This window comes from Actinomycetota bacterium, from assembly GCA_030650795.1.
GTDB lineage: Bacteria > Actinomycetota > Actinomycetes > S36-B12 > S36-B12 > UBA11398.
This window is the reverse complement of record JAUSDJ010000017.1, coordinates 344,244-400,732: the sequence shown is the minus strand read 5'-3', so window position 1 is coordinate 400,732 and position 56,489 is coordinate 344,244. Positions and strand designations below refer to the sequence as shown.

Annotated in this window: 60 protein-coding genes, 1 tRNA gene and 1 pseudogene (1 of these 62 only partly in view); 44 read left to right on the top strand and 18 right to left on the bottom strand. The window is 59.0% G+C overall.

Translation table 11 applies throughout. The annotated features are described in order from the left end of the window. Positions 1-4 precede the first annotated feature (4 nt). From Q7L55_05760 to Q7L55_05710, 11 genes are all read left to right on the top strand, one after another. Entirely contained in the window at positions 5-1,093 is a 1,089-nt protein-coding gene (locus tag Q7L55_05760) for a hypothetical protein (GenBank protein ID MDO8732064.1), read from the top strand. Then, entirely contained in the window at positions 1,044-1,889 is an 846-nt protein-coding gene (locus Q7L55_05755) for a prepilin peptidase (GenBank protein ID MDO8732063.1), read from the top strand. Before Q7L55_05760 ends, Q7L55_05755 begins: the two co-directional genes overlap by 50 nt. Positions 1,890-1,929: 40 nt before the next feature. After that, entirely contained in the window at positions 1,930-2,364 is a 435-nt protein-coding gene (locus Q7L55_05750; GenBank protein ID MDO8732062.1) for a hypothetical protein, read from the top strand. After that, complete coding sequence (locus Q7L55_05745; protein ID MDO8732061.1) at positions 2,357-2,734, top strand: hypothetical protein; 378 nt, start codon at positions 2,357-2,359, stop codon at positions 2,732-2,734. Before Q7L55_05750 ends, Q7L55_05745 begins: the two co-directional genes overlap by 8 nt. Further along, positions 2,731-4,272, top strand: coding sequence for an AAA family ATPase (locus Q7L55_05740; GenBank protein MDO8732060.1), 1,542 nt, complete (start codon positions 2,731-2,733; stop codon positions 4,270-4,272). The genes Q7L55_05745 and Q7L55_05740 overlap by 4 nt, the downstream gene beginning before the upstream one ends. Positions 4,273-4,297: 25 nt before the next feature. Next, on the top strand, positions 4,298-4,690 hold the full coding sequence (locus Q7L55_05735) for a hypothetical protein (GenBank protein MDO8732059.1): 393 nt from the start codon (positions 4,298-4,300) through the stop codon (positions 4,688-4,690). 34 nt (positions 4,691-4,724) lie between these two features. Further along, complete coding sequence (locus Q7L55_05730; GenBank protein MDO8732058.1) at positions 4,725-4,904, top strand: hypothetical protein; 180 nt, start codon at positions 4,725-4,727, stop codon at positions 4,902-4,904. Between the two features lie 380 nt (positions 4,905-5,284). Beyond that, positions 5,285-6,223 carry a diacylglycerol kinase family protein gene (locus tag Q7L55_05725; protein MDO8732057.1) on the top strand — a complete coding sequence of 313 codons (939 nt, stop codon included), beginning with the start codon at positions 5,285-5,287 and terminating at the stop codon, positions 6,221-6,223. After that, complete coding sequence (locus Q7L55_05720) at positions 6,220-7,050, top strand: DUF1206 domain-containing protein (protein ID MDO8732056.1); 831 nt, start codon at positions 6,220-6,222, stop codon at positions 7,048-7,050. Before Q7L55_05725 ends, Q7L55_05720 begins: the two co-directional genes overlap by 4 nt. After that, on the top strand, positions 7,047-7,754 hold the full coding sequence (locus Q7L55_05715) for a phosphatase PAP2 family protein (protein ID MDO8732055.1): 708 nt from the start codon (positions 7,047-7,049) through the stop codon (positions 7,752-7,754). The genes Q7L55_05720 and Q7L55_05715 overlap by 4 nt, the downstream gene beginning before the upstream one ends. Then, a complete protein-coding gene (locus tag Q7L55_05710; protein MDO8732054.1) occupies positions 7,751-8,584 on the top strand; it encodes a phosphatase PAP2 family protein in 834 nt (277 codons plus the stop codon). The genes Q7L55_05715 and Q7L55_05710 overlap by 4 nt, the downstream gene beginning before the upstream one ends. A gap of 6 nt (positions 8,585-8,590) precedes the next feature. On the opposite strand, the gene Q7L55_05705 is transcribed toward Q7L55_05710, so the two are convergent. Then, positions 8,591-10,180 (bottom strand): phospholipase, encoded by a 1,590-nt coding sequence (locus Q7L55_05705; GenBank protein ID MDO8732053.1) that lies wholly within the window; start codon positions 10,178-10,180, stop codon positions 8,591-8,593. A 229-nt stretch (positions 10,181-10,409) separates the two neighbouring features. Between Q7L55_05705 and Q7L55_05700 the strand changes: the two genes are divergently transcribed. Continuing rightward, entirely contained in the window at positions 10,410-10,601 is a 192-nt protein-coding gene (locus Q7L55_05700) for a CsbD family protein (protein MDO8732052.1), read from the top strand. Between the two features lie 10 nt (positions 10,602-10,611). On the opposite strand, the gene Q7L55_05695 is transcribed toward Q7L55_05700, so the two are convergent. The 6 genes from Q7L55_05695 to valS all read right to left on the bottom strand — a co-directional run bounded on the left by Q7L55_05695 (position 10,612) and on the right by valS (position 14,880). Next, positions 10,612-10,749, bottom strand: coding sequence for a hypothetical protein (locus Q7L55_05695; protein MDO8732051.1), 138 nt, complete (start codon positions 10,747-10,749; stop codon positions 10,612-10,614). Then, positions 10,742-10,942, bottom strand: a complete 201-nt coding sequence (locus Q7L55_05690) for a hypothetical protein (protein ID MDO8732050.1) — start codon at positions 10,940-10,942, stop codon at positions 10,742-10,744. The genes Q7L55_05695 and Q7L55_05690 overlap by 8 nt, the downstream gene beginning before the upstream one ends. Beyond that, positions 10,935-11,444: a hypothetical protein gene (locus Q7L55_05685; GenBank protein MDO8732049.1), complete on the bottom strand. Its 510-nt coding sequence runs from the start codon at positions 11,442-11,444 to the stop codon at positions 10,935-10,937. The genes Q7L55_05690 and Q7L55_05685 overlap by 8 nt, the downstream gene beginning before the upstream one ends. A gap of 170 nt (positions 11,445-11,614) precedes the next feature. After that, complete coding sequence (locus tag Q7L55_05680) at positions 11,615-11,914, bottom strand: hypothetical protein (protein ID MDO8732048.1); 300 nt, start codon at positions 11,912-11,914, stop codon at positions 11,615-11,617. A 126-nt stretch (positions 11,915-12,040) separates the two neighbouring features. After that, a complete protein-coding gene (locus Q7L55_05675; protein ID MDO8732047.1) occupies positions 12,041-12,193 on the bottom strand; it encodes a DUF1328 domain-containing protein in 153 nt (50 codons plus the stop codon). A gap of 125 nt (positions 12,194-12,318) precedes the next feature. Further along, positions 12,319-14,880 (bottom strand): valine--tRNA ligase, encoded by a 2,562-nt coding sequence (gene valS / locus Q7L55_05670; GenBank protein ID MDO8732046.1) that lies wholly within the window; start codon positions 14,878-14,880, stop codon positions 12,319-12,321. Positions 14,881-14,927: 47 nt separating this feature from the next. Here valS and Q7L55_05665 point away from each other — a divergent pair, with 47 nt between their 5' ends. From Q7L55_05665 to proB, 17 genes and pseudogenes are all read left to right on the top strand, one after another. Beyond that, positions 14,928-16,298: a folylpolyglutamate synthase/dihydrofolate synthase family protein gene (locus tag Q7L55_05665; GenBank protein ID MDO8732045.1), complete on the top strand. Its 1,371-nt coding sequence runs from the start codon at positions 14,928-14,930 to the stop codon at positions 16,296-16,298. Next, positions 16,295-16,642, top strand: coding sequence for a DUF4233 domain-containing protein (locus Q7L55_05660; GenBank protein MDO8732044.1), 348 nt, complete (start codon positions 16,295-16,297; stop codon positions 16,640-16,642). Before Q7L55_05665 ends, Q7L55_05660 begins: the two co-directional genes overlap by 4 nt. A 29-nt stretch (positions 16,643-16,671) precedes the next feature. Further along, complete coding sequence (gene ndk / locus Q7L55_05655) at positions 16,672-17,079, top strand: nucleoside-diphosphate kinase (GenBank protein MDO8732043.1); 408 nt, start codon at positions 16,672-16,674, stop codon at positions 17,077-17,079. Positions 17,080-17,081: 2 nt separating this feature from the next. Beyond that, positions 17,082-18,440: an alpha/beta-hydrolase family protein gene (locus tag Q7L55_05650; GenBank protein MDO8732042.1), complete on the top strand. Its 1,359-nt coding sequence runs from the start codon at positions 17,082-17,084 to the stop codon at positions 18,438-18,440. 57 nt (positions 18,441-18,497) lie between these two features. Further along, positions 18,498-19,532, top strand: a complete 1,035-nt coding sequence (locus Q7L55_05645; protein MDO8732041.1) for a rod shape-determining protein — start codon at positions 18,498-18,500, stop codon at positions 19,530-19,532. Positions 19,533-19,565: 33 nt separating this feature from the next. Next, on the top strand, positions 19,566-20,525 hold the full coding sequence (mreC, locus tag Q7L55_05640) for a rod shape-determining protein MreC (GenBank protein ID MDO8732040.1): 960 nt from the start codon (positions 19,566-19,568) through the stop codon (positions 20,523-20,525). Next, on the top strand, positions 20,525-21,034 hold the full coding sequence (mreD, locus tag Q7L55_05635; protein MDO8732039.1) for a rod shape-determining protein MreD: 510 nt from the start codon (positions 20,525-20,527) through the stop codon (positions 21,032-21,034). The genes mreC and mreD overlap by 1 nt, the downstream gene beginning before the upstream one ends. 78 nt (positions 21,035-21,112) lie before the next feature. Then, complete coding sequence (gene mrdA / locus Q7L55_05630; GenBank protein MDO8732038.1) at positions 21,113-23,242, top strand: penicillin-binding protein 2; 2,130 nt, start codon at positions 21,113-21,115, stop codon at positions 23,240-23,242. Further along, positions 23,242-24,423, top strand: a complete 1,182-nt coding sequence (locus Q7L55_05625; protein ID MDO8732037.1) for an FtsW/RodA/SpoVE family cell cycle protein — start codon at positions 23,242-23,244, stop codon at positions 24,421-24,423. The genes mrdA and Q7L55_05625 overlap by 1 nt, the downstream gene beginning before the upstream one ends. Positions 24,424-24,456: 33 nt before the next feature. Further along, positions 24,457-26,409 carry a TIGR03960 family B12-binding radical SAM protein gene (locus tag Q7L55_05620; GenBank protein MDO8732036.1) on the top strand — a complete coding sequence of 651 codons (1,953 nt, stop codon included), beginning with the start codon at positions 24,457-24,459 and terminating at the stop codon, positions 26,407-26,409. A gap of 39 nt (positions 26,410-26,448) precedes the next feature. Beyond that, positions 26,449-27,159: a TIGR03936 family radical SAM-associated protein gene (locus Q7L55_05615; GenBank protein ID MDO8732035.1), complete on the top strand. Its 711-nt coding sequence runs from the start codon at positions 26,449-26,451 to the stop codon at positions 27,157-27,159. 89 nt (positions 27,160-27,248) lie between these two features. Further along, positions 27,249-29,414, top strand: a pseudogene (locus Q7L55_05610) (Rne/Rng family ribonuclease). 314 nt (positions 29,415-29,728) lie between these two features. Further along, positions 29,729-30,475, top strand: coding sequence for an enoyl-CoA hydratase/isomerase family protein (locus tag Q7L55_05605; protein ID MDO8732034.1), 747 nt, complete (start codon positions 29,729-29,731; stop codon positions 30,473-30,475). A 263-nt stretch (positions 30,476-30,738) separates the two neighbouring features. Next, positions 30,739-31,056 (top strand): 50S ribosomal protein L21, encoded by a 318-nt coding sequence (gene rplU, locus Q7L55_05600; GenBank protein ID MDO8732033.1) that lies wholly within the window; start codon positions 30,739-30,741, stop codon positions 31,054-31,056. Between the two features lie 4 nt (positions 31,057-31,060). Further along, complete coding sequence (gene rpmA, locus Q7L55_05595) at positions 31,061-31,312, top strand: 50S ribosomal protein L27 (protein MDO8732032.1); 252 nt, start codon at positions 31,061-31,063, stop codon at positions 31,310-31,312. 94 nt (positions 31,313-31,406) lie between these two features. Beyond that, the gene (gene obgE / locus Q7L55_05590) at positions 31,407-32,792 is read left to right on the top strand and encodes a GTPase ObgE (protein ID MDO8732031.1); all 1,386 of its coding nucleotides are present in this window, start codon (positions 31,407-31,409) and stop codon (positions 32,790-32,792) included. Between the two features lie 8 nt (positions 32,793-32,800). Further along, positions 32,801-33,925, top strand: a complete 1,125-nt coding sequence (gene proB / locus Q7L55_05585) for a glutamate 5-kinase (protein ID MDO8732030.1) — start codon at positions 32,801-32,803, stop codon at positions 33,923-33,925. 4 nt (positions 33,926-33,929) lie between these two features. Here proB and Q7L55_05580 read toward each other — a convergent pair whose 3' ends face one another. Beyond that, positions 33,930-34,682 carry an ABC transporter permease gene (locus Q7L55_05580; GenBank protein ID MDO8732029.1) on the bottom strand — a complete coding sequence of 251 codons (753 nt, stop codon included), beginning with the start codon at positions 34,680-34,682 and terminating at the stop codon, positions 33,930-33,932. Positions 34,683-34,701: 19 nt separating this feature from the next. Next, the gene (locus tag Q7L55_05575) at positions 34,702-35,655 is read right to left on the bottom strand and encodes an ATP-binding cassette domain-containing protein (GenBank protein MDO8732028.1); all 954 of its coding nucleotides are present in this window, start codon (positions 35,653-35,655) and stop codon (positions 34,702-34,704) included. 116 nt (positions 35,656-35,771) lie between these two features. On the opposite strand from Q7L55_05575, the gene Q7L55_05570 reads away from it, so the two are divergent. The 7 genes from Q7L55_05570 to Q7L55_05540 all read left to right on the top strand — a co-directional run bounded on the left by Q7L55_05570 (position 35,772) and on the right by Q7L55_05540 (position 40,151). Continuing rightward, positions 35,772-37,043 carry a glutamate-5-semialdehyde dehydrogenase gene (locus tag Q7L55_05570; protein ID MDO8732027.1) on the top strand — a complete coding sequence of 424 codons (1,272 nt, stop codon included), beginning with the start codon at positions 35,772-35,774 and terminating at the stop codon, positions 37,041-37,043. 47 nt (positions 37,044-37,090) lie between these two features. Then, entirely contained in the window at positions 37,091-37,237 is a 147-nt protein-coding gene (locus tag Q7L55_05565; GenBank protein MDO8732026.1) for a hypothetical protein, read from the top strand. 3 nt (positions 37,238-37,240) lie between these two features. Then, the gene (gene nadD, locus Q7L55_05560) at positions 37,241-37,864 is read left to right on the top strand and encodes a nicotinate-nucleotide adenylyltransferase (protein MDO8732025.1); all 624 of its coding nucleotides are present in this window, start codon (positions 37,241-37,243) and stop codon (positions 37,862-37,864) included. Beyond that, positions 37,861-38,940: a hypothetical protein gene (locus Q7L55_05555; protein MDO8732024.1), complete on the top strand. Its 1,080-nt coding sequence runs from the start codon at positions 37,861-37,863 to the stop codon at positions 38,938-38,940. Before nadD ends, Q7L55_05555 begins: the two co-directional genes overlap by 4 nt. Before the next feature lie 40 nt (positions 38,941-38,980). Continuing rightward, positions 38,981-39,376 (top strand): ribosome silencing factor, encoded by a 396-nt coding sequence (gene rsfS, locus Q7L55_05550; protein MDO8732023.1) that lies wholly within the window; start codon positions 38,981-38,983, stop codon positions 39,374-39,376. Further along, complete coding sequence (locus tag Q7L55_05545) at positions 39,373-40,005, top strand: histidine phosphatase family protein (protein ID MDO8732022.1); 633 nt, start codon at positions 39,373-39,375, stop codon at positions 40,003-40,005. Before rsfS ends, Q7L55_05545 begins: the two co-directional genes overlap by 4 nt. A 73-nt stretch (positions 40,006-40,078) precedes the next feature. Then, positions 40,079-40,151: transfer RNA gene (locus Q7L55_05540), tRNA-Ala, on the top strand. 36 nt (positions 40,152-40,187) lie between these two features. Here Q7L55_05540 and Q7L55_05535 read toward each other — a convergent pair. Continuing rightward, positions 40,188-42,368 (bottom strand): CoA transferase, encoded by a 2,181-nt coding sequence (locus Q7L55_05535; GenBank protein MDO8732021.1) that lies wholly within the window; start codon positions 42,366-42,368, stop codon positions 40,188-40,190. Between the two features lie 570 nt (positions 42,369-42,938). Here Q7L55_05535 and Q7L55_05530 point away from each other — a divergent pair. The 5 genes from Q7L55_05530 (at position 42,939) to Q7L55_05510 (ending at position 46,601) form a co-directional block, all read left to right on the top strand. Further along, the gene (locus Q7L55_05530) at positions 42,939-43,484 is read left to right on the top strand and encodes a glutathione peroxidase (protein ID MDO8732020.1); all 546 of its coding nucleotides are present in this window, start codon (positions 42,939-42,941) and stop codon (positions 43,482-43,484) included. A 150-nt stretch (positions 43,485-43,634) separates the two neighbouring features. After that, positions 43,635-44,558: an alpha/beta hydrolase gene (locus Q7L55_05525; GenBank protein ID MDO8732019.1), complete on the top strand. Its 924-nt coding sequence runs from the start codon at positions 43,635-43,637 to the stop codon at positions 44,556-44,558. Positions 44,559-44,661: 103 nt separating this feature from the next. Beyond that, positions 44,662-45,240: a PaaI family thioesterase gene (locus Q7L55_05520; GenBank protein MDO8732018.1), complete on the top strand. Its 579-nt coding sequence runs from the start codon at positions 44,662-44,664 to the stop codon at positions 45,238-45,240. Between the two features lie 122 nt (positions 45,241-45,362). Next, entirely contained in the window at positions 45,363-45,908 is a 546-nt protein-coding gene (locus Q7L55_05515) for a glutathione peroxidase (protein MDO8732017.1), read from the top strand. Between the two features lie 69 nt (positions 45,909-45,977). After that, entirely contained in the window at positions 45,978-46,601 is a 624-nt protein-coding gene (locus Q7L55_05510) for a hypothetical protein (protein MDO8732016.1), read from the top strand. 36 nt (positions 46,602-46,637) lie between these two features. Here the strand turns inward: Q7L55_05510 and Q7L55_05505 are convergent, their stop codons facing one another. After that, entirely contained in the window at positions 46,638-48,299 is a 1,662-nt protein-coding gene (locus Q7L55_05505; protein MDO8732015.1) for an MDR family MFS transporter, read from the bottom strand. 148 nt (positions 48,300-48,447) lie between these two features. Between Q7L55_05505 and ilvA the strand changes: the two genes are divergently transcribed. Beyond that, positions 48,448-49,725 carry a threonine ammonia-lyase IlvA gene (gene ilvA, locus Q7L55_05500; protein MDO8732014.1) on the top strand — a complete coding sequence of 426 codons (1,278 nt, stop codon included), beginning with the start codon at positions 48,448-48,450 and terminating at the stop codon, positions 49,723-49,725. A gap of 128 nt (positions 49,726-49,853) precedes the next feature. On the opposite strand, the gene Q7L55_05495 is transcribed toward ilvA, so the two are convergent. From Q7L55_05495 to Q7L55_05485, 3 genes are read right to left on the bottom strand one after another with little or no spacing between them, the layout of a single operon-like run. After that, positions 49,854-50,093, bottom strand: a complete 240-nt coding sequence (locus Q7L55_05495) for a class I SAM-dependent methyltransferase (protein MDO8732013.1) — start codon at positions 50,091-50,093, stop codon at positions 49,854-49,856. Next, positions 50,084-50,452: a hypothetical protein gene (locus Q7L55_05490; GenBank protein ID MDO8732012.1), complete on the bottom strand. Its 369-nt coding sequence runs from the start codon at positions 50,450-50,452 to the stop codon at positions 50,084-50,086. Before Q7L55_05490 ends, Q7L55_05495 begins: the two co-directional genes overlap by 10 nt. Before the next feature lie 24 nt (positions 50,453-50,476). After that, the gene (locus Q7L55_05485; GenBank protein MDO8732011.1) at positions 50,477-51,229 is read right to left on the bottom strand and encodes a dienelactone hydrolase family protein; all 753 of its coding nucleotides are present in this window, start codon (positions 51,227-51,229) and stop codon (positions 50,477-50,479) included. 95 nt (positions 51,230-51,324) lie between these two features. On the opposite strand from Q7L55_05485, the gene Q7L55_05480 reads away from it, so the two are divergent. Beyond that, a complete protein-coding gene (locus Q7L55_05480; GenBank protein MDO8732010.1) occupies positions 51,325-52,119 on the top strand; it encodes a methyltransferase domain-containing protein in 795 nt (264 codons plus the stop codon). Positions 52,120-52,129: 10 nt separating this feature from the next. Here Q7L55_05480 and Q7L55_05475 read toward each other — a convergent pair whose 3' ends face one another. From Q7L55_05475 to Q7L55_05465, 3 genes are all read right to left on the bottom strand, one after another. Continuing rightward, positions 52,130-52,744 carry a DNA-3-methyladenine glycosylase I gene (locus tag Q7L55_05475; protein MDO8732009.1) on the bottom strand — a complete coding sequence of 205 codons (615 nt, stop codon included), beginning with the start codon at positions 52,742-52,744 and terminating at the stop codon, positions 52,130-52,132. Then, positions 52,741-53,262 carry a methylated-DNA--[protein]-cysteine S-methyltransferase gene (locus Q7L55_05470; GenBank protein MDO8732008.1) on the bottom strand — a complete coding sequence of 174 codons (522 nt, stop codon included), beginning with the start codon at positions 53,260-53,262 and terminating at the stop codon, positions 52,741-52,743. The genes Q7L55_05475 and Q7L55_05470 overlap by 4 nt, the downstream gene beginning before the upstream one ends. 104 nt (positions 53,263-53,366) lie before the next feature. Then, positions 53,367-54,797, bottom strand: coding sequence for an aminotransferase class V-fold PLP-dependent enzyme (locus Q7L55_05465; protein MDO8732007.1), 1,431 nt, complete (start codon positions 54,795-54,797; stop codon positions 53,367-53,369). Positions 54,798-54,854: 57 nt separating this feature from the next. Here Q7L55_05465 and gabT point away from each other — a divergent pair, with 57 nt between their 5' ends. After that, complete coding sequence (gene gabT, locus Q7L55_05460; GenBank protein ID MDO8732006.1) at positions 54,855-56,195, top strand: 4-aminobutyrate--2-oxoglutarate transaminase; 1,341 nt, start codon at positions 54,855-54,857, stop codon at positions 56,193-56,195. Between the two features lie 3 nt (positions 56,196-56,198). Here gabT and Q7L55_05455 read toward each other — a convergent pair whose 3' ends face one another. Next, positions 56,199-56,489 carry the 3' end of an FUSC family protein gene (locus Q7L55_05455; GenBank protein ID MDO8732005.1) on the bottom strand. 726 nt of this gene lie beyond the right edge of the window, so 291 of the gene's 1,017 nt are visible here — the last part of the coding sequence; its start codon lies beyond the right edge, outside the window; it ends in the stop codon at positions 56,199-56,201.

Sequence of the window (56,489 nt, the reverse complement as noted above, 5' to 3'; positions counted from 1 at the left end):
ATCGATGCGCGTACACCTTGGCCGGCACAAGCCACCCACGAAAATTGGCCTGCCCTTGGCATCCCATCCGGAGGTCGATCGCGTTTGCGCTGATTCGCGCACCGGTTGCCTTGAGGTGACTGCCTCCCTGTCCGGGTCAATGGCCCGACTCTTCTTCGTGGACGGCCAAGTCTACGCGATAGAACTCATGGGGTACGACGTCCCGGTAGGTCGCCGACTTGTCTCTGCAGGTCTGATCGATGCGCGCCAACTGGCGCAGCTCGAGCACGAGTCCGACCCCGATTCGACTCATGCCAGTCTGGGACGAATGGCCCTGGAGCGTGGGTGGATCACTGCTGACTCCTTGGCCAATATCCATCAAGAGTTCCTGCTCGCTGGGCTTGGAGCGGTACTCGAATGCTCGGAAGTGACGTCACGATTCGTGGACGGAGCCATGACAAATGAGGTGTGCACCATGCCCCTCAACTTCGACGAACTTCAACAAGCCGCCCGAATTCGCCGTCGTCGCATGAGCCAGGAGTGGGAACAGATCGCACCCGCTTCATCAGTGTCTGAAATAACCTGGAATGCAACGGGTGTCCTGCTCCCAACTGGGTTTGAGTTACCAGAATTCGCATCGCTGCTTGCCGCTCTGGCCTTGGAATCAAGCCTTGATAAGGCGGCCAATGCGCTGGGCCTGACTCGAGCCGAGGCAACCCACCTTGTGGTTGGTTTGGTGCACGCCGGAGTCGTGGAGATTGGTGAGGGCACCGGGCTCCCTTGCGAATCCATTTTGGTGCCGGAGGCGTTCGATCAAGTGCCCTTCCATGCCGACATCACGCCTTTGCTCCAGACTCAGCAGTTGGTGCTCGACGAGTTTGAGGAGCCAGAGGAGTCAGCCGAGGAATCTGAACCTCAGAACCTGCCTCCCTCCATCGTCGAGGTTGCTGTGCTGCCTGTTCCCCTCCTTGCAGTTGCGCCAGTCTTGGATGGAGGGGGGGACTTCGCAATCGCAACCTTGCGAGCTGAACTCGTGGCAGCCGAGAGCCAGGCCCGTCAGGTGCGTGAGCGTCTTGAGGCCGCGATCGCTCGAAGAGCCGCACTACGTGAGTGATGTGGCAGCAGCAATCGTCGCCGCGCTCGGTGTCCTGGGGCTGTTGATCGGTTCATTCTTGAACGTGGTGATCGCGCGGGTGCCAGAGCATCGATCGGTCATTCACCCGGCATCAGCATGTCCAGACTGTGGAAGTCAGTTGCGCTGGCGGGACAACATTCCGGTGCTCTCCTGGTTGGTCTTGCGTGGTAGATGTCGTACATGCGGCGGCGTGATTTCGTGGCAGTACCCGCTCGTCGAACTCGCTAATGCAACTCTGTGGGTTGCTCTGGCGTACTGGTCATTGTTTGTGGTGGAGCAGGCATCGCTGCTGCCACTTCTGCTGACTCTTGCCAGTGCCGGTCTGGCCTTGGCAGTGATCGATGCGCGTACCCAGCGCCTGCCCGACGCGATTGTGCTGCCGTTGTATCCCATTGCCGTGGTAGGTCTGGCCGCGAGCCAGCTTGTCACAGGTGTAGGGCACTGGCTACCTGCACTTGGCGGCGCGCTGCTGTGGATTTCGGTGATTGGGGGACTCTGGCTGCTTACTGCCGGACGTGGGATGGGCTTTGGGGACGTCAAACTGGCGCCCATCCTTGGCGCGACTCTTGGCTGGTTGGGGATGGAGTATGCGGCGGTCGGCTTGTTCGCCGGCTTCCTCGTTGGCGCAGTTGTTGGAATCGTCTATCTGATTTCGGGACGTGCTCAGCGGGGCTCGCGTTTGGCGTTCGGGCCATTTCTTCTCATCGGCTCCCTTCTCGGCTTGCTCATTGCAGAGCCGGTTTGGGGAGCCTATTCAGACTTGATGGGCTTGTGATGTCAAAGGGAACCGATACTCATCGTAAGGAGGCAGAACCATGCTGGGCTGGATCAAAAAGGACGCAGAGGGGCTCACGTTTGTCATGCGCTCGGGGACCGGTCGGGTCACTGCGGTCGTTCCAGTCGCTGACAATGACGATACGGAGAAGCGCTCATTTCACACCGTCGAACTTGACGTTGATCGCCCGCCGGGTCATTCGCGATCCATTCGGTTGAGCGCGCAAGCCCGTGTGTGTGAGGGCGACGAACTCCACCACAAGGCGGTGGCTTGCCAAGCTCGCGACTGTGCGGTCTCCTGGTCGATCGCCTGGCATCGCCATTCTGGAGTTCCCGACGATGTGCCCGTCACATCACTTGATCTGCAGCACGAAACCCAAGCCTGGTTGGCCGAACTAGACGACTTTGTCGATGGTGAACTCGCAGAGTCCGACTGGCATTCGGATCAGTCACAACCGAGGAGTGCTCATGAGTGATCAACCCATCGAAGGCTCGTGCTCCGTATTCGGCAAGGTCGATCAGACCGAAATGGCTGACCGGCTTACCCACTCGCCAATCGACGACGCAGACATTGGCCTCCTCTCCGATCGTGACGAGCATGGGGATCTGCAAGTTTCGCAGGCGCTCATTGAAGGAATCCGGATCTTTTCTGGTGAGACTGGATCTCCCACCGGGGCTGCGGGATTGGAAGCCGAGGATCAGCAGGAATCACCGGTATCCGCCGAGGAATTGAGTGACTCCGTCTTCAGAGTTGAGCAAGAACACAAGCGTGCTTTTCTCCTGTACGGGCCGGCCGGACTCAGTCCAGCCAACTTGATTGCGGAACGGAGGGGGTCCCAGAAATGAGCGTTGAACCGCAGGAGAGCGGCACGCAGATCATCGTCGTCGGGGAACCGCAGTTGTATTCTCTGCTCGGTGCATCTGGTGCATCGTGGCGATTGGAAGAACGTCAGGAATCAATTGAGGCGATGTGGGCAGCGCTGGCTGCTGGCCGCATCAGTTCGCGTGCTCGAGTGCTGGTGTTCTCGGATTCCCTGGCCGTCGGTCAGGCTCATGAGGCGCGTGAGATTGCCCAAACGGCGCAAGCAATTGTGACGATGGCTGATGCTGGTGCGCGAGTCTTCGTGGCATCTGCACATCAGCGCACCCGGGATGCACTTTGGGCGCAAGTTGAGGCCTATGCGATATCGCAGGAGCTTGATCCCAATCAGATAGTTGTGCATTTCCTTGACCTTCATTTTGGAGGGAGGGCGGTACTGCAAGGCATTGCCCAGTACACCGAAGACTTAGTGAAGTTTCCCGAGCCGCTCCCAGCTGACATCGATGTCATCCTGGGAATGCGGGGCGATGATGCCAATGCAGTAAGAAATGGAACTCTTGCCCTTCGAATGCCGGCCCTGCCGTTCATTGGTGGGATCGGAGAGCCACAATCAGAAGATTCCTTGACGCCAGAGGTTCCTGCTGCCGCTTCGATGGAACTGCTCAATCGTGCCAAGCCGCCCGGTCAGACCACGATCACCGTCACTTCCAGTAAAGGCGGCTCAGGCAAATCCACCGCCTCCATCATGCTCGCCGCTGCGATCGCCCGCGCGTCTAAGCAGGCGGGCGCTCCCTTGTCCGTGTGCATTGTGGATCTGGACACTCGTGACGGTCAGGTTGCATCGCTGATTGGCCGGTTCATGCCGACAGCATTGAACATCAGGGTGCAACCGGTATGGGACGAAGAGTGCATCCGGAGCAGCCTTGTCAAGGCTGAGACCTTGGACGTGTACTGCCTCTTGGCGCCAATCCGTCCTCGTACAGCAGATGCGGTCGGACCTGATTTCTACCGGGCGATCGTCAGAAGTCTCCAGCGAATGTTCGATGTCATTGTCATTGACACCAGCGTTCTGTACCTGGAACCCCTTATTGCAAGTGTGGCATTGGTGGAAGCAGATGAGATCCTGTTCGTCACCAACTTGGCTTCCACAGCAATCCAAGGCATGGCTCGCGCTTTGCGCGAAATCACGTCTCCACTGGAGGAGTCCGGATTAGGCATCTCCCGAGAGAAGTTGGGAATTGTCGTCAATCAATCTGCGGCAAATGTTGGTATGGAGCAGGAACAAGTCCTTGCAGCCGGGCTGGGCATGCCAGTTGTTGGCGTTATTCCGCTTGCGACTCGTGATGTCTTGACAGCTACGAACCTCAATCGTATGCATGAATTGCTCGACCATCCCAATGTCGGTCCGGCATATTATGAACTTGCCCATGCATGCCTTGCCGATCGACCTTTGGCGGATTGGGCAAGCAATGCGGCTCCTGAGGACTCGGTTCAACACCTACAACTCGCTACCGAAGGCTTTGATCCTGAGACTGAGCGTCGTCGTATGAGCTTCCAGCGCTAACACGATAAGAATCTGGAGGGAATAGGTGTCCGAGTACTCAGATGCGGCTTTCGCAATGTTTGGGTTGCAGCAGCCGCTGACACTTGCCGAGATTGCCGAGATTGCCCCTGAACTCCGGTTTCGCATGGCAGGTTCGCAGATTCCGCATTGGTTTGCCGCAGCTGCCGATGGGGATTCGACTCTTCCCGAGATTGCTCCAGAGTTGCAAGCGCTGTTGGCCGGGAAAGATGTGACAGGTGCACTCGACGGCGTCGACCTCGTCAGGCTTTTTGCCCCTGAACTCCAGGTACTCACTGGGCCGAATGGTGGCGCAGGGGCCGAGAAGATCCCTGCAGGGGAATCCGCGCAAGTTTCTGAGCAGCCAACCGGTGCCGTGCAAATCGGGCTTCTTCTGGAATTGTCCGATCTCGACGACTGAATCTACGGAAGCCGGTCACATGCAGTTTCACCGCATGGATGACATGACATCCTCAGACTTCGAAATCCTGCGCGAAGTCCACGAGAATAATCTGCAAAAGCTGCCTGACCTGTTGTTGAGCATGCTTGATCTTCTCGGCGGTGATGAGACCTATCCAGGTGATCGCAAGGTGCACCGAGTACTGAACAAGGCCTGGTCACCACCGACTGGCTAGTTCCATCGTCGTAGCTGCCCGCTCGCGGGACTTGGCGAGCATGGCCACCTTCGATTCGATGTCGCAAGCTCGAGAAATTCATCGAGATCCCCCCCAACGGCCTTGAGTTCGTCTTGCGACACAAACGCGATGCTCACAGTGGAGACACGGGTTCGACAGGGGCGAATACTTGCTAGCAAATCGAACAAAGGAACGCCGATGACGCTCTACATGCAGTGCGAATGTAGCCATTCAATGACAGCGGACTCAGAAGCAGCACTGGTGACAAGCGTCGTCTCACACGTGCAGCAGACTCATCCCGCGCAGATGCATCGGATCTACCGCGATTGCCTGAATCAGTTGTATCGAGACAGAACGCTCACGAGCAGGTACGTCGCCTGATGTCCTCGCACAATCCGAAGACCCCTACCAGCGAGCTTCCCAAGGTCGCCGTCATTGCGCACAGCGGCAAGACGCTCGGAGGCGGTCTGACAGAGCTTCGACAAGTTCTTGCCGACTCTGGCTTTCCTGAGCCGCTGTGGCTGGAAGTCGCCAAGAGCAAGTACGCGCCGGCGATGGCCCGTAAGGCCATGGCTGCGGGTGTCGACATTGTTTTCGTCTGGGGTGGCGATGGCTCAGTGCAGAAATGCGTGGACGTCCTGGCCAAAGAGGATGTTCTGCTGGCGATTCTGCCAGCGGGCACTGGCAACCTGTTGGCCCGCAATCTCAATATCCCCCAGGACATCAAGGCGGCAGTTGAGATCGGCTTGCATGGCGATCGCAGAAGTATCGACACCGGCACCATCAATGGAGAGCATTTCTCCATCATGGCTGGCGCGGGGATGGACGCATTGACTATGGAAGACGCCGACAAAGGCTTGAAGGACAGGTTCGGACGTGCTGCTTATCTGTGGACCGGTGCCCGACAGCTTGCTGCGACGCCGATTCGCTGCAGGGTCTGGGTTGAGGGTCGCAAGTTCTACAAGGGCAAGGTCACGTGCGTTCTGATTGGCAATCTGAGTCAGATCATGGGCAGCATTGAGGTGTTCGAAGGCTCTCGTCCAGATGATGGCATTCTGGAGATCGGCGTGATGAGCGCGAAAAGCCGCACCCAATGGCTGCGTACCATCAGTCGAGTCGTCGTGGGTCGCGCTGAGAATTCTCCCTTCATCGACACCACGCGAGGCACCAGGTTCAAAGTTCGCTTTGATCACAAGGTGGTCTATGAACTGGACGGAAGTGTTCGCAAGCCAACCAAGCAACTGGACATCAGGATCCATCCCAAGTCCATCACCATCTGCGTTCCCTTTGAGACGAGCGAGAAGCAGACGAACCGATGACTTCCACCTCCGGCAACTCAGGGGTCGTTGACGCTGCTGCCTCCACCGCAGCCAGCAGCCCCATGGGCTGGATCGCTCGGGTGGGTCTGACCGCCCGGGCATTGATCTATCTGGTCATGGGCTGGCTGGCCATTGTCGTCGCACTCGGCGGGGGAGCCAAAGTCGATCAACGTGGCGCGTTGACCAAGATCCTGAGCCAACCCCTGGGCACTCTGCTTGTCGCGCTGATGCTGCTGGGCTTCGTCGCCTATGCGCTGTGGCGATTCAGCGAAGCGGCATTCGGCGTTGACGGCGATACGAGCATTGCGACCCGTGGGAAGTCTCTCCTGCGCGCGATTGCCTACACCATCATCGCCATTGGCACCCTCCTGGTGTTGCAAGGGGCGCGCCAGCCACAAGCCAAAGACCAGGCGAAGTTGGCAAAAGCCGCTCTGGAAGCGCCAGCAGGTCAATGGATCCTTGGATTGGTGGGAGCGGGCGTCGCGATTGCCGGCCTCATCATGATCGTCGAGGGCTTCACCACTGCGTTCCTGAAGTACTTCGACTACCTCCCGCCGGCCAGACGCAGAGCCGTCGTCAACCTTGGGCGGGTCGGCACGATCGCGCGAGGCGCTGTCTTCCTGATTGCGGGCGTTCTGGTGATCCTCGGTGCAATGTCACACGACCCATCGCGAGCCGGCGGCATCAACGAAGTCGTGCAGACCACACTCGACCTGCCCATGGGGCCCGCACTGGTATTCGTGATGGGTGCTGGACTGCTGATCTTCGGCGTATACGGACTGGCCGAGGCCGCCTGGCGCCGAGTGCCGAATGGAGATGCAGCATGACACCGACCCAATATCCAAAGTTGCACTGGCGCCCTGTTGCATTGCGACTGGTTGGTGGTGGGCTGCTGCTTGCCCTGCTCATTTGCATTGTTGGATGGTCGCTGTCGGCTGCTCAGAGTTTGGACTTCTTTGCTCGAGAAGCAAAGGTGAATATCTGGGCCGCTGAGCACCGCACGGATGCCTGGAACAGCCTCACGATGGTCTGGTCGAATCTCGCCGATACCAAGGTGTGCATTGCCGTCCTGCTCGTTGGGATCGTCGTCTTTCGAATCTGGCTTGGACGCTGGCGCGAGTCATGGACTCTCCTGGCGGCCATCGTCGGTGAGCTTTGGGTCTTTCTCATCGTGACCGCTCTCGTGGGTCGCGATCGTCCACCGGTGGAGCCTCTGGATCTCGCGCCGCCCACATCCAGTTTTCCTTCGGGTCACATGGGCGCAGCAATTGCCCTCTACGGGTGCATTGCCATCATCCTTCTGCGTGAGCTTCGGCCTCGTTGGCTGGCGATTGTCTTCGCGGTTGTGCTGTGGACGATCCCGCTGATGGTCGGATTTTCGCGGATCTATCGCGGAATGCACTTTCCCACCGACGTTCTTTTCGGCGCGATCGGTGGGTCGGTTTGGCTGACTATCGCCATCACGACCTTGCTTCCTCGGGAAGTGCGAGTACCGAAGGATGCACCATCCCAGGCCACATCGGTTCCATGAGCCAGCCGACGAATGACACAGACAAGGGCGCGGTGACCCAAGGCGCCGAGAAGTTCGTCGATGCTGTTGCGACGGGGCTGGATCCCACTGCTCCATCGCAACCCGCGTCCTCCGGGGTCGTCGTCGATTTCCCGGAAGTCGTCCCCAACATCGGCATATCGAGTCAAACGCTGCTATTGATTGGCCTGGGGTCAGGAGCGCTCTTCACTGTGCTCGCTATCGCAGTCGGAGCTCATTCGCTTCCAACGATCACCGTGGACGGCGACATCCACCGATGGGTCGTTGCGCATCGCGGAGCCCTCGACGTTGACTTCGCCCGCATGGTCACCTGGGGTGGGGCAACGATCGTCACTATCCCGGCCCTGGCCGTCATTGGAGCCCTGGCCGTCAAGGGCCCCAAGCGTCTGAGTTCTCGCATCGGCAGCGGCGTTCTCTTGGCTGGCGTTGCAAGTGTGGGCATGTACGTGGGGCTGTCGATCAACGCACTCATGGGCGGCCAGCGTCCGGATACGACCGACTGGCTTGGATCCGCTGGCGGCCCGACCTTTCCCTCGGGCCATACCACCTCCGCGACGATCTTCGCCGGAGCCTGCCTTTGGGCAATCGCTCCGCGGCTGAACACCTCCCGAACTAGGGTCCTGGCCTGCAGCGCTGCTGTTGCCTATGCCGTGCTGGTCGGATCCAGTCGCGTCTGGCTTGGCGTGCACTGGCCAAGTGATGTGCTTGGTGGTTGGCTCTTCGGTGTTGCCTGGGTTGCGCTTGCCGAATCGGCCTTGATCTTTGCGCGACAACGCTTCCCTCGACCATCCGTCAAGGGCAGCGTCAAGTAGCTGAGTTCAGAACTCTCGATTGCGGCGCATGCGACGAGTACGTCCGTCGGGGTCATAGACCGTGCGATAGATCGGCTTTGCCCAGACCTGCGTGCGCCGGCGCACATGCCCCTGGTTGAATTCTCGCAATTGTCCTGTGGGTCGAGGACCTTGCTTGCCACCAAGATGCCAGGCATCCAAGGCTGCTGCACTGTCATGAAATGCCTTGAAGAAGGCTCCGGGATCCTGCAGATCCTCCTCATTGAATCCCGCCCCCAGATGCTCCAATGCAAGCGTCAGCCGTAGTACTCTCACGTGTCCGTCACCAGATGCATCCATGAATGCAGCGCTGAGCTCGGAGTCGTTAGTCCACGAACGTCGGTTGGTGTTGTCGGAACCGATGCAGCCCCACACGTCATCAATCAGCACAACTTTGGCATGCACATACACCGGAGTTCCCTTGTCATTCTCCAGGAAATAGATCGCAACGCGATCACCGCCAGCGGCATTCAATACTTCGAGGGCACCTTGCCTGCCAAGTTGATTGGGTGGCATCGACAGGCGCCCATCTTGTTCAGGGTAGCCGGGGATGACAAAGACCATCTGCAGTTCGGGTTCTCGTCGCAGGGCGTCGGCATACACCGAGGCGACCTCATGCGACCACAGGTATTGGTCCTCGACGTACACGAAATCTCTCGCATTGGAGAGCGCTTTGATGTAGCCACGGGCAATGCTGCGTTCGCCTTCTCGTGCGAATGGATAGCCGGGATGGCGAACGGGGTAGGTGCGAAGCATCTGCAAGGCAACAGCGCCTCTTGGCCCGGGATCCGGGCCCTGGGGCGGCAGCGGGGTTGACGTCTTGCTCTCGCGATGCAGCCAAGAAGTGAGCACGTGAAGTGGATGACGCTCGAGTGGACTGGGATCCTCCCAGCGCTCACGAAACACCGTTTCGACATCACCTACGGCAGGCCCGCGTATTGCCATTTGAATGTCGTGCCAAGGCGGCTGGTCTCCGTAGACCTTGGCCATCAGCAATGCCTGTGGATCGCCGGCATGCATTGCGTCATCTCGTCGACCATGACAAAGATCGATGCCGCCGACGAATGCAAGGTCCAACTCTGGTCGGTCCCCGTGGCGCAAGACGACCAGCTTTTGGTGATGGGATCCGAAGGCTGGCACGCGCATGTCCAACAGGACCTTTGCGCCGGCCTCCTCCAAAATCTCGCCAAGCCCACGGTTGTTCTGCGCGCCGAATTGCATGAACGTATGCGAACGCCACAGCAGGCCACGAACATCGACGCCCCTCGCGGCCGCCGCAGCGAACATTGCCCCTACTTCTGCGCCGGCCGAATCCAGATGCTGGTCCGGATCCCCGCGCCAGTCAGTGAACATGAGCCGATCGCCGGCGCGCAGATCTTCCACTGCAGTCAGGAGTTGACGAAAGTAGAGACTGCCGTGCACGAGCGGCTCGATGAAATTTCCAGTTGTCCAACTCAGGCCATCGGAGTGTCGTGAATCAAGGCTGGTGTCAGGATTGCCGCGCTCTGCGGCGGTAAGGAACCAGCGTGCAGGATCAGCGCTGCCCGTCTCAATTGGACTTTGCCAAGTCTGGCTCACGAACGTCCTCCCAACGCATGTATGAAGCGGTGTTCAACGCTAGTCCCATGCCTTCGCTCATACGACGCGCTTATGCGCTGCCCTTCTCGTTCTCGACTATTGCCTACTGGAGTTACCGTGTCACGACGCAAGGGGAAGGTGGGACAGACATGCGACTCGAAGGGGGTCGTTTTGAGGTGCAAGCGCTCGGATACTGAAGAGTCACATTCCTTCGAAGGAGACAGGCATCATGGCTATCAACCCGGATGAAGCAAAGGGTCGCGTCAAGCAAGCCGTTGGCGATCTGACTGACGATGATCAGCTGAAGAATGAAGGCCGCGCAGACAAGGCCGCCGGCAAGGCCAAGGACGCCCTCAAGAGTGCTGAGGATGCGGGGGAAAAGCTCGTCGACAAGGTGCGCGAAGTCGTGCAGGGTAATTGAAGGCAGCAAGTCACTGAGTGTCGTCGTTGTTCACAATCGGAATCTTGGGTGGCGTGGCAGGCTGCTCTTCGCCGAAGTCGGGAATGTCATCTCCGACTTCCTCACCATCTGGTTGCGGATGCTTCTCTGGTGCAGGTTTATCAGGCATGTCGGGCCAACCTCAAGCGTTGAAGGATCGTGGAATGCGGCTTGTGTCGCATGTGCGCCATAGCAATAACTGCCAATCCGATCCCGACAGCCAGCAGCAGCGCGCTTACCAGAATCGGGGGTTCGGCAGCCAGGACTTTTCCGACCACGTGCTCAGAATCGATCTCATTGGCGCTGTCGGCGGTGCTAGTCATGTTGCGCGCCTTTCTCTATCACGGTCTGTGGCGAGTGATCCTGGGAAGCCAGAGCATGTTGAAGTTCGGAGCTGAAGGCATTGATCTGTGGTGCATCGAGGTGAGTGGACAGCATCTCGATGAACTCGTGCTCCCGCTCCAACTCCAAGCGAACCAAGCTGCACAAAGTGTCCATGCGAATCTTCAGATCGACTCGTTGAGAAGGCGAAGTCTGCAGTTCATGGCCGATTGCCGCAATCGCATCTCGGAGTTGGTGGCTGTCTTCGATCTCCGCCACTCCTGAAATTGACTGGACCATCCCGCGATACTCCGCAAGATGTGCCATGTACTTGGCAATACGAGCGCTCACCGCTCGAATCGCACCAGGTTCAGCAATCAGAGGCAGATCGACTGTGAACTTGAGTTCGTCGACTTCCTGTTGCCAGACTGCCAACGGATCCAGATCGGTATCCAAGTCATCACTTCCCCAGAAATCGCTAACGCAGTCTCGCCTGACGTTCATGAAGCAGACGTCTTGCTGTTACTTCCATCGTTGCGCCTATCTCGCCGCAGGCGGGTCAGGGGGAAGCCCCAACTTCATCTCATTTGCGTCGCTGCCACCTTGGGCCAGATATGCCTGTGATGTTGGCAGTTGGGTCACAATTGCCAACACCACTGGCACTCAAGCGGTATTTACAGTGAATACCAGTCAACGGCTGAAGCATCGAATACGAGCAGTCGGCTGCAAACCTGACCGCCGGTACCGTTGTTGATCCATTGGGCCCAACTGAGTCCCCAACCGCCGAAAGCGACGTTGGCCAAGTTGAGAGCCGGATTGAATATGGCGTCGCAGCCTCCCACGGACGGCACGCCAACTTGTTGCAGAACAGCATTCGGAACAGCACTGGCAGGAGAAGTTCCAATGAGTCCGAAGGCTGGGATAGCTGCAAATGCCGCTAGTACGGCAATCTTCTTTACACGAGATGTGGTCATATCTTTGCTCCCTTAATCGCGAGACGTATGAGTTCTGATCGACGTGTGAATTCAGTGCGATCTCTTTGCAGCCTAAGGACGCATCTATGTCGATTCGATAGGCAAAAGCTCCCATTACTGTCGCAATCAAAGTCGCGAACGACTCCTGCCCATGACGAAGCCGACGAGCCCGATGACGAGCACGATGAGGGCGAGAATGAACAGCCATTTCGCAACTGTTGCGAAGCCAAGAATCGCGATGATCACTGCTGCGATGAGAAGAACAATCCATAGAGACATGTCTGACTCCTGTCACGAAAGATGTGCGTGCCGATGCGCGTGAATACCCGAGCCGCTGTGGTTTCAACGGCCTTCTTGAGCGTATAGCTCAATTGCCAGCGCTAGTGTCGTCGCTGTGTCGCAGTTCAGACGCTGATCGGTGCAAGCACCACAGCCACCTCGATGTTCTCGCCAGGGCTGAAAGTGAGCTCGCCGATTGACCCGGCGGCCTTGAAGTCGGCAATGGCACCCTGCAGACGAGCCAATTGTGTTTCCGTCGCTGCGATGTTCGCCGATTCCACAACAGCACGCATGCTGACCTTCGCCTCTGACTTGGCCTTGCGCACTTGCGATAGCGCATTGGCAATCTCGCTGATGAGCGCGGGGTCTGCCCCTCGCGCCAGTGCGGTCAGATCATCAGCATCAGGCCATGTTGATCGATGGACAGATCCTTCCTGCCACCAACTCCACACCTCTTCCGTGACGAAGGGAAGGAATGGTGCGAAAAGCTTGAGAAGCGCATCGAGAGTGACGGCCAGAGTTGCCTTGGCTGAAGCTGCCGCGGCTTCGCCTTGCCCGCCATATGCGCGTTCTTTCACCAACTCGACATAGTCATCTGTGAAGTTCCAGAAGAAGGACTCGGTCAATTCGAGAGCACGCGCGTAGTTGTAGTCCTCGAACGCCGCCGTTGCCTGCTCAACGACTCCAGCCAATTGAGCAAGCAGAGCGCGATCCAAATCGGCGGTGATTGCCTCGTCGTTGAAGCCGGCCTCGAAGCCGAGTACGAACTTGCTTGCGTTGAGAATCTTGATCGCAAGGCGCCGACCGATCTTCATCTGCCCAACGTCGAATGCAGTATCAGTGCCAGGTCGTCCTGATGCTGCCCAGTAGCGCAGTGCATCGGCGCTGTATTCGTCGAGCAGGCTCATCGGCGTCACGACATTGCCCTTGGACTTGCTCATCTTCTTGCGATCTGGGTCCAGGATCCAGCCAGAGATGGCTGCATGCTTGAACGGAAGCCGGTTGTCCTCGAGGTGGCTGCGGACAATCGTGCTGAACAGCCAGGTGCGAATGATCTCGTGCGCTTGCGGGCGCAGATCCATCGGCGAGACGCGGTCCCACAGGTCGGGGTCTCGTTCCCAGCCGCCCGCAATCTGCGGAGTCAGGCTTGAAGTGGCCCAGGTGTCCATCACGTCGGGATCGCCGATGAAGCCACCAGGTTGATCGCGCTGATCATTGGTGAATCCAGCCGGTGGTTCAGTGCTCGGATCCAAGGGCAGCAGATCTTCTGCTGGAATTAGGACCTCGTCGTACTTCGGATTGCCTTCGTCATCAAGGCGGTACCAGAGCGGAATGGGAACGCCGAAGAATCGCTGGCGTGAGATAAGCCAATCGCCGTTGAGCCCCTCAACCCAGTTCTCATACCGGACTGCCATGTTCATCGGATGCCACTGCAGCTCGCTGCCGCGCATGACGAGTTCTTCGCGCAGTTCGGCGTCGCGACCGCCATTGGTGATGTACCACTGACGCGTGGTCACGATCTCCAGTGGCTTGTCGCCCCTTTCAAAGAACTTCACGGGGTGGGTGATCTCGCGCGGCTCGCCAACCAGGTGATCCTGCTCGCGAAGCATCGCGACAACTCGCTCCTTGGCGGTGTGGCTCGTTGCGCCGGCAATCGCGGAGTAGTGCTGCTTGGCCTCGTCGTTCGTGATCCAGTCGGGAATGTCGGCAAGGATGCGGCCGTCCCAGCCGATGATCGGGCGGGTCTGCAGCTGCAGTTCGCGCCACCAGATCACGTCGGTGAGGTCACCGAAGGTGCAGACCATCGCGATGCCGGATCCCTTCTCGGGATCGGCAAGACCATGGGCCAGCACTGGCACATCCACGCCAAAGAGTGGCGTGGTGACTGTGGTGCCAAAGAGTGCTTGGTAGCGCGCATCATCGGGATGAGCAACAAGTGCGACACATGCTGCAAGCAGTTCTGGACGCGTGGTCTCGATGAACACTTTGGTCGTGGGATCGGCAGTAGAGTGAAAGCCGATGCGGTGGTAAGCGCCGGGGCGTTCGCGATCTTCGAGTTCTGCTTGTGCAACTGCGGTGCGGAAGGTGACATCCCAAAGAGTCGGCGCCTCGGCCTGATAGGCCTCGCCGCGCTTCAGATTGCGCAGGAAAGCCAGTTGACTCACGCGCTGAGAATTCGCCCCGATGGTCTGATAGGTCTGTGTCCAGTCGATGGACAGCCCGAGACGACGCCACAGGTGCTCGAAGACCACCTCGTCTTCAACGGTGAGGCGTTCGCAGAGCTCGATGAAGTTGCGTCGGCTGATAGGCAACTGCTGCTTGGCGTCTGGCTCAGCGGGCGCTTGGAAATCAGGGTCGTACGGGAGGCTCGGATCGCAGCGCACGCCATAGAAGTTCTGCACTCGTCTTTCGGTTGGCAGACCATTGTCATCCCAGCCCATGGGATAGAAGACCTCGAAGCCGCGCATGCGCTTGTAGCGAGCTATGCAGTCGGTGTGGGTATACGAGAACACATGGCCCACATGGAGTGAGCCACTGACCGTTGGGGGAGGGGTGTCGATCGAGAAGACCTGATCGCGAGTCTTGCTGCGATCAAAGAGGTAGCTGCCTTGCTGGTCCCAGAAAGCAGCCCATCGGTCCTCAATACCGTCGAGGGTGGGCTTTTCGGGCATAGGTGGGCCAGTCATGGTGGTCCATCTTATTGAGGCTGCGACTCTCCCTAGACTGCTGCGTCGTGGCCCCAACTCCAGCATCGCAGGACGCCGCGATCAACGAGGTCTGGCAGCAACTGCTGAATCGGTGGCCAGAGAGCAAACTTGAGCCTTCGCTCTCGCGGATCGCATCGATCATGACGCTGCTTGGCGATCCACAGTCGGCCTATCCCGTCATTCATGTCACGGGCACCAACGGCAAGACCTCGACTGCTCGGATGATCGAGGTGCTGCTTCGCTCATACGGCTTGAGAACCGGATTGTTCACCTCTCCACATCTGGTGGATCCTCGCGAACGCATCTGCCTTGACGGAGATCCGGTGAGCAAGGAGCGCTTCCTGGATATTTGGCGTGATCTCTCACCGTATGTCGATCTGGTCGACGTGAATTCGAAGGCCGATGGTGGCCCGGCGATGTCATTCTTTGAGGTGATGACGGCAATGGCATTCGCCACCTTTGCCGACGCCCCAGTGGATGTTGCGATCATCGAGGTGGGTATGGGCGGCGCATGGGATGCCACTAATGTGGCGCATGGTCAGGTCGCAGTGATTGGTCCGATCTCACTTGACCATCAGCAGTATTTGGGCGAGACCATCGCAGAGATCGCTGCTGAGAAAGCCGGGATCATCAAGCCCGGCGCATTTGCCGTGATCGCCGCTCAGGATGAAGAGGCCAACGCCGTCATCGCGGAGCGCATTGAAGAAGTCGGGGCGATTGCCATTCGCGAGGGCGTGGAATTCGGGTTGATGGATCGCGTCATCGCGGTCGGTGGGCAGATGCTGAGCCTGCAAGGCATTGGTGGACGCATCGACGAAGTGTTCCTCCCGCTGTTCGGCGAGCACCAGGCTCGCAATGCTGCTCTTGCGTTGGCCGCGGTGGAAGCATTCATGGGGGCCGGCAAGCCACCGGTCGATGATGACGTTATTCGCGCTGGCTTTGATCAAGCTTCCTCACCGGGTCGCTTGGAAATTGTTAGGCGCAGTCCAACTGTCGTGATCGATGCAGCACACAACCCGGCAGGTGCGATTGCTCTGGCCGCTGCGCTTGAAGATTCTTTCGAATTCGGCACCCTTGTTGCCGTCATCGGAGTTCTTGCTGACAAGGATCCCTTGGCTTTCCTCATCGCTCTGGAGCCAATTGTCTCGACGGTGATTGTCACCGAGCCGACCTCGCCGCGTGCGCTTTCAGCCGAGGCGCTCTATGAAGTGGCCGTGCTCGTCTTCGGAGATGATCGCGTGGAACTGAAGCGTTCTGTGCCCGACGCGATCGATGAGGCCGTGACTTTGGCCGAAGCTGATTCCGAATATGGCGGTGGCGGAGTACTCGTCACCGGATCGATCGTACTGGTGGGCGAGGTCAAGCAGATGATGCAGCGCGGCCGGCGGCATCTGTGAAAATCTTGTGCTCGGCCGTGCTCAGTCTTGAAGCGATTGCCGTCTTTCTTGCCATCCCAGTCGTGGCGACCAATGGGTCGGTAGGCAACACCGCACTCGTCCTTGGCTTGGGCTTGGCGCTCACCGTGATGCTCTTCTTGTCCGTCGGCACCCTCCGACGCCGTTGGGGCTTGAGCCTTGGCTGGCTGCTTCAGGTGCCGGTATTGGCCATCGGCTTTCTGGCGCCAGCCATGTTCATTGTTGGCGGCATCTTCGTCGTGCTCTGGTACGTAGCTATCCATCAGGGCAGCCGCGTGGATGCGATCAAGGCCCAGCAGGCAGAGCTACCGCCACCACTAGGCTGACCGTTCCACAGGTGACATAAGGAGCAGGGATGACTGAGCGCACATTGGTAATGATCAAGCCCGACGGGGTTGCCCGTGGACTGGTTGGCGAAGTTCTGGCCCGCATTGAAAGCAAGGGCTTTGTCATTGTCGCTCTTGAGCTGCGCACATTGCCCGCTGCTATCGCCGAAGCACACTATGCCGAGCATGCGGACAAGCCCTTCTTCAAGGATCTGGTGGCGTTCATCACCGGTGGCCCATTGGTTGCAGCAGTGGTCGAAGGCACCAGTGTGATCACCTCTTGGCGTTCGATGATGGGGGCCACGAATCCGGCGAATGCAACCCCCGGCACGATCCGCGGGGATCTGGCTTCAGAGACTCAGCAAAACGTTACCCACGGCTCTGACTCACCAGAGTCGGCCGCCCGAGAAATCGAGCTCTTCTTCCCAGGTTTGTAGTCATGCGCACCTCGACTCTCGGACTTGCTGTTGGCGCAGCATTTGGGGGAGTTGTGGGGATGGCTGCTCGTGGACAGACATTGGTGCCTTGGCCCAAGAAGATCGACCTGGTCTTTGCTCCAGGGCTTGGTGCGCTGGCCGGTGTCGTTGCTGCCGCCAAGACTGATCTCCTCATAGGTGCGATCCGGCATCCCAAGCGCTTGTCCCTTGTGCTCGTTGGGGTAGCGGGTGTAGTTGCGGTGAAGGCGGTCGCCGGTCGATCGATCGCTCGAACGCTACTCTCTGGGCTGGAACAGAACAGTCGTGCATTGGATCCGGGATTCTCGATTCCGCCGACTTCCAGTTTTGTCACGGGTTCGGCCGCCTCGGGCATTGCGCTGGCACCAATGGGTCGCGAGGGAGCTCGGTTCGTGGGCCAAGTCACCACTCCTGAAGATGTCCTTGCTGTGACGGGCGAGGCGATGCTCTTGGACCCGATTCGCGTCTTCATTGGCCTTGAATCTGCCCCGACGATCGCCGATCGCGTGCGCCTGGCGATGAAAGAGTTGCGGCGCACGGGGGCATTCGACCGGAAGTACCTCCTGATCCAATCTCCTGCGGGCACAGGATACGCCAACTCGTCACCAGTAGATGTGCTCGAGATGCTGTCGCGCGGCGATTCAGCGGCGGTGGCCATCGGATACGGACTGCTGCCTTCCTTCCTCTCGGTCGGGAAGGTCAGCGACGCGGCGCAGACACAGCGTGAGCTGCTCGATGCTGTTGTGGCCGAACTGCGTGATCGATCAACTCGACCGATCCTGCTCATGTATGGCGAAAGTCTCGGAGCGCGAGTGCAAGAGGCAGCGGTGCCAAATGGGCTCGATGATCTCGATTCCTATGGCATCGCCCATGCGCTTTGGGTTGGCACTCCGGGAAGCAGAACTGCCGACGAATTCCACGTCCGCTGCGCAAGTTCTTCAGTGACGATGGATCGGGCAGAGCAAGTGCCAGTCGAATTTGCGGCAGATCGACCGCAAGTGTGGTTCTTGGAGCACGACGGGGATCCCGTTGTGAGATTCCGCGGTGATTTGATCGCCGAACGGCCCTTCTGGCTGGATCCACACGCACCGCGAGGTCGCAATATCCCCGAAACCATGACCTGGAAACCTGGCATCACCTGGGCTCAGGTGCTCGTTGACGTGCTCTTCGCGACCAACGTGAAGCCCGGACAATTCGAAAGTATCGGACACGACTACCGGGCTGATCTGGGCGCCGTGACCACGGCGGCCTTTGGCCTGGCGGCCTCCAAAGAGGTGGCCGAGCGGCTGGAAAACCGGCTCCGGGAGCTTGAGTTGGCCAGGGCCGCGCGTATCGCGGGCTGAGGAAGACCCAGCGGGGACGTAAGATGAGGACCCCCGATCAGGAAGGCCACTTCCCCTATGGCTACTGCTTCGTCCTCTTTCGTTGGCCGCGACATGGCCGTCGATCTGGGTACGGCAAACACATTGGTCTATGTGCGCGGTCGTGGCATCGTCTTGAATGAACCCTCGGTTGTAGCGATCAACAACAACACCGGTGGCATTTTGGCCGTTGGCTCTGAGGCCAAGCGCATGATCGGGCGCACCCCCGGCAACATCGTCGCGATCCGCCCTCTGAAGGACGGTGTGATTGCTGACTTCGACACCACGGAGCGCATGCTGCGCTACTTCATTCAGAAGGTGCACAAGCGCCGCCACCTCGCCAAGCCTCGCCTGATCATCTGCGTGCCTTCTGGCATCACAGGTGTTGAGCAGCGGGCCGTCAAAGATGCCGGCTATGCGGCCGGTGCGCGCAAAGTCTTCATTATTGAAGAGCCGATGGCCGCAGCGATTGGTGCCGGGCTTCCGGTGCATGAGCCCACTGGCAACATGGTCGTCGACATCGGTGGTGGCACATCAGAAGTGGCTGTCATCTCACTGGGCGGCATCGTCACGAGCTTGTCGGTTCGCGTCGGCGGCGATGAGCTCGACAATGCGATCATTCAATACGTCAAGCGCGAGTATTCGCTGATGCTTGGTGAGCGCACCGCGGAAGAAATCAAGGTCGCCATCGGTTCGGCCTTTCCAATGCCCGACGAACCACACGCGGAAATTCGCGGTCGCGATCTCATCACCGGGCTTCCGCGCACCATCGTTGTCTCTGCTGAAGAGATTCGCCGCGCAATTGATGAGCCTGTCAATGCGATCGTGGCCGCCGTGAAGGCCACCCTCGACCGTACGCCACCGGAGCTTTCCGGCGACATCATGGATCGCGGAATTGTCCTCACCGGCGGTGGCGCATTGCTGCGGGGCCTCGATGAGCGGCTTCGTCATGAAACTGGCATGCCCATTCTGATTGCCGATCGACCTCTTGATTGTGTCGCGCTCGGATCCGGCAAGTGCGTTGAGGAGTTCGACGCTCTTCAGGCCGTCCTCGTCTCTGAGCCTCGGCGATAGGGCGGCTGGTCTTCAGACCTGCCGTTATCTCAAATGTTGCAGCGCCGCGCCAGGGTGGTCATAGCGATCCTGGTGGTCATCACCTTGACCTTTGCGATCCTTGATCTGCGTGGTGGCAAGGGTCCCTTCGCAACCCTTCGCTCTGTTGTCGGTACAGCTCTTGGCGGCGTCGAGCGCGCTGGGGCCACGATCTTCTCGCCAGTGCTCGGCATTGGCAGTTGGTGGGGGACCTGGGGTGATCAGCGCGAGACCATTGCTGCGCTGGAGGCCGAGAACAGTTCGCTGCGCGGACTCGTGCATCGCGCAGCAGAAGATCGAGCTCGCGCCGATGCTCTGGATGGCTTGCTCAAGGTTGCTGGCGCCGGGCGGTATCGCATTGTTCCTGCCGAGGTCATCGCAGTAGGGCCTGAGCAGGAGTTCAGCTGGACCGTCACTATCGACATCGGTACTCAAGACGGTATCGAACGCGATATGTCAGTCATCAACGCCGATGGCCTGGTCGGCCGTGTCGCGGCCGTGCACCGCACGACCTCAACTGTCGTATTGATCGTGGATCCATCGGTCTCTGTTGGTGCGCGCGTTGCGGGCAGCGAAGAAGTCGGCATCCTCTCAGGCACCGGTGATCTGAGCTCTCTCGAATTCCAGATGTTGAACCCACTTGCCGATGTGAAGACAGGCGAAGCGCTGGTGACATTCGGCTCGAAGAACGGCAAGCCATATGCCCCGGGAATTCCAATTGGGCAGGTCACCTCCGTTCGTGGTACCGCAGGGCAGCTCACGCGTGTGGCTGCCATTGAGCCCTTCGCCGATTTGTCAGCGTTGACCATCGTCGGTGTGGTGGTTCGCCCACCGCGCACAGACCCACGGGATTCGGTATTGCCGTCCCGGCCGCAGGTCGAACCGACCGCCGCCGCCTCGCCGAATCCTTCTGGGAGCGCTGCGGCTCCCACCTTGAGTCCGGCAACACCTGTTCCGTCTCCGAAGGCTTCCTGATGTGGCTTCGACAACTCATCATCTTGGCGACCACCTTGTTGATCGCCGTCATGACCCAGAGCGCCTTTCTCAGCCGCCTCGGACTGCCCGGTGCAACGCCAGACTTGATCCTGGTGTCAGTGCTCGCCGTGGCTTTGGCCTACGGCCCGGCTATGGGCGTGGTCTATGGATTTTCCGCCGGCCTGCTCCTTGATTTCTCGCCTTCAACTCAGGGAGTCGTCGGGGTCAATGCCCTGCTCTTCATGGCGGCCGCCTTCTTCGCCGGCCGAGCCATCAACCCCCGCGATCGCACAGTTCCGCTGATCATCGGCCTGGTGGCTGGCACGGTTGCGGGTGTCACCTTGGTGCGGGCGGTGCTTGATTCACTGCTGGGTCAGCCCACTGTGGTGTGGGCCAATGTGCCTGAGTTGATGCTCACTGGAGCGATCTATGCAGCGTTGCTCAGCCCCTTTGTTGTGATGCCATTGGGCTGGGTGGTGAAGAAGTTCACTCCTGAGGTTGCGATATGACTCTTCTGGGGGGAACCGCTCTGGCCTGCGGCAAGTCAGAGTTCCGAGGTCACTATTGCCTCATGAAGGGAGCACCGGGTGCGTGATCGCTCCATGCTGCGCCTCATGGTGCTCGGTGTCCTTGTGCTCTCGCTCATGCTCACTTTGTTCGCCAGGCTGATGTACCTGCAGGTCATCAGCGGGGATTTCTATCGCGCGGCTGCCGAGAACAACTCGGTTCGCGAGATCGTTCGCCCAGCTGTCCGCGGCCTGATTCTTGATCAAGCTGGCCGACCGCTGGTGTCCAACCGTACGGCCCTTGAAGTCACCGTTGATCGGGTGACTCTGGGTCGGGCCAAGGATAAGGGCGCGGGGGTCATCAACCGGCTTGCGCTTCTGCTCAATGTGCCCGCCGAGAAGATCAGTGACCGGCTCAAGACCTGCGGAACTGAGGGTGCCAAGCCTCCGCCAACCTGCTGGAACGGATCGACCTATCAGCCGGTGCCGGTGGCTGTTGGCATTGATACCCAGACTGCGCTGACCATCATGGAGCGACGAACTGACTTCCCTGGCATGGCTGCGCAACTGCAGGCCAACAGGATCTATCCAGCGCCATTCAACGTGAACGCGGCGCACATCCTGGGCTATCTGGGTCCGGTCACAGAAACTCAGCTAGAGGCTCAAGGTGATTCCAGTGCATCTGACCGACTGCGTCGAACAGACGTCGTGGGCCGGTCTGGATTGGAGGCGCAATATGACGCAACATTGCGAGGCAAGCCCGAGGTGACTTCCTTGGGCATTGACACTTCAGGTCACGTCACGAGCAAACTCGATTTCAAAGATTCCGTTGCTGGCAACTACCTAGTCAGCACCATTGATGCTCGACTGCAATCTCTGGTTGAAAAGCAGCTGGTGGCCGCAGTTCAGCGGGCTCATGCCCAGGGCTACCCCGGCAAGTCGGGCGCCGCTGTCGTCATCGACGTGAAGAATGGCAACGTCTTGGCTATGGCGAGCTATCCGACCTACGACCCGGCCATCTGGATCGGTGGCGTGACAAAGAAGCAGTACCAGGCATTGAAGGACTCACAGGCACTCTCGTCCAATGCGATTCAAGGCACCTTCGCGCCGGGTTCCACCTACAAGGTCGTCAGCACTGCGGCGGCGGGCAAGTCCGGTTTCAATCTGCACGGCTCTTACGACTGTCCCAATCAGTACAAGGCAGGTAACCCGCCGCAGACCTTCCGCAACTATGAGTCACATGGCTATGGCGCGATCTCGCTGGCTCGAGCGATCGAAGTCTCGTGCAACACCGTCTTCTACGGCATCGCTGACCGGATGTGGAAGAACGGCGGCGGCATTGACGCCGCTCGCACTGCGCCTGACCCAATTGCAGCGATGGCGCGCTCATTTGGTCTTGGGACAAAGACCGGGATCGACCTGCCAAATGAATCCGCAGGCGTGGTTTCCAGTCGCCTGTTCAAGGCTGAGAACTGGGATGCCAGGAAGGACAGCTGGTGCCAGAACGCGCTTGAGGGTTACCCCGAAACGCGAAAGACAAACCCTTCACTCGCGGATTTCTATACCGCATTGGACAAGGAGAACTGCGCTGACGGCTTCCGCTGGCGCGAGGGTGACGCACTCAACGCCGCCATCGGACAGGGCGATACGGGTGTGACCCCGCTGCAGCTGGCAATGGTCTATTCGGCCATCGCCAATGGCGGCACTGTGTATCAGCCGCGCATAGTCAAGGGGGTGATCGGCCCAGAGGGCAAAGTCGTGCAGGAGTTCGCCCCCGTTGTGAAATCGAAGGTGTCCGCCCCCAGGAGCACGATCAATTTCCTGCAGGATTCCTTGCCTGGTGTCACGACTCGTGGTTCAGGTGAAACGCCATTCCAAGGGTTCCCTCTCGATCAGATTCCGGTCGCATCCAAGACCGGTTCGGCTCAGGTCACCGGCAGCAAGGTCTCGACTTCATGGTTTGCCTCGTATGCGCCAGCGAACAACCCGAAGTACGCCGTGGTGATGATGGTCTCCCAGGGTGGAACGGGTTCGAAGACCTCTGGCCCAAGTGTTCGCAAGATCTATGAGGGACTGTTTGGCGTGAATGGACGTAGCGTGAATTCGGCCAATAGCGTGCTCGTGGGAGGCCAGCCGCGCGCCGAACTTCCCAAGGTGCGCTCTGATGGAACGCCGGTTGTTCTCAAGGGCAAGCAGTCAGGAGTTCAGTGATGAGCATGTTCCAAGTAACTGGCTCCACTGACCAGCAACTGCTGCCAAGCCGCAAGGGCGGGGCCTACTGGCGCGACCTTGACTGGGTTTTGTTGGTAGCCGCGCTCGCCGCGACGGTATTTGGATCGATTCTCGTGTGGTCAGCCAGCCGAGCTGATCTTGCATCGCCGACGGATCCGCAGTCGTATCTGAAGAAGCACTTGATCAACGTCGTCCTTGGCATCCTTTTGGGATACATCGCATCTCGCATCGATCACCGATGGCTACGCGCCTATACGCCTGTCATCTACGGGCTGTCTGTGTTCTCACTGTTTCTCGTCTTCCTGCCTGGCCTAGGTACCAAGATCGCTGGGGCTCGAGCTTGGATTCAGTTGCCAGGTGGCTTCACAATTCAGCCTTCTGAGTTCGTGAAGATCGCTGTGATCTTGATGATGGCGGCGATCTTGGCCGAGAAGGATCGCGCAGAGCATGAGCCGCGCGATCGCGATGTGCTGATCTCCCTGGGAGTCGCCGCACTGCCCTTGATGATCATCCTCGCCCAGAATGACACGGGCAGCGTGTTGATTCTTGGCTCTGTTGCGCTGGCGATTATTGCCGTCAGTGGTGCCCGAAATCGCTGGGTAGGTGGCCTGATGATTGGCGCTGTAGTCAGCGTTCTGATGGCGATTCAATTTGGCTTGCTCAAGCAATATCAAGTCGATCGACTGACCTCCTTCATCAACCCGACGGCCGATGCGGGCAGCATCGCCTACAACTCCACTCAAGCACGCATCGCCATCGGTGGTGGTGGTTGGTTCGGGTATGGACTCTTCAACGGACCTCAGACCCAAGGTCGATTCGTACCTGTCAATGAGAGTGACTTCGTCTACACCGTGGCCGGCGAGGAATTCGGATTCGTTGGTGCAGGCTTGCTCATTGTCCTGCTTGGCATCGTGTTGTGGCGAGCCATCCTGATTGCCATGCGTGCCGACGATATGTACGGACGCCTAGTGGCTACCGGCATCGTTGCGTGGTTGGCTTTCCAGACCTTCGAGAACATCGGCATGACACTCGGAATCATGCCAATCACTGGTGTTCCACTCCCATTCGTCTCGGCTGGAGGCACGGCAATGATGGCCGTCTGGATAGCCATCGGACTCCTTGAGAACATCCGATTGCATAGTCAACAAATGATTCCTTAGTTGTGCAGCACGTAGTATCCGTGCGTGACAGTCATGGATGCCCGTGCTCGCGGTGCCTCTCTCTTCAATGAGATTGAGGCACTGCTGCCCTTGGTGTCCAAGCCCATTCAATATGTCGGCGGCGAGCTCAATGCCACGATGAAGCCTTGGGAATCTGTCGAGGTCCGTTGGGCTCTGATGTACCCGGATGCCTATGAAGTCGGTGCTCCAAACCAAGGCGTGCAGATCCTCTACGAGGTCATCAACGAACTTCCGTATGCACTGGCAGAACGCACCTACGCGATCTGGCCCGATCTTGAAGCCTTGATGCGCGAACGCGGCCTGCCCCAGTTCACCGTCGACGCGCATCGCTCGATTGCTGATTTTGATGTGCTCGGCATTTCATTCTCGACCGAACTCGGCTACACCAACATGCTCACGGCGATCGATCTTGCCGGCATTCCCTTGTTCGCCCGTGATCGCACTCTCGAGCATCCCATCTTGATCGCCGGCGGTCACTCCGCGTTCAATCCTGAACCCATCGCCGACTTCATCGATGCAGCGGTCATCGGTGATGGCGAAGAGGCAGTCATTCGCGTGACCGAACTTGTGCAGGCCTGGAAGCAGCAGGGGCAAGCTGGTGGTCGTGAAGGTCTGTTGCTCTCGCTTGCAGTAGCCGGAGTTGCCTACGTTCCACAGTTCTACGACGTTTCCTATCTCCCGGACGGCCGGATCCAGCGCGTGGCCCCAAACCTTCCGGATGTTCCTTGGCGCGTGGCAAAGCACACGCTCATGGATTTGGATGCCTGGCCGTACCCGAAGAATCCTTTGGTTCCCCTGGCCGAAACCGTGCACGAGCGGATGAGCGTTGAGATCTTCCGCGGTTGCACTAGAGGCTGCCGCTTCTGTCAGGCGGGCATGATCACCCGACCCGTACGCGAGCGCAGCCTCACTTCGATCGCCGAGATCATCGACAACGGCTTGTGCAAGACCGGCTTTGCCGAAGTCGGTCTGCTTTCGCTATCAAGTGCCGATCACTCAGAGATTGCTGAAATGTCAAAGGCACTGGCTGATCGTTACGAGGACACCCAGACTTCGTTGTCCCTGCCAAGCACCCGCGTCGATGCATTCAATATCGACCTCGCAAATGAGCTTTCCCGTAATGGCCGCCGAAGTGGATTGACCTTTGCTCCTGAAGGCGGCAGTGAGCGGATGCGCAATGTCATCAACAAACAGGTCACAGAAGAAGATCTGATTCGCACCGTTTCAACGGCCTACGGTGCGGGTTGGCGTCAGGTGAAGCTCTACTTCATGTGCGGCTTGCCCACTGAAACTGACGATGACGTTCTGCAGATCGCCGACCTTGCGCGGCAGGTCATCAAGGCGGGCCGTGAAATCAGCGGCAGTCGCGACATCAAATGCACGATCTCCATTGGCGGTTTCATCCCCAAGCCACACACTCCATTTCAGTGGGCTGCACAACTCGATCACGAAGCTACTGACGCGCGCTTGCAGAAGTTGAAGGAAGCGATCCGAAGCGATCGAGAGTTCGGCAAGGCAATTGGCATGCGGTATCACGATGGCAAGCCCGGAATCATTGAAGGCCTGCTCTCGCGAGGTGATCGACGCGTTGGCAAGGTGATTCTTGAAGCATGGAAGAACGGTGCGCGATTTGACGGTTGGAGTGAGCATTTCTCCTTTGATCGCTGGATCGCTGCGGCATCAGCTGGCCTCGCGGATGAACTCGTGGACGTGCACTGGTTCACCACGCGAGAGCGTCAACGCAATGAGGTGCTTCCGTGGGATCACCTCGATTCGGGCTTGAGCTCGGAGTGGCTATGGGAGGACTGGCAGGCAGCGCTTGCTGAGTCCGAGGTTGGGGATTGTCGCTGGACTCCATGTTCTGACTGTGGGGTGTGCGATCAACTCGGCACTGAGATTCAGGTCGGCCCGACGGGCATCACCGAACTGCCTATGCCCATGATCCGGCCGAACGTGGTGGGGTAATTGGCTCGTCAAGCACCGGTGCGCGATTTCGCACCAACGATTCAACGGCTGCGCCTGCAGTACGCCAAGCGAGGGCGGCTGCGGTTCTCCTCGCATCGCGATTTTCAGCGCGCGTTCGAGCGTGCGCTGCGCAGGGCGGGTGTACCGATTGCCTTCAGTGCAGGCTTTTCTCCGCATCCGAAGGTTTCTTACGCCAATGCGGCGCCGACTGGGACTGCCAGCGAGGCCGAATATCTCGAAATTGGTGTGACAACTCTGTGTGACCCAAGTCGATTGCGTGTGGCTTTGGACGAGGCATTGCCTCCTGGCCTGGACATCGTCGACGTTGTTGTGGCCAATTCGCCTGACTTTGCGGCTCGCCTGGAGGCCAGTGTGTGGCAAATCGAGTTCCCGGGAATGAGCCAAGCAGTCCTAGTGGAGGCCGTTGCCGTGTTCCTCGCGGCCAACGAGGTGCTCGTTGAGCGCCTCATGAAGCAGGGCAAGCGGGTCTTTGATGCTCGCTCGGCCGTGCTTGCGGCGCGTGTTGGAATCTCAGCGGAGCAAGTCGTGGGTGCGGAGTGTGCGATACTCACCTTGGTAGTTCGGCATAGCACTCCCGCCGTTCGACCAGACGATGTTCTTGCCGCGCTGCGGCGAGTGGCTGACCTCGTGCCGCCCACCCCTCCAAGGGTGACCAGGCTGGCGCAGGGGCCTCTTGCCCCCGACGGTCAAGGCGTGGGAGACCCCCTCGAGCTTGATCGCGAGAAGTGAAAGCGAGAACTCCATGGCTTTGTGCTTCGCCCACGGGTAGGAGCACCTGACTGGCGAATAGCATTTGCCGCCGAAGGAGGGTCGACCACATGGTCGACAACGAAAACCCAGATTCCACTTCAACAGACCCACAAACCCCAGCCCCACGCACTCGTCGCCGAGCTGCAAGTCGCCCAGCTGGGCCACCTGTAGTCGTCGAGGGCGAAGCAGCGCCCGTAGCGCAGAAGCCTGCGCGTCGCAGTTCTGCAGCTGACAAGGCAGCCAAATCCAGCGCTGAAGTGCCCGTCGAAAAGCCGGCCAAGGCGCCTGCCAAGACACGGGCGGTTCGGGCAACCAAGAAGTCCAAGATCGAGCCCGAAGCGGTCGCGGCCACTAGCTCGGACACCCCTGAGGCACCTGCTGCTGAGACCTCTCGTTCAGCTCCAAAGGCGGCCTTCGTTGCTCCGCTGTTCATCTCGCCCGAGCCGATCGCGGCTGATGCCCCAACGGCAACTCGTCGTCGTCGTGGCAAGCCCGCTGCCGCCGAAGAAGCCAACGATGAGGCCCCTGCAGTTGAGCAGACTGACTCTGCTGCAACTGCAGACTCTGACTCCGAAGATGACTCCGAAGATGGCGCTCCACGTCGTCGTCGACGTCGTGGTGGCCGTGGCCGTCGACGTCGTACTGGCGAGGGCGAGACTGACACGACCGATGCGATTGACGATGGTCAAGAGTCCACGGACGACTCCACTGAAGACGCTTCTGCCGGTGAAGATCCGGAGGCAGTCGAGGGCGAGTCTGAAGAGGCTGCTGAATCTCGCCGCCGCCGCCGCCGCCGCCGTCGCGGCAACGATGATGCTGAGCCATCGGCCGATGACCCACCCAACACCGTGGTCAAGGTTCGAGAACCGCGTACGAAGAACGATGACGTGTCTTCGATGCGAGGGTCAACTCGCTTGGAGGCCAAGAAGCAGCGTCGACGTGAAGGCCGCGAGGCTGGCCGTCGACGTCCGCCGATTCTTACTGAATCTGAGTTCCTGGCTCGCCGCGAAGCCGTCAACCGAGTGATGGTGGTACGCCAACAGGGTGACCGCACACAGATCGCCGTGCTTGAAGATGGCGTGCTCGTTGAGCACTACGTCACCCGTGGTTCCTCCGGTTCCCTCGTTGGAAACGTCTACCTCGGACGCGTGCAGAACGTGCTGCCCAGCATGGAAGCCGCTTTCGTCGATATTGGTCGCGGACGCAATGCCGTGCTCTACGCCGGCGAGGTCAACTGGGATGCCGCGACTCTCGATGGTCAGCCCAAGCGCATTGAGTTCGCTCTGAAATCTGGCGATCCGGTGCTGGTGCAGATCACCAAGGATCCGGTTGGGCAAAAGGGTGCACGGCTGACAAGCCAGATTTCAATGCCTGGTCGCTTCCTGGTGTATGTGCCTGATGGCTCGATGACTGGGATCAGTCGCAAGCTTCCTGATACTGAACGCTCGCGCCTCAAAGCCATCCTCAAGCGCGTCATGCCTGATGAAGCCGGCGTGATTGTGCGCACTGCAGCAGAAGGTGCACCAGAAGAGGCCTTGGAGCAAGATGTCGAGCGGCTGAAGTTGCAATGGGAAGAGATCAGCTCGCGCGCAAGCAGTGCTTCTCCGCCAACCCTGTTGTACGGCGAGCCCGATCTGGCCATCAAAGTTGTGCGTGACATCTTCAATGAAGATGTCAACAAGATGGTGGTCTCCGGTAGCGATGCTTGGGCGCAGGTTCAGGATTACGTCACCGCTGTTGCCCCTGATCTTGCGACCCGACTCGAGCATCACGTTGCTCCCGTCGATGTCTTCGCCGAGTACCGCATCGATGAGCAGTTGGCCAAGGCATTGGATCGCAAGGTGTATTTGCCTTCAGGTGGCTCTCTCGTGATCGACCGCACTGAAGCCATGACCGTCGTTGACGTCAACACCGGCAAGTTCACTGGCCAAGGTGGAAACCTCGAGCAGACTGTCACGAGCAACAACCTCGAAGCAGCCGAAGAGATTGTTCGTCAGCTTCGACTTCGCGATATCGGCGGCATCATCGTGGTCGACTTCATCGACATGGTTCTCGAAAGCAATCGCGATCTGGTGTTGCGTCGCATCGTTGAATGTCTTGGTCGCGATCGCACGAAGCATCAAGTTGCTGAAGTCACCAGCCTTGGCCTTGTGCAGATGACGCGCAAGCGCATCGGTTCTGGATTGCTCGAGTCCTTCTCAAGCACATGCGAAGCATGCAATGGACGAGGCATCAAGGTGGATCTGCACGGACACGATCACTCGGAATCACCCAAGAGTCGACGTCCCGCCAATGCAGTTGATCCGGCTGATGTAGCTGCCAGAAGCCTTGCCCCTCTTGACGATTTCGATATTGAGACCGAGGTTGAGATCGAAGCAGAGGATGCCGTATCAATTTCGAATGAAATTTCCGAGGGCGGACCCTTGGGATCCGATGCTGAGGTTTCTGCCTGATCGTCGAGCTCGCGAAGGTAAAACTCTTGTGCTCGGATCAGATCAGCCAACACAATCAGTCCCGGTCGTCAACGCCTAATGCATAGGAGTCCCTCGTGGATGAGCCGGAACTGCTGATAACTGACGATGGTCCGGTTCGTGTGTTGACCCTCAACCGTCCACATCGGCTCAACGCCTTCACCGCAGAGGGCTATTTCGGCCTTTCTGAAGCTCTCGATGCAACGGCGCTTGACGACGAGATTCGCGTAGTGCTCATTCGTGGTGCTGGTCGCGCGTATTGCGCTGGCGTGGATCTCGTTGCCCTTGGTGAGCAGACAGATCCCACCGCCTTCAGCCTCGGTATCCGCGCAGTAGTGATGTCACTTGTGACCTTCCCCAAGCCGCTGGTCGCTGCAGTTCACGGTCCGATCGTCGGCTTTGGCGCAACAATGCTTCTGCACTGCGATGTTGTGATCAGTGCGGACGACGCGCGCTTCCGCCTGCCTTTCAGCGAGCTCGGCACTGCCCCTGAGGCTGGGAGCACATTCATGCTTCCCAAGATTGTGGGGGAGCGCAAAGCTGCAGAACTCTTGCTGACGGCTCGGTGGGTCAGTGGCACCGAGGCTGCGCAGATCGGTCTGGCCACTGAGTCTGTGGCTGCGAACATGCTGGACATTCGATCGCAGGAAGTGCTGGATGAAATCGCTCATCTCAAGGCGCCGGCCAATATCGCAGCGAAGGCATTGCTGCGCCGAGGTTGGGCTGACGAAGTGTCAGCCGCCCTAGAGCGTGAGTCGAAGGTTGCGGCCGGACTTAGCGAAATTCTTGGTGGTATCGCCCGACCCGGGCGTCCACCAGTTTGAGCCGGTTTAGTGGAAGAAATACACCATGAGCCCGGGTCTGGATGACCCCGACGGTGCATCTCCTTGAGGGCAATCGGAGATAATCCTCGCTTTGAATGGGAATCTGCCGGGCCGCAGTTGGTCTGTTGCGCTCAGCGAAAATAGGGCCGGTTTGACCCTATGCGAGCACTTCCGTACGCTAAGGGCCGGGCATTTTTCTGTCCATTGTTTTAGTTGTGCTGTGCTGCACGTTCGCAGCCGGGCGATTATCGAGGTAGGAGTACGTGGTGTACGCGATTGTGCGCGCTGGCGGCCGTCAGGAAAAGGTTGCAGTTGGCGATGTTGTTGTGCTCGACCGAGTCTCCGGTGCGCCCGGTGCCTCCATTGCTCTGCCATGCTTGTTGATCGTTGACGGCACGAATGTCACCACCGACACCCTTGCGCTGTCGAAGGTCAAGGTTTCCGCCGAGATCATCGAGCACAAGCGTGGCCCCAAGATTGACATCCTGAAGTACAAGAACAAGACCGGTTACCGCCGCCGCCAAGGCCACCGCCAGGAGCTCACCGCGGTCAAGGTCACCGAGATCACGACCGGGAAGTGAACTGATGGCACATAAGAAAGGTGCGTCCAGCACCCGTAACGGCCGTGACTCCAACTCGCAGCGTCTTGGCGTGAAGCGCTTCGGCGGTCAGCTTGTCAACGCAGGCGAGATCATCGTGCGCCAGCGCGGCACCCACTTCCACCCGGGCGACAATGTCGGCCGTGGCAAGGACGACACTTTGTTCGCACTTTCAGCGGGCACTGTGGAGTTCGGTTCACATCGCGGTCGCCGCGTGGTGAACATCCTCGCTGAGTAGCTCAGCACCGCACCAGTACAGACCTGAAACGAGGCGAGCTACGGCTCGCCTCGTTTGTCTTTGGTCCCTGTGACCATGTCAGTAAGGAAGCCAGATGACCACCTTCGTTGATCGCGTGCAGTTGTACGCGCAGGCGGGCGACGGTGGACACGGATGTGCATCTGTACTGCGTGAGAAGTTCAAGCCACTCGGTGGACCCGATGGTGGCAATGGTGGCAAGGGCGGCGACGTCCTGCTTGAAGTCGATCCGCAGATCACGACTCTTCTCGAATTTCACCATCGCCCACACCAGAAGGCATCTAGTGGCAAGGCCGGGCAGGGCGGCAACAAGCACGGCGCTCAAGGACATCACGTAGTGCTGCGCGTGCCCTCTGGCACTGTCGTCACAACCTCGAGCGGTGAAATTCTTGCCGACCTCGTTGGTGCTGGCATGACTTTCGTGCTGGCCCAAGGTGGTCGCGGCGGGCTTGGCAATGCTGCGCTTTCGAGTGCTCGACGCAAGGCTCCCGGCTTCGCTCTCTTAGGTGAGCCTGGCGACTACCGCGAGGTCGTGCTCGAACTCAAGACCGTGGCTGACGTTGCCCTTGTTGGATTTCCCAGTGCCGGCAAGTCGAGCCTCATCGCAGCCATCAGTGCAGCGCGACCCAAGATCGCCGATTACCCCTTCACCACGCTCATCCCAAATCTTGGGGTTGTCACTGCAGGTGACACCGTCTACACCGTCGCCGATGTTCCGGGCCTGATTCCGGGAGCCAGCCAGGGCAAGGGCTTGGGGCTTGAGTTCCTGCGCCATGTCGAGCGATGCAGCGTTCTGGTGCATGTGCTGGATTGCGCGAACATGGAGCCGGGCCGTGACCCCGTTGATGATCTCGATGCAATCGAGCAAGAACTGGAGTTGTACGGCGGCCTTGCAGACCGTCCTCGCATTGTCGCCCTGAACAAGATCGATGTCCCCGATGGTCGCACTCTTGCTGAGCTCGTTCGTCCGGTATTGATCGGTCGCGGCTACCAGGTGTTCGAGATCTCGGCTGCTTCGCGCGAGGGCTTGCGAGAGCTCAATTTCGCGATGGCGTCACTCGTGTCCCAAGCCAGAGCCAGCGTGGTCCATGAACTTGCGCAGCGAGTCGTCATTACTCCGCGTGCCGTGAACGAGCAGAGCTTTACCGTGACCCGTGAAGTCGAAGGCTTCCGCGTTCGTGGCGATCGCCCAGAGCGTTGGGTTCGCCAGACCGACTTCGCCAATGACGAAGCTGTCGGCTATCTCGGTGATCGATTGGCTCGTCTGGGTGTTGAAGAAGAGCTGATATCTCAAGGCGCAGTTCCTGGTGTCGCTGTGATGATTGGTCCCGACGAGAACCCGGTTATCTTCGACTGGCATCCCTCGATCATGGCGAACACCCGATCTGAGGCTTCGCCACGCGGCACCGATGTGCGAGTGGATCTAGGATTGATGGAAAGCATTGAGGACCATGACGACTGAGGGCGGCCATGACGACTGAGGTTCGCCGTGCAATTGCCAGTGCCTCGCGGATTGTCGTCAAGATCGGTTCATCCTCGCTCACCAATCGCGGTGGCGGCATCAACGATGAGGCCATCAGTGCGCTTGTGCAGCAGTTGGCCGTGCGCAAGGCAGCTGGTAGTCAGGTCATTCTTGTATCCAGCGGATCAATCGCTGCCGGCTTTCCGATCCTCGGGCTGAAGCATCGGCCTCGCGATCTCGCTACTCAGCAGGCATCAGCAAGCGTTGGTCAAGGGATGCTGATTGCTCGCTATGGCGCTGCGTTCGCCGAGCACAGCATTGCTGTCGGGCAGGTGCTCCTCACTTCCGATGATGTGACTCGACGCGCTCACTATCGCAATGCGCAGCGCACCTTGTTCCGACTGCTCGAACTTGGAGTCGTGCCGATCGTCAACGAGAACGACACCGTTGCCACTGATGAGATCCGCGTCGGTGACAACGATCGACTCGCGGCGCTCGTTGCGCATGTAGTTCAGGCTGATGCGCTCGTCCTGCTGTCTGATGTTGATGGTCTGTATGACGGACCGCCCAGTAAAGGCGGTGCCAATCTCATCCACTCAGTCAAGTCGAGTGGTGATCTTGCTGGCATCAGTATTGGTGGAACCGGCTCGGCGGGTGTTGGGCGCGGCGGTATGGCCTCCAAAGTTGAGGCAGCGCAGATCGCTACATCTGCGGGCATCCCGGTGTTGCTCACCTCCGCCAAACTCGTTGGCCCGGCATTGCAGGACGCCAGTGTCGGCACGGTGTTCTCGCCAACAGGGGAGCGCACATCGAGCCGACTGCTGTGGCTTGCGCATGCAACCACGGGCAACGGGCGACTTCATATTGATGCGGGTGCAGCGCGTGCAGTAACCAAGCGTGGTTCGTCTTTGCTGCCTGCGGGCATCACTTCAGTTGATGGCAACTTCTCCGCAGGTGATCCCGTTGACCTTGTCGACGATCAAGGTCTGACGGTGGCTCGAGGATTGGTCAACTTCGATTCAACCGAACTGCCCGGTCTGCTCGGCCGTTCGACCAAGGATCTGGCCAAGGAGCTCGGTCCTGCATACGAGCGTGAGGTCGTTCATCGCGATGACCTCGTCCTGCTGAAATAGTCCGCTACGCGTTTGCCTTCTGGAAGGTGCGCGTGCCCCACCATGCCATCAACACGGCAAGCAGCAAGGTGACAAGTCCGCCGACCCATACATCGCGAACACCGAAATCGCCGACGAACATCGAACGTGCGGCGTTGACGGTGTACGTCAGCGGGTTGGCCTTGCTGAGGTTCTCCAGCCACACCGGCGCGAGTGTCATAGGCAGCAGGACCCCAGAGAGCAGCAACAGCGGGAGTGAAACTCCCTGAGCAAACGGTGCGAAGGAGTCCTCTTCCTTCAGGATCAATCCCATTGCGTATGACGCCGCGGACATGCCCAAGGCCAGGACGCAGACCAAGACCAGCGCCACGATGATGCCGGCCCAACTGGGTTCGAGTCCGAACGGAATGGCAACCAGAACCAGCAGCAGTCCTTGGAAGCCGATGACCACCATGTTGCTTGATGATCTGCCGAGCAGTAGAGAGACTCGCCGAGCAGGAGTTACCCGTTGGCGGTCGATGACACCCTCGCGCAGCTCTTGGATAATGCCAAAGCCCGCGAATGTTGCGCCGAAGATGCCCAGCTGCAGCAGTAGGCCAGGCACGAAGATTGACCACGATGCATTGCCGCCAAGTCCACCCCCAGACAGGTTCTTCAGCAGCGGTCCGAACAGCACGAGATACAAGATTGGCTGCGACAGTCCGAAGAAGACCCAGACTGGATTGCGCAAGAGGTTGCGCAATTGTCGTTGGAAGATGACCCAGGTTTCAATAAGCATGTGCAGTTCCTTTCAAGCCTCAGGCGAGGTCTTCGCGAAGGGTGCGGCCGGTCAGGGTGAGGAACACGTCGTCCAAGGACGGGCGCGAAACGCTGACAGATTTCAAGTTGAGCCCGCTTGCATCAAGGGCACGAAGGATTGGTGCGATTGCTGTTTCGCCGAGTTCGACTGTGACGTGCACGCGATCGCCTTCGATGCGGGTGTCGCGCACCGGCACGGCTTCCGCAGCGATGCGCGCTGCCTCGTGCAGGTCTCCATCGACCTCCATCACAACAACGTCACCGGAGATTTGTGCCTTGAGAGCCTCGGGGGTGTCATTGGCGACGATGACGCCGTTGTCCATCACGAGCAGGCGGTCAGCGAGAATATCGGCTTCATCGAGGTAGTGGGTACTCAGCACGATCGTCACGCCTTCTTCCTCGCGAAGTGAGTTGATGTGATCCCACAGATTTGCGCGACTCTGCGGATCCAGACCCGTCGTGGGCTCGTCAAGGAAGATCAACTTGGGGGAGTGCACGAGCCCCAAGGCGATATCGAATCGTCGACGCTGGCCGCCACTCATCTCGCTGAGTGCTCGAGGAGCAAAGCCCTCCAGATCCATCTGAGGCAGGAGTTCTGCCACCCGAGTCTGGGCTGCAGCCTTGCTCATTCCCTGCAATCGACCTTGCACGATCAGTTCTTCGCCGACCAAGGTGCCAGGTGCGGGGACAGCACCGATCTGTGCGACGTAGCCAATGCGCCGCCGAACCTCACGCGGGTCCATTGCCAGGTCAACACCGGAAACTGTGGCGCTGCCCGAAGTCGGGTTCAACAAGGTGGTGAGCATGCGCAAAGTGGTGGTCTTGCCAGCACCGTTGGGCCCGAGCAGACCCAGGATCTCTCCTGCTTGGACGTCGAAGTCAATGGCCTTGACGGCCTCTACTGGGCCGGTCTTGGTCTTGAAGGTGCGAGTCAATCGGCGGGCGTGAATCATGGCGTCTCCTTTGGGAGGTCATGCTGCCATGCGCGTAACCCTTGTTCACCGAATGCGAGATCGTCAATCTTGACCAGGAGCATGATGTACAGAATTCAGGAAACTAGTCTTGGCTTATGAAAGATGAACGCGAGGAAGTGCTTGATGTTGCCCGCCGCGCTCGCGAGGCAGCACGCTCAGTTCGGCAACTGACGCGCGACGAAAAGGACATCGCGCTCATCGCGCTCGCCGATGCGCTCGAAGCCAACACGGCGCGAATCGTTGAGGCCAATGACCGGGATGTGGCGCGCGCGACCGAAGCTGGCACTGCTGCCGGAATGATTGATCGACTTACGTTGAATGCTGCTCGGGTCAGCGCCATCGCTGAGGCACTTCGCGAGGTGGCTGCGCTGCCAGATCCGATCGGTGAAGTTGTTCGTGGTTACACATTGCCCAACGGCCTTCAGATTCGGCAATTGCGGGTTCCAATGGGCGTTGTCGGCATCATCTATGAGGCTCGTCCCAATGTCACGGTGGATGCCGCGGGCCTGTGTCTGAAGAGCGGAAACGTTGCCTTGCTGCGGGGATCTTCGTCTGCTGCCACTACAAATGCCGCCCTCGTCGACATCATGCGTGAAGCATTGGATGTGCTGGGAATTCCCGTTGACGCGATCCAGCTGGTGCCCGGCCTGACTCACGATTCCACAAAGCACCTGATGACAGCGCGAGGTCTCGTTGACGTCTTGATTCCGCGTGGCGGCGAAGCGCTGATCCGCAATGTCGTCGAGAACTCAACGGTTCCGGTGATTGAGACTGGCGTCGGAAACTGTCATGTGTACGTCGACAAAAATGCCGATCTGGACAAGGCCGTTGCCATTGTGATCAACAGCAAGGTGCAAAGACCGAGTGTGTGCAACGCGGCCGAGACTTTGCTTGTTCATCGCGATGTTGCCGATGCGTTCCTGCCGATGGTTGCAGCAGCCCTCCATGCCAATGGCGTCACGCTGCATGCAGACCAACGATCACTCGAGCTCGCCCGTTCGTCGGGAATCGTGGCTATTCCTGTGACCGATGCCGACTGGGCTGCGGAGTACATGTCGCTGGATATGGCTGCCGGCGTCGTCGATTCCATCGACGAGGCAATCGCACATATCCAGAGATGGACCTCTGGCCACACGGAGGCGATCGTCACTGATAGCCAGTCAGCCGCGGCGGCGTTCATCGCCGGAATGGACTCAGCTGCGGTCATGGTGAACGCCTCGACCCGGTTCACCGATGGGGGAGAGTTCGGATTCGGCGCCGAAATCGGCATTTCCACCCAGAAACTGCATGCCCGGGGCCCGATGGGCCTGGCCGAATTGACCACAACCACGTACATCGTGACCGGGGACGGTCACGTCCGAGCGTGATCAGTCGCTAAAGTGAACCCGCTTACCATCCAGGAGAGGAACATTTCATGGGCTTGATCCAGTCTGCGGTCCAATTGGCGCAAGAGGCGCCGATCAACGACCCATCGATTCCGCCCTGGGGCTTTGGCGCGTTCGCCTTCGTGGTCCTGGGCGTATTGCTGGCATTCACAATGATGATCAAGGTTGGCCGCTAGTCCGTGAAGGTCCGGCGCCTCGGCGTCTTTGGTGGCACCTTTGACCCGATCCATTCGGGACATCTTGTGGCCGCTGTTTCTGTGCAAACTGCATTGGAATTGGACTATCTGATCTTCGTGCCCACAGGGAACTCCTGGCACAAGGAGCCTGGGCCAGAGGCCTCGGCAGCAGACCGGCTTGCCATGGTCGATCTCGCCATTGCCTATCACGAGGGCTTCACGACGTCGTCTGTCGACATCGAGCGTGAGGGTCCGACGTACACGATCGACACCCTTACTGATCTTCAAGAGCATTGGGAGCACGACCAGCCTGAGACTGAAGCGCTTTGGTTCTTTGTGACGGGAGCCGACGCGCTTGTCGACGTTCCGAACTGGCGAGATCCGGCCGGGATCTTGCAGCGCGCACAGCTCGTTGGAGTGAGTCGACCCGGTCACCCGGCCCCGTCGGCCTCGCTGCTCAATGGTGCATTCACCCTGGTTGAGGTTGCTACGCCTGATGTGTCATCGCGGCAGATTCGCGAGCTGGTGCGTAACGGCGTATCAATTGATCAACTGGTCCCACCATCAGTCGCCGACTACATCGAGGCCCATGGGCTGTATCGCACTTCCGCTCGAGGCAGTGCATGAGCGTGACAGCGCACGATCAGCAATCGCACTGGCGGCGTTGGGTCGTCATCTTGATCGTCGTAGTGATTGCCGCACTTGGCGTGGTAGCGGCCAACTTGCTCAGCGATCCATCATCACTGATCGCGACGCCGACCCCGACGTCGAAGCCGTCAGCTGCTGCTTCCGCGAGTCCGTCTGCGCCAGTGGTTCGATCTCAGCGGATACTCCTGTTCGAAGTGCGCGATGACAATCGACATGTCATCTTCACCCAGATCATGGCCACCGGCTACGGCAAGACTGTCGGCAAACTTATGCGCTTGCCATCTGACCTACTGGTTCCAACACCAACCTGGTCGCCGTTGCGCCTCACAGGCGATGCCAATGACACCTTGCAGAGCCAGCATGCTCTCGAAGAACTGCTGGGCATCAACATTGACATTTCATTCACCCTTGATCGACTTGCCTTCGCTGGTCTTATCGATGCGACACTCACGCCAGCCCAAGCTGCCAAGGCGCGTGAGTCAACGGATATTGCCGGTGTCGTGAGCTCGACGATTGCTAATCTCCCCAGCACGCCCGAGTCGACCGGCCAGTTACTGTTGAGTCTTGGACATATGGCTCGTTCAAGCGCCTCCAACTCTGAACTTGTGGATCTGTTGCTCACCTTGCGCAAGGAGGCGATCGGCGGCAAACAGAAGACGTTGATCCTGCCGGTTTCCGCCGTACTTGCCGATGGCGCCGTTGTTGTGAATCGCGCGGCGACCGATGCGCTGGTGAAGAGGTATTTTCCCGTGAGCATGTTGAACCCGGGTGAGACAGTTCGTCCACGTGTGCTGCTCATTCCCGCCGGGGCCTCTGCCGCTCAGCTCGCCCGCGCCACCGAAGACCTCATTGATGCGGGCATGACGGTCATTTCGGGTGACACCGCCGATCGAGTGGTGAACTCGCGAGTGGAGGTGCCGGCCAGCGCGATTTCGGTGAAGCTCGGCCAGCTTGCGGCCACTGCTGTCGGGCTCTTGCCCGAGGAAGTCAAGCAGGTCAAGGGGGCTCCGGTGGATGTCCGAATTGTTCTCGGACCTGACATTCCGGCCCTGTGAGAGGCTCATACCTTGAACCCCCTTCCCCGAAAGGATTGTCTTGACTGCCACAGATGAGGCCAAGAACCTCGCTATTCAGGCCGCGCTTGCAGCCGCCGACAAGATGGCAACCGACATCATTGCCATTGACGTCAGCGAACATGTGGTGATCACAGATGTCTTCGTGATGTGTTCTGCAGCCAACGAACCGCAGGTCAAGGCGGTGGTTGACGCGGTGCAGGAGCGCCTCCTAGAGCACGGTGCCAAGCCACTGCGCCGTGAAGGCGAGCAGCAGGCTCGTTGGGTTCTCTTGGACTACGGCGACATCGTTGTTCACGTGCAACTCGTCGAAGAGCGCATCCACTACGCCATTGAACGGCTGTGGAGCGATTGTCCGCTGATCGCATTGCCAGCAGAGGTCAGCCTGCCACGACTGGTGCCGGGTCTCGCAGAGTGATCGAACCGCGTCGGGTGCTGTTCTTGAGACATGGGCGAACCAACTGGAATGCGACAGCACGATTTCAAGGGCAGTCTGACATCGACCTTGACGAGGTCGGCATTGCCCAGGCTGCTGCCGCGGCCAAGCAGATTGCCTTGCTCAAGCCGGCTCTAGTGATGTCATCAGATCTGAGGCGTGCGCACGACACCGCCAAGCCACTGGTGGACTTGCTCAATCAAGAGGTAGTGCTTGATCCGGATCTTCGCGAGACCTTCGTCGGAGTGTGGGAAGGCATGCATCGCGCCGACATCGAAAAGGAACACACCGAAGATCTGCAACAGTGGTTTGCGGGAACCAATGTGCGCCCTGGTCTGCACGGCGAAACGCGAACTGAAGTGGCAGAGCGCGTGCGCAATGCAGTTGATCGCGGGCTCGACAAGATCGGTCCGGGCGAACTACTGGTGTGCGTGACGCACGGAGCAGCAGCGATGGCTGGCATGGCTTCCCTGCTCGATCTGCCACTCGAACATTGGCCGATCTTCGGGGTCACGCCGAACTGCTCGTGGTCGATCGCGGCAGAGGCAAATCCGGGTGTTTCGCAGAAGTGGCGCCTTCTGGAATACAACGTTCGGGCGCCCCAACTCTGATCTGTGGGGCCACCCTGAGGCGGCTTCTGAGTTGGGTATGCTTCTCACTCCCGTGTCAGCCTCGCTGATACATGGGGCTGTGGCGCAGCTGGTAGCGCACCTGCATGGCATGCAGGGGGTCAGGGGTTCGAGTCCCCTCAGCTCCACAAACGAAAGGCCCGAACTTCTGAGGATTCACGCGATCAAGCCCTCTGAATAGCGACTCCTGATGCGAGAAGGCTTTCGATCAAGGCGTCCTCTAGTCCGAATTCCCGCAGGCATTCGACCGTGTGCTCGCCGAGGGCCGGCACCGGGCGCTCGTGGCGGGGGGCCACATCGCCGAAATTCCACAAGCCGGCTGGCTGCTGGAGCGCTCCCCACTCTGCTTGCTCGGTGGAGACTATGAGACCGACCCTGTGATTTTCTGCGCTGTCAAAGAACGCCGAACGCTGGTTGAGACGAACACGTTCTGCCGGCACCCCGACATAGGCAAGGTCTGCCAGCACCTCTTCAGTGTTGCGTCCAGACAACTCAACCTTGCTCAGTGCACGCAACTGATCATCTTCGTCGGCAGCGATCATGACCCATCCATCCACAAGCTGGAGGATCCGGTGCCCCTCGTCGAGGGTGAGCTGATCGGAACTCAATTCGGCGAATGGAGCCAAGGTGCCATCTGCCCGCTTGAAGATCTCACTCACCGTCAGTACGCCTGCACCCAAAAGGGACCCTGCAACGTCCTGGGTCTGCCCTGTGCGATCGCGGTGGTAGAGGGCAAGTACTACCGCTAAAGCCGATGACATGGCACATACGTGGTCCATGTAACCGAAGCGTTGCCACATAGGTGAATTGCCCTGGCCAGCTGATAGGACTTCCCACCCGCATTGGGCCTGAAACAATTGGTCGTAGCCAGGCCAATCCGCTCGAGGTCCTGTCGGCCCATACGAGCTGGTATGACAGAAGATCGCCTCGGGATTTATTTTGCGGACGGACTCCGCTTCCAGACCTAGGCGTATGGCAGCTGGCATCCGGATGTTGTGATGCACGACATCGGCCCAACGAATCGCAGCCTCCAGCGCAGTGCGCGACTCAGGTGCCTTGAGGTTCAGAGCCAAGCTGCGCTTGCCTCGCTGGCACCCAAGAAACGCCCCGCCAGACAGCATGGGGTCACCGTCGGAACCTTCCAGCTTGATCACTTCAGCGCCCATGTCGGCCAGCAATTGGGGGCCCAGCGGGCCGGCCAAGTAATTGCCGAGATCTAGGACTTTGATGCCCTCGAGCGGCCATCGGCGTTGGCGGCCATCGCCAGCTGGTCCTTGCTCGGCGACCCACGTCGCGAGTACTTCCTTGGTGTGCGCGCCGTGCGGGGGAGCCAGTCCAAGGATTTTCTGCGGCGGACTGATGGTTAGTGGTGTCCCGGCAACCGTGATGCGACCCTCCTCAGGATCATCCAGGTCAACCAGATATCCGTTGAGTCGTGCCTGCTCGTCATCGAGGATTGCCCCGAACTCCGCACAGGCCTGCACCGGGACGTCACTTGCCCAAAGATGCTGCAGCCAGTTCTCCCGAGTATCCGTGAGGAAGCAAGCGGCGATGGCTGCCTCAGACGGTCCCTCGTGGCTCTCAACGAATTCGCGCACACGTGAACTGCGCATCGGATCAGGCATGATGTGCATCCAAAGTCCGTCACTGCATTGGTAGACCCAATCTTGTACGAAGTTGATCTTGGGGACTCCGTCTGCCATTGCCGGTGGCAATCCCGGCCCTCGGTTCCAGAGCATGGCCAGGTTGATCATGGCGCCCTGCACCAGACTTGTATGTGCTGGTCCGGCTATGCCTGAGCGATTTCGCAGCAGCAGTCGTGCGACGATTCCGGTGGCTGCGATCCACACGGTGTTCCACGTCATCAACGGGTAGCGCAAGTAGACCGGTCCCTCGCTGCGAGACTGGGGACGTTGTTCATCGCAAAGCCCAAGACGAGCCTGAACTAAGGATTCATTGACGGGCAAGTCAGCGTCGGAGTGATTGATGGGCCAGCCCAGCACTGAACTAATGATGAGCTGGGGATTCAACTCGGCGAGTGAAGCCTCGTCTAGGCCATACTCTCGCGCCTGCGTTGGTCCTAACTCATGTACGAAGACGTCAGCGGCTGACAGCAACTGCTTCAGGCACGCCAAACCGTCTGGCGTCGCAATATCGGCGACCACACTTCGCTTGCTCCGGTTCCAGGTGCGAAATCCCGGCAGACTTCGTTCACGGCCTGGCGTGGAGCCTTCGACTTTGACGACATCAGCACCACACTCGGCCAAGAGCATTGTGGCCGCGGATCCGGCAGCGCCAATAGAAAGATCCACGATCTTGATGCCGGCCAGGATGCTGTCTGTCATTGCGACTCTCCTCGTGCTCGATGTGGCGCAACTTCCATCCGAATCGGCGCCAGAGCGCGATGCTCATCGGAAGTTCTCGTGGACGTCGCCAACTGACGAGCACAAGGGGCGTGCGCATTTGAAAATAGCTGCCTTCACTAACTGCTCAAATGAAGCGCCAGTGAATCTGGAAATCTGTGATCCACTGGATCCGCAAAGCAGTCTCGTGGACCGTACTACTCGTCTGACTGATGCCGCTTGATTTTGTTGGAAGCACAACTTGCCCCTTTTCATTCAACGACGAGCGAATCGCTCGCTATGAGGCTCTACTTGAATGGAGTGGCCTCTATTGCACGTCCTGTCGAACAATCGTCGCCCCGGAAAAGCCGATGGACCGCAGTGTCATGGCGGGCAGCGGCAAGGGTTCGTACGTAGTGGCGCCGGAATGGGCACAACCAAGAACTTCTGCGTCATAGCGTCTCCGGCGGCAAGTAACTTGGGTCCAAACGTGGGCCATTTTCCCAATCACGTTGACGTGATTGATCGCGCACAATATTTTCGTGCACTATCTACTTTGCCAGGAGGCTTGCAATGTCAGCACTGCAGGAGATCCCAGTTGAATCAATCAACGCGGAGCCGAGTTCACTAGGCGAATACGCAGGTTCGGTGCTGCTAGTCGTCAACGTCGCTTCGAAATGCGGAAACACGCCGCAATACGAAGGTCTGGAAGCGCTCTACGGAAACTTCAAGGACCAAGGCCTGGTCGTGCTCGGCTTCCCTGCCAACAACTTCGGCGGCCAGGAACCAAGAGACAACGCCGAGATAGTTGAATTCTGCAGCACCACCTATTCCGTCACCTTTCCCTTGTTTTCCAAGATCAGCATCGTGGGAGAAGACACGCACCCGCTCTATGCAGAACTGATCGCGCAAGCTCCAGTAACTGAAGGTGACAAGCCGGAGCACCGCGCCTTGCTCCGCCAGCACGGCGTAACGACCACAGAGGATCCTGAGGTGCTTTGGAATTTCGAGAAGTTTCTTGTCTCACGCGACGGAAAGGTTGTCGGGCGCTTCGCTCCTCACGTCACGCCGGACGATGCGTCGATCCTTGCGGCAATCGAGCGCGAACTCTCGAAATAGCACTGCTGCATCGCGGCAGCAGAAAGACTGGGCATTAACCCTTAGCAATCTGCCGCGGGGTTGGTGATGCTGTGGCACGCTGCGCGTATCGACTGGCCCCGGTGATGAGGCATCTTTGCGTGCCTCCTAAACGAATGTTGGAGGCAGGGCATGGCTGCACACGTCGCATACGACGAGTTTGGGATGTTCCAGGAGAACGCCGAGGAGTTCGGGATCGCATTCCGTGCGCCGATAGTGCGACGCGAATCCGTGGTGATGCCTGACGGCCGCGTGATGAGTTCCTTGGTCTGGGGGACTGGCGATCCCGAGATCGTGCTGCTGCACGGCGGCGGCCAGAACGCCCATACCTGGGACACGGTCGCATTGGCGCTCGATCGGCCGCTACTTGCCATCGACCTGCCTGGCCACGGGCACTCCGATGCCGGCCGTCCGGGGCTTGTTGTCACTCAAGGCAATGCAGAGGATGTCGCACACGTCATCCGTGCACTCGCTCCAAACGCGCGCGGTGTCGTTGGTATGTCGATGGGCGGGCTGACCACCTTGGCGCTTTCATTGCATGCACCTGACCTCGTGCGGTCCGCGATCCTTGTCGATGTGACGCCTGGCGTCACTCGCGATCAGGCTTCGCAGATCATCGGCTTCTTGAGCGGACCGGTGACTTTCGCTGACTTCGACGAGATCCTGGCTCGAACGGTCCAATTCAATCCGACGCGTACCGAACGCTCGCTGCGGCGTGGGATCCTCCACAACGCTGAGCAGTTGGACGACGGCAGCTGGGTCTGGCGCCATCAGCGCCACCGGCTCGATGGCGATGTCGATGAGCAGCCCCTATCTGGCGGCAACCTTGACGAACTCGGATTTGGAGACTTGTGGGATGCCGTCGCTCAGGTCAAGGGGCCGATTTGCCTCGCAAGAGGGATGCGGGATCAGTCCGTGGTCAGCGACGAGGACGAAGCTGAGATGCTGCGCCGCAATCCTGCGACGAAGGTGACCCACTTCGAAGAGTCTGGCCATAGCCTCCAAGGAGACGAGCCGGTGAAACTTGCCCGACTCATAGATGACTTCATGCCTTGAGGTACGTGTTCCTTTACGCAAGTCACCCAGATCACCGACTGATGGAATCCGGTTAATCGTTGTCCCGGCAATTGCTTCCATGAGTCATGGAGGGCGCTCGAACTTGGAACTCGAATCGATGGAATCCGACGACAACGATTCGGCACTTGCAAGCATGGGCAAGGCTCTTCGCGCGCTACAGGATGCGGCGACCGCCACGAGCGCTCCCATGTCGGTAGCGGTTGAAGTTTCGCAAGCCATTGAGGACGCCACCAGCATGCTGCAAGCCTTTGTGGCCAACCCGGCGCTTGTCGGGACGGACTTTCCCACGTACGTCCGTGCTCGTGCGGCTCACACCCTCATGCCGCAGATGACCGTGGTGGCTCGAACGCCAGAGTCAGTTGAGTTCTCTGTTCTCTTTGGAATCTTCTATCGCAATCCCTTTGGACAGGTGCATGGGGGAGCGATCGCCATGGTGTTTGACACCGCCATTGCTCGCCTAGGGCTTGGCGGCACGAAGCGGTTTCTCACCGCGAACTTGAGCGTTGACTACCGTGGATCAGCTCCGGTTGATGTCGAACTCATGGTGAAGATTCGACTTGCCCGAATTGATGGCAGAAAGCGCTTCATCGAAGGCGAACTCATGAATGGCGATGAGCTCTTAGCTGAAGTGCGCGCACTGTTCATTGAGGCTCGGAATTGAGCGCCAACTCCGCCTATTTGCCTTGGGGGCATCTCTGATGACCGAGCAGATTCCCTAAAACGACACGGATCTTCGGATCGGGTAATATATTGTGCACAATCTACTTTGCCAGGAGGCTTTCGGTGTCAACACTTCAAGAGATCCCAGTCGACTCGATCACCGAGGAGGCGACTTCACTGGGCGACTACGCAGGATCAGTGCTGCTCGTCGTCAACGTTGCCTCGAAGTGCGGGCTCACCCCGCAGTATGAGGGCCTTGAGGCGCTCTACCGACAGTTCAAGGACGAAGGCCTTGTTGTGATGGGCTTCCCCGCGAACAACTTCCGCGAGCAAGAGCCAGGCGACAACGCTGAGATCGCCGAGTTCTGCAGCCTGACCTACGACGTCACCTTTCCGCTGTTCTCCAAAATCAGCATCGTGGGAGAAGACAAGCACCCGCTCTACGCGAAATTGATCGAACAGGCGCCACCAATTACTGGTGACACCGAGTCACACCGCACCCGACTGCGCGAATACGGCATCACACCAACTGAAGACCCTGATGTCACCTGGAACTTTGAGAAGTTTCTCGTGTCACGTGACGGTCAGGTTGTCGGGCGCTTCGCACCCTCCATTAAGCCTGGCGATTCGGAAATCGTAGAGGCAATTCAGGCCGAGCTCTCGAAGTAGGCCAGTTGAACGAGCCAGGCAGGTGGCGTCGAAAAGCCAAGATCGGCTTCGCAGATCTAGAGTGTGCGCATGTCGAGTCCCGCAGGCGTCTGCAAGCGATGCCCAGCCATTGCTGCTGTCGGGATCGTTGCTGTTCTTGCCTTGGCGGCTTGCTCGAGCACCACCCCGTCAACGACCTCTGCTTCAGACTCAGCCAGCTCCCAAGCGTCCACGGATTCGGCTTCGGCATTCACACTCGCCGACCGAGTGGCTGTTCGCGGGGAACGCGTTCAGGTGCCCGACACTTGGAAGCTCTACACCATTGACGGTGGGGGATCGGGTTCAGGCAACGTCTGGATTAATCCTCTTGACCGGCACCAATGGATAGAGGTGACAGATGGAGTTGAGGCGGGTGCTTGGTGTGGCCTGGACGGTGTTGATGGCTCCATTGATCCCAAACAGATGCTTCCCGCTGGTGCAACCATCAACCGGCTCAGCCAGAGCCTGTTTGAGTTCGAGTATCTGGGTCGCGACTACGCATCCTTCGAGAGCGGCGGGATTGAGCCGATCGCGCCGGCTACCGTCAAAGGAATCTGGATGGGCTCTCCAACGTGTTTGAGCTACGAACAGCTGAGTTATGCCTTGCCTGGGGTCAATCAAGATGTCATCGACGGGATTGTCCACGACTTTGAAAGACAGAATTCCTTGGAGTAGAGGTCGCTTTCCGAACACTGCGACTGTCCTCGCGAGTCAGACCACGCGCTCGTCCTCACTGTCGAAGTCGGAGATGAGAAGCTGGCCTTCAGCCAAGGATTCTGCCGGAGCCTCATGCACGATCTCGGTTGCCAGCGGATTCTCTCTGACAAAGGTCATCAGCACGGCGGCGATCAGCGCTAGCGGAACCATGGCCGCGTAGATGGGTACGAGTGCCTCGTTGTAGGCATGCAGGACAATCTGCCGGATCACTTCGGGCAGGGCGCTGACGATGTCAGGCGTGAAGGACTTCCTGGCATCGGCAGTGTTCGCTGCCGCCGGCAGGCGTTCGGTGAGCAGCATGCCCAAGCGCGCGACAAACAGCGAACCGACGATGGCCGCTCCAAGACTCGAGCCGACCTGCCGGAAGTAGTTGTTCGCTGCGGTTGCTGTTCCGACAAGGCGATGAGGAAGCTCGTTCTGAACGATCAACGTCAGGATCGACATGCTGGAGCCCAGCCCGATGCCCATCAGTGCCATGTATGAGCAGATCTGTGCCAGTGGTGTTGCCAAGGTGACCGTCGACAGCAGCCAGAGTGCAAGTGCGACGAGAAGGGATCCGATGATGGGCATGGCCTTGTAGCGACCGGTCCTGGAGACCAGATTTCCCACGGCAATCGAGCCCAGCAGCAGGAAGCCCATCAGGGGGACCATGAGCAGCCCTGCCTCCGTGGCGGATACTCCCTCGGCCATCTGGAAGTACGTAGGCAGATACCCCATGGCCCCATACATGCATATGCCGGTGAGCAGACCGGTCGTAGTGACGAGCACGAAATTCCGGTTCTTGAACATGGTCATCGGTATCACCGGGTGCTCGGCGCGAGTCTCGATGAATACGAACAAGGTGCCTATCAGCAGCGAGGACGCGGCCATCACGAGGATCTGCGGAGAAAGCCATTCGTAGCTGTGGCCGCCCAAGGTTGCGATGAGGACGATCCCGGTGGTGGCCAAGGCCATGAGGCAGATGCCTGCGACGTCAATCTTGGGGCGTACGGCTGCTTGCTTGTGAGTGGTGGGCATGAGCAGCACCAGAGCGAAGCCAGCGACGATGGCCTGAGGGATCACGATCCAGAAGACCCACCGCCAGCCAGGCCCTTCAGTCAGCCACCCGCCCAGCAGCGGTCCGGCAACCGAAGAGGTGGCGAAGGTCGCTCCCATGATTCCGGAGTACTTTCCGCGTCGCCGCGCAGGGATGAAATCCGCTACTGACGCCTGCGACAAGATGATCAAGCCGCCGCCGCCCAGACCTTGGATCACACGGGCGGTGATGAGCCAGGTCATGGTCGGAGCCAGGGCGCCGATGAGGGATCCGATCGTGAAGATTGGGATTGCTACGAGCAGCATGTTCTTGCGGCCGAAGAGATCTCCTGCCTTGCCATAGATCGGCATGGCCACGGTCGAGGCCAGCATGTATCCGGTGATCACCCACACCATCTGGTTGACGCCGTGCAGTTCGCCGACGATTGTGGGCAATGCCGTTGCGAAGACCATCTGGCTCAACGATGCTAGGAACATCACGATCATCAACGAGGCGAACAGAAGTTTCAGATTTGCAACCGGTGGCCGCTCTGCGGGTGGAACTTCTGAGGTCGCTGCGTCCGCGGCATCGCTGCCCAATGTCGTGCCGTCAGAGTCGCGAACCTGCTTGTCTGTTGACATCTAAGCGCACCAAGGAACGATTCTCTCGACGTTCATGAACCATCAGATTAGCCACAAATGGCCGGATTGGGCGGTGAATTCGCGCGCCGGGCAAAGAGGGCGATTTGGCTTCCATCGAGCGCCGCATCGAAGTGCGCATACTTGGACAGTGACTCAACAACGTGGAAGTGACGCTCACCTTCCGATCAACGCTGATGCGATCGATGAAGCTGCGCGTCGCTTAGTCGGTGTTGTGACCACCACTCCTCTCGAACACAATGCGCGCCTGTCGGATGCCACCGGCGCCGAGGTATGGCTCAAGCGTGAGGATCTTCAAACGGTGCGCTCCTACAAGGTGCGTGGCGCATACAACTTGATCGCCCAACTGGATGAGCACGCGCGTGCCGCAGGCGTGGTCGCCGCGAGCGCTGGCAATCATGCGCAAGGCGTTGCGTACGCCTGCTTCGCACTTGGTGTACGGGGTCGGGTGTATCTGCCGCGAACGACGCCCCGACAGAAGCAGGATCGGATTGCAGCGCTGGGCGGCAGCATGATCGAGATCATCATCGGTGGCGACAACTATGACGAAGCAGCTGGCTCGGCGGCCGCTGATGCCATCGCAACCGGAGCGACAATCGTGCCCGCGTTCGACGATGCGCGGACCATTGTTGGGCAGGGAACCGTGATCCGCGAGGCAGTTGAAGAGCTTGGTTCGGCTCCGGATGTAGTTGTGGTTCCCGTTGGCGGAGGTGGACTGCTCGCTGGTTCCATCGCATGGCTTACAGAGCGGTGCCCGAACACTCGAATCATCGGAGTCGAGCCTGCGGGAGCGGCAAGCCTTGCCGCTGCTATCGCGGCCAGGCAACCCGTCACCTTGAGCGAGATCGACACCTTCATCGACGGCGCTGCTGTGCGCCGCGTCGGGGACGTCACCTTCCCGATCATTGCGGCCTCGAAAGTGCAGCTCGTGGCAGCGCCAGAGGGTCGAGTGTGCAGCGAGATGCTCGCGCTCTACCAGACTGACGGGATCATCGCCGAGCCTGCGGGCGCGCTGGCAAGCGCGGCCCTGGGCATGTCGGTAGTCGACATCCCGAAATCGGCGAAGGTGATCTGCGTGCTCTCAGGCGGAAACAATGACGTCAGTCGATACGCCGAGATCGTCGAGCGGGCTTTGATCTTCGAAGAGCGAAAGCACTACTTCCTCGTCGACTTTCCGCAGGAGCCCGGCGCTCTTCGCCGATTCCTGGATGAAGTGCTGGGCCCGAATGAGGACATCACCCTGTTCGAATACGTCAAGCGCAGCAACCGTGAAACCGGGCCTGCATTGGTCGGCATCGAACTCTCGAGCGCAAGCGACTTGCCAGGTCTGCTCGCGCGAATGGAGGCTGCCCCTCCCCGCATCGAGAAGATAGATGCGGCCAGCCCGCTCTTCCGCTTCCTGCTCTGACTTTCAGCGAAAGTCGGCTCGCACATCCTGAGCCAGATGTAGCCGGGCCGCGGTGCGACGGGCACGCTCGTGCTTGGCGGAGTATCGGAGTATCGGCAGATCGGCGGCCGAGGTCGAACTTGTGAAAATCAGATCCTTGCCGATCGAACCGACCAAGGCGGGAACCAATGAGCGGATGTCTTGATGCCTTGGCCGACTTCCGGGCGCTCCCAGTCATCGAAAACTATGGTGCGCTGCGGTGCGAGATAGGGCAGCCAGCTGTGGACGTCTTCTTCCACAGCTTCTGTTGAATGCCAGCCATCAATGAAGAGCAATCCGATGGCTGGACCGTCGTAGATCGCAGCGGCATCCACCGACTTCATATGCATGGGTGCACGCGATCTCGAACCCCGGCGCTGTCGATGTTCGCGAGAAAGCCCTCGTAAGTATCGATCGACAAGCCTTGCTCCACTTCGCTGACGTCGCCGGTATGTGGATCCACGGCATGTACTCTTGACCCGTGCGTTCCCAGCGCCAGCGCCACGGCGGATCGACCGAGATAGCTGCCGATCTCTACTACGGCCAAATCTGGGCTGACCGATCCACTCAGGCTCCATAGCAGGAACGCTTCGGCTTCGGTCAACCATCCTTGGACTGGGTTGATGTGTTCATCGAACGCGTTCTGGAACTCGATGGGACGTTTGGGCTCAGGGAGGAACGCCTCCAAGATCTGGACTCTTGAGATCATGAGTGCATTGTCCAGTCGTGGGCTTCAGCCTGCGTTCAGGGCCAGTCTGTCCGTCAGTTCGAGGATTCGATCCCACGCATCAGCACCTGCTTCGGCCCAATCATCAAAGGCGCGATCGAAGAATGAATGTGGTGCGCCGTCGTAGACCACAGTGATCACTTCAGCGCCACCTGAGCGCATCACCTCTGCGAGTGCCAGTTGGTCGGCAACAGGAGTGAAATCCTCGCCGGCAAGGAACATGTAGGTGAGCTTCTTGGCATGTTTCGCAGAGCGTCCGACGAAGTCGGGACGACCGTAGAAGCCAACGACCGCTTCCAGGTCGAGCTCGCTTGAGGACTGCCGCCAAGCTTGCCCGCCGCCGAAACAGAAGCCAACACTGATGATCGGCAGATCCTGCCCGTGAGCAGCACGCATGAAATCAATGGCGGCCTGAGTGTCGAGATTCACCCCAGCTGGTGTTGCGGCGTTGACGTGGGGTTGCCAGTCGAAGTCCTCTGCGCGCCATCCGTCCTCGGCAAGTCCGGCAGTTCGTCCGAAGTAGTCGATCGCAACTGAAGTGAGTCCAGCCTCGGCGAAGCGCTCCGCGAGTGATCCGTAGTAGGGATGAAGCCCACGGACGTCAGGCAGAACGACGACGCCGACCTTTGGTGAGGCAGCAGAGGCGTAGAACGCGGAGAACTCGTTGCCGTCACTGCTCGTGAGTGTGAACTTTCGTGAGTCGGCGATTGTTTCGGATCTCGGGGAGGCCGGCGGCCGGCTGCTGTCGTCATGGCACATGCTCGGATCGTACGGCTGATTGCACGTGTCTGAGCGGAGCTTTCCATTTCGGCTCAAGAGCAGACACGCCTGCAGCCACCAGCCAGACTATTTCCGTGGCTGAATCGTCCCGCGTGCAATGGGATCCGCAGATTTATGAACGATTCGACAGAGAGCGGACTCAGCCCTTCTTCGATCTCATCTCGCGGGTATCGGCAGCCTCGCCGGCTCGAGTTGTTGATCTTGGTTGCGGCACTGGCTCTACGACTGCAATTCTTGCGCAGCGTTGGCCAGATGCTGAGGTACTCGGGATTGATTCCTCGACGGAGATGCTGGAGAAGGCCACGTCCATGCCGGATCTGCCGGCCAATCTGCATTTCGAGCAGATGGACATAGCCGCGTGGATGCCTACGCCTGGTGTTGATGTCGTCGTGACAAACGCGGCAATGCAGTGGATTCCCGAAAGTGTGGAACTCATGCCCCACTGGTTTGCGGCCATGGATGAAGGCGCGTGGTTCGCCATGCAGGTGCCGCATAGCGCGCAACTTCCCTGGCACGTATTACTCAATCGACTGGTGCGATCGGATCGTTGGCGAGAGCAACTCGGCGACGAGATTCGCGCAGGTGGGCAGGTGGCTGCTCTGGCGGACTATCTGGAGTTGATGCTGGCCTCTGGATTGGAAGCGCAGGCATGGGAGACCGAGTACCTGCATGTGCTCAGCGGCGCCGAACCTGTGCTGGACTGGGTTCGCGGCACCACTCTGCGGCCGGTGATTGCGAAACTTGGTACTGAGGATTCTGAGATTTTCGAGCAGCAGTATTCAGCTCTGTTGCGAGAGGCATACCCGCGATCTGCTCATGGCACCAACTACCCGTTCAAGCGCATCTTTGCCGTGGGTCAGAAGCGGTAACGACGTCGATTCAGTTGGCCCAGAGGCCTGAAGTACCTCTCCGGTGACTGTCGATCAGATGCGTGTCGATCATGCCGATGGATTCCATCATCGCGAACATCGTGGTGGGACCGACAAAGGTAAAACCCTTCGTCTTCAATGCCTTGGACAGAGCAATCGAATCGGCTGATTGCGTCGGGATCTCGTCGATGGTTCGTGGAGATGGAGTTGATGCTGGCCGGAAGGACCAGATGAAATCAGCAAGCCCACCCTCTTCCCGCATGTGAATTGTCGCTCGCGCATTTGTGATGGCGGCATTGATTTTGGCGCGATTGCGGATGATGCCAGGGTCCGCCATCAGCCGCTCTCGGTCCGCATCAGTGAACTCAGCAACCACGTCAGGATTGAAGTCCTTGAAGGCAATGCGAAAAGTGGGACGCTTTCGAAGAATCGTGTCCCACGAGAGTCCGGCTTGAAAACCTTCAAGCATCACGCGCTCATACATACCGCGCTCGTCTGTAACTGGCATGCCCCACTCGGTGTCGTAGTAGTGGCGGCGCAGCGGATCGCTTGCAGCCCACACTGGCCGACGCAGTCCGTCCTCGCACACGATCGTCCCGTTGGCCGAAACCACTGCCTCCATCATGCGGCCTGTTCCAATGCCAGCAGTGTGCGCTTGGCTTCGAGGCCACCGGCGTAGCCGCCGAGGGATCCGTCTGAGCGCAAGACTCGGTGGCAGGGCAGCACAATTGGCAGTGGATTTGTGGCGCATGCACTGCCGACGGCCCGTGAAGCCCTGGGCTTGCCCACGGACTCAGCGACTTCCTTATAGCTCGCGGTCTTGCCGTAGTCGATCTCAGCGAGGTGAAGTTGCACAAGTTGGCGGAAACCCTGGGTGAGCGAGAGATCCAAGGCGAGGTCGAATTGCTTCCTTGCGCCAGCGAAGTACTCACCCAGTTCGCGCTCAACAATCTGCAGGCGGTCTGGTGCAAGCATGATGCGCGAACCGATTTTACTTGCCAGCTCTTCGAGCACTTGATCGAAGCCCTCATTGGCGAAGGCGATCTTCATCAATCCTGAGTCAGTTGAAACGAGCATGAGTTCGCCGATGGGCGAATCCATAAATGCATACGCAGAGTCGAGCAGGCCTTCACTAGTCGTCATGTTGTCCGCCTCCTTGAGGCTTTCGTGATCTTAACTCGCAGAGCTTTGACACCATCGAAGGAGGCCTTGCGAGCCGCCGCGTCTGTGCAGCCGATGATCGCTGCTTAGCGAACTACGCGATAGGTAGCAAGACTCGGGTCCGTGGCGTATGCAATGCGCACGCCTGCGGCTCGCGAAGCAGTGAGTCCCTCAATGATTGCCGCAGTGAGAACCTCGCCTGGTGCCACCACAGCCACACCTGGGGGATAGGGAGCGATCAAGTCCGCTGAAATGCGGCCCTCGGCCTGTGCACGCGTAACCGTGGTGGTCTCGGCAAAGAAGGCATCGCGCAATGAAAGACCAATCTCTGGCACCACCGACCAACTCAATGCGGTCGCACTGTGTCGCGGCACGGATTGCAGATTCTTGAGAATCGGGACGAGTGCCGTGGCCAGAGTGTCGAAATCCTGGGCACAGTCGGCGATGGTTGCCAGGAAGACGACCGTATCTTGATCGGCCATCTCGACACGGATCCCGTACGCAAGCAGAGCGTGCTCGATTGCGATGCCGGTGGTACCAAGCTCATTGGCACGCAAGACGAGTTTCGCCGGATCGAATCGATGGTCGGCGAATTCGCGCGGGTTGGAGAAGATTGGATACGCAATTTCAGCCTGTACTCGCGCCTTGAATCCAGCGATGTTCACGAGCAGTTCGTCGATCAGTTCCTCGCCTCGAGTTTCTAGCAATGCACGGCAGCCATCGATTGAGGCCAGGGGTGCGCCGGCTGGTGAAGTCGTGTGCGTCATCTCGAAGCCATGCTCGAGCCGGTCAGCATTCAGGTATGTCGTGCGCGCTACGAGAAGAGCGGACGCGCTGTAACCCGGCATCGCCTTGTGCATGCTGGTGATCAGCGCATCAGCGCCAAGCTGCATCGCATGGCTGGGCAACATGGGGTGAAATCCGAAATGCGCACCCCAGGCTGCATCGACGATGACAGGGATGTGCTGATTGTGGGCGAGTTCGATGAGCGCTGAAAGATCAGACATCGTGCCGAGATAGCCAGGTTCTGTGAGCAGCACCGCGATTGGTTTGTGTTCGAGAGCTGCTTGCAGGGTCTCTATGGCAATGCCAGTCGGCACGCCAGAGCTGTGTCCAGTCTCTGGTGACATCCAAATCGGCTCCAGCCCCGCGAGCACAAGAGCGCTCAGTACGGATCGATGGGCCGTGCGTGTCACAGCCACTCGATCGCCAGGCTTCCCAAGGGCGAATATGGAAGCTTGGTTGGCATGCGTTGATCCGCCAGTTGAAAACCGTGCGAAGTCCCCGCCCCACAACTGCGCAGCGAGTGCCTCGGCCTGCTGCAGAACATGTCCGGTGAGCTTGACTTCATCAAGGCCGCCGGAGAGGGGAATATCGACATCAACGACTTGCCCTAAGCCTGCGTCCAGGCGTGCTGCTTGCTGCTTGTGGCCAGGGATCGTGAATGGAGTGCGCTTCGCCTCGAAGTACGAAAGGTAGGCGTCCAGCAGAGGAGCGCTATCGCGCAGTTGGCTCACTCGACGAGCCTAACTTGCCTTGGCGAGCACTCTCGGGTGAAGGCTTACTATTTGCGCATGACGGTTGAGACCACCCTCGTGCAAGAACGTCGCTTGGTCACGGCGATCCCTGGGCCAAAATCACTCGAGGCTCTGAAACGTCGAACTGCTGCGACTTCCGCGGGACTTGGCATTGCTATTCCTGTTGTGATCGCGCGTGCTCACGATGCAATCCTCCAAGATCTCGATGGCAACTGCATCATCGATCTGGGCTCTGGCATTGGCGTGACCAATGTCGGTAACTCAGCCTCGCGGGTAGTTGATCGAGTGATCGATCAGGTGCAGTCCTTCACGCACACCTGCTTCACCGTTGCTCCGTACCTTGGTTACATCGAGGTGTGCGAGGTACTCAATCGCATTACGCCCGGCGACAACCCCAAGAAGAGCTTGCTGGTGAACTCAGGTGCCGAGGCCGTTGAGAATGCCGTGAAGATCGCCCGGAACTTCACCAAGCGTCCGGCAATCGTTGTCTTCGAGCATGCCTTCCACGGACGCACGAATCTGACGATGGCGCTGACCGCTAAGAACGTTCCGTACAAGGAGGGCTTTGGCCCCTTCGCCAACGAGATCTACCGGATGCCGATGCCGTACCCCTTCCGTTGGCTTGGCGATCCATCGACGATCACTACAGACGCACTTGATCTGATTACTCAGAAGATTGAGAAGGAAATCGGCGCCCAGAACGTTGCGGCCATTCTGATTGAGCCGATCCAGGGCGAAGGCGGATTCATCGTTCCGCCCAAGGGATTTCTGCCGGGACTTGCCGAGTATGCAGCGCAGAACGGCATCGTGTTCATCGCCGATGAAGTGCAATCGGGCTTTGCCCGCACGGGTGATTTCTTCGCCTGCGAAGACGAGGACGTGGTGCCAGATCTGATCGTGATGGCCAAGGGCATAGCAGGCGGTTTGCCACTGGCTGCCGTTACCGGGCGTGCCGACATCATGGATTCGGTGCATGTCAGCGGGCTTGGCGGAACTTTTGGCGGCAATCCGATTGCATGTGCTGCGGCACTTGGCACCATTGAGACGATTGAGGAAGAACATCTCGTGGCTCGGGCTATTGAGATCGGTGCGATCCTCGAAGGCTTTCTGCTCGCTCTTGCTGACCGCTACCCAATCATCGGAGAAGTTCGCGGACGCGGAGCGATGCAAGCCATCGAGCTCGTCTACGCCGGAAGCAAGCAGCCAAATGCTGATGCCGTTTCTGCCATCGTTCAGTACTGCCAAAGTCAGGGAGTGCTACTGCTCACTGCTGGCACCTTGAACAACGTCATTCGGTTCTTGCCTCCGCTGGTGATCACGGATGCGCTGCTACTGGACGCACTCAGCGTGCTTGAAGAAGCTTTCGCAAGGCTCTGAACTTCAGACCTTTGCAGTCTTGAGTGGCCACAGATAGAGCGAGGCCCAGGCCATGGCGCCTGCTACGAGCGTTGCACCCATGCGCAACAACACAGTTTCACCACTCGGCTGCCCGCTGAGGATGAGCAAGGCGACGATCAAGGCAGTGACTCCAACAACAGCGATGGCGTAGTTCGCATTCATGTAGGCAACACATAACCCTGCTGCGAACAGACAGATGAGTGAGATCCACTGTCCATGCGCGTGCACGATTTCAACGAGAAATGCGATCAGGAGCAAGCCGATGAGAGTGCC

What these genes read in the sequence shown, in the direction of transcription:
- Q7L55_05470 (MDO8732008.1), bottom strand. Translation starts at nt 53,262, where the DNA reads ATGACGACTAGTGAAGGCCTGCTCGACTCTGCGTATGCATTTATGGAT.
- mreD (MDO8732039.1), top strand. Translation starts at nt 20,525, where the DNA reads ATGTGGCTTCGACAACTCATCATCTTGGCGACCACCTTGTTGATCGCC.
- Q7L55_05530 (MDO8732020.1), top strand. Translation starts at nt 42,939, where the DNA reads ATGTCAGCACTGCAGGAGATCCCAGTTGAATCAATCAACGCGGAGCCG.
- Q7L55_05510 (MDO8732016.1), top strand. Translation starts at nt 45,978, where the DNA reads ATGTCGAGTCCCGCAGGCGTCTGCAAGCGATGCCCAGCCATTGCTGCT.
- Q7L55_05730 (MDO8732058.1), top strand. Translation starts at nt 4,725, where the DNA reads ATGGATGACATGACATCCTCAGACTTCGAAATCCTGCGCGAAGTCCAC.
- Q7L55_05690 (MDO8732050.1), bottom strand. Translation starts at nt 10,942, where the DNA reads ATGACTAGCACCGCCGACAGCGCCAATGAGATCGATTCTGAGCACGTG.
- Q7L55_05620 (MDO8732036.1), top strand. Translation starts at nt 24,457, where the DNA reads ATGGATGCCCGTGCTCGCGGTGCCTCTCTCTTCAATGAGATTGAGGCA.
- mreC (MDO8732040.1), top strand. Translation starts at nt 19,566, where the DNA reads ATGTTGCAGCGCCGCGCCAGGGTGGTCATAGCGATCCTGGTGGTCATC.
- Q7L55_05710 (MDO8732054.1), top strand. Translation starts at nt 7,751, where the DNA reads ATGAGCCAGCCGACGAATGACACAGACAAGGGCGCGGTGACCCAAGGC.
- Q7L55_05725 (MDO8732057.1), top strand. Translation starts at nt 5,285, where the DNA reads ATGTCCTCGCACAATCCGAAGACCCCTACCAGCGAGCTTCCCAAGGTC.
- proB (MDO8732030.1), top strand. Translation starts at nt 32,801, where the DNA reads ATGACGACTGAGGTTCGCCGTGCAATTGCCAGTGCCTCGCGGATTGTC.
- valS (MDO8732046.1), bottom strand. Translation starts at nt 14,880, where the DNA reads ATGACTGGCCCACCTATGCCCGAAAAGCCCACCCTCGACGGTATTGAG.
- Q7L55_05680 (MDO8732048.1), bottom strand. Translation starts at nt 11,914, where the DNA reads ATGACCACATCTCGTGTAAAGAAGATTGCCGTACTAGCGGCATTTGCA.
- obgE (MDO8732031.1), top strand. Translation starts at nt 31,407, where the DNA reads ATGACCACCTTCGTTGATCGCGTGCAGTTGTACGCGCAGGCGGGCGAC.
- ndk (MDO8732043.1), top strand. Translation starts at nt 16,672, where the DNA reads ATGACTGAGCGCACATTGGTAATGATCAAGCCCGACGGGGTTGCCCGT.
- Q7L55_05675 (MDO8732047.1), bottom strand. Translation starts at nt 12,193, where the DNA reads ATGTCTCTATGGATTGTTCTTCTCATCGCAGCAGTGATCATCGCGATT.
- Q7L55_05475 (MDO8732009.1), bottom strand. Translation starts at nt 52,744, where the DNA reads ATGATGGAGGCAGTGGTTTCGGCCAACGGGACGATCGTGTGCGAGGAC.
- Q7L55_05740 (MDO8732060.1), top strand. Translation starts at nt 2,731, where the DNA reads ATGAGCGTTGAACCGCAGGAGAGCGGCACGCAGATCATCGTCGTCGGG.
- gabT (MDO8732006.1), top strand. Translation starts at nt 54,855, where the DNA reads ATGACGGTTGAGACCACCCTCGTGCAAGAACGTCGCTTGGTCACGGCG.
- Q7L55_05695 (MDO8732051.1), bottom strand. Translation starts at nt 10,749, where the DNA reads ATGCCTGATAAACCTGCACCAGAGAAGCATCCGCAACCAGATGGTGAG.
- Q7L55_05485 (MDO8732011.1), bottom strand. Translation starts at nt 51,229, where the DNA reads ATGTGCCATGACGACAGCAGCCGGCCGCCGGCCTCCCCGAGATCCGAA.
- Q7L55_05745 (MDO8732061.1), top strand. Translation starts at nt 2,357, where the DNA reads ATGAGTGATCAACCCATCGAAGGCTCGTGCTCCGTATTCGGCAAGGTC.
- Q7L55_05760 (MDO8732064.1), top strand. Translation starts at nt 5, where the DNA reads ATGCGCGTACACCTTGGCCGGCACAAGCCACCCACGAAAATTGGCCTG.
- Q7L55_05720 (MDO8732056.1), top strand. Translation starts at nt 6,220, where the DNA reads ATGACTTCCACCTCCGGCAACTCAGGGGTCGTTGACGCTGCTGCCTCC.
- Q7L55_05650 (MDO8732042.1), top strand. Translation starts at nt 17,082, where the DNA reads ATGCGCACCTCGACTCTCGGACTTGCTGTTGGCGCAGCATTTGGGGGA.
- Q7L55_05645 (MDO8732041.1), top strand. Translation starts at nt 18,498, where the DNA reads ATGGCTACTGCTTCGTCCTCTTTCGTTGGCCGCGACATGGCCGTCGAT.
- Q7L55_05495 (MDO8732013.1), bottom strand. Translation starts at nt 50,093, where the DNA reads ATGCATATGAAGTCGGTGGATGCCGCTGCGATCTACGACGGTCCAGCC.
- Q7L55_05715 (MDO8732055.1), top strand. Translation starts at nt 7,047, where the DNA reads ATGACACCGACCCAATATCCAAAGTTGCACTGGCGCCCTGTTGCATTG.
- Q7L55_05490 (MDO8732012.1), bottom strand. Translation starts at nt 50,452, where the DNA reads ATGATCTCAAGAGTCCAGATCTTGGAGGCGTTCCTCCCTGAGCCCAAA.
- Q7L55_05575 (MDO8732028.1), bottom strand. Translation starts at nt 35,655, where the DNA reads ATGATTCACGCCCGCCGATTGACTCGCACCTTCAAGACCAAGACCGGC.
- Q7L55_05580 (MDO8732029.1), bottom strand. Translation starts at nt 34,682, where the DNA reads ATGCTTATTGAAACCTGGGTCATCTTCCAACGACAATTGCGCAACCTC.
- rpmA (MDO8732032.1), top strand. Translation starts at nt 31,061, where the DNA reads ATGGCACATAAGAAAGGTGCGTCCAGCACCCGTAACGGCCGTGACTCC.
- Q7L55_05555 (MDO8732024.1), top strand. Translation starts at nt 37,861, where the DNA reads ATGAGCGTGACAGCGCACGATCAGCAATCGCACTGGCGGCGTTGGGTC.
- Q7L55_05535 (MDO8732021.1), bottom strand. Translation starts at nt 42,368, where the DNA reads ATGACAGACAGCATCCTGGCCGGCATCAAGATCGTGGATCTTTCTATT.
- Q7L55_05700 (MDO8732052.1), top strand. Translation starts at nt 10,410, where the DNA reads ATGGCTATCAACCCGGATGAAGCAAAGGGTCGCGTCAAGCAAGCCGTT.
- Q7L55_05505 (MDO8732015.1), bottom strand. Translation starts at nt 48,299, where the DNA reads ATGTCAACAGACAAGCAGGTTCGCGACTCTGACGGCACGACATTGGGC.
- Q7L55_05570 (MDO8732027.1), top strand. Translation starts at nt 35,772, where the DNA reads ATGAAAGATGAACGCGAGGAAGTGCTTGATGTTGCCCGCCGCGCTCGC.
- Q7L55_05565 (MDO8732026.1), top strand. Translation starts at nt 37,091, where the DNA reads ATGGGCTTGATCCAGTCTGCGGTCCAATTGGCGCAAGAGGCGCCGATC.
- Q7L55_05685 (MDO8732049.1), bottom strand. Translation starts at nt 11,444, where the DNA reads ATGAACGTCAGGCGAGACTGCGTTAGCGATTTCTGGGGAAGTGATGAC.
- Q7L55_05525 (MDO8732019.1), top strand. Translation starts at nt 43,635, where the DNA reads ATGGCTGCACACGTCGCATACGACGAGTTTGGGATGTTCCAGGAGAAC.
- Q7L55_05750 (MDO8732062.1), top strand. Translation starts at nt 1,930, where the DNA reads ATGCTGGGCTGGATCAAAAAGGACGCAGAGGGGCTCACGTTTGTCATG.
- Q7L55_05625 (MDO8732037.1), top strand. Translation starts at nt 23,242, where the DNA reads ATGAGCATGTTCCAAGTAACTGGCTCCACTGACCAGCAACTGCTGCCA.